Source organism: Methanothermobacter sp. DP (assembly GCF_026692625.1).
GTDB lineage: Archaea > Methanobacteriota > Methanobacteria > Methanobacteriales > Methanothermobacteraceae > Methanothermobacter > Methanothermobacter marburgensis.
Map to the genome: position 1 here is coordinate 1157747 of NZ_CP113501.1, position 57671 is coordinate 1215417.

Sequence of the window (57671 nt, forward strand, 5' to 3'; positions counted from 1 at the left end):
ACAGCTGCTGCGTAGTTGTTGGTCATGTCAGGATCATATTCTGTTGCTGTTACTGAGACTGTGTTTATGAGTTCGCCTGTTGCGTCAACAAGGGCCGTCAGGTTGAGTGTCTCTGAGGCGCCAGGTGCAAGTGAATCAACAGTCCAGACATAGAACTCTGGGAAGTAAACCCCTGCAGATGCCACATGGGACTGGTAGATAAGGCCTGCTGGCAGTCCATCAACTGTCCTCACAACTGTGGCGGTGTCTGGTCCGAGGTTCGTTACCGTGATGTAGAACACAATAGTTTCGCCAAAGTCCGGTGTGGTATCACTCACGGTTTTGGTTATCTTAACATCCGCTGATGGCCTCACATCGACTGTCACTGCATCAACGTTGTCCTGTGGCATTGGGTCGGGCAGTTCTGATGATACATTGACTATGTTTGTCTGGAATCCTGCCTGGGTTGCCCTCACAAAGAGTGTGAGTGTTGCCTGGAATAGGGCTGGAAGTGATCCCACATTCCATGTACGGGTTGCCTCACTGAAGGTTCCCTGGGTAACCGTGTATGATATGATGGATAAACCTGCCGGGAGAAGATCCGTTACAACCACATTTGATGGCGTATCGGGTCCTGCGTTCCTCACGGTTACTGTGAAGGTTGCTGTTTCCCCGTTGTTTATAACGGGTCTGTCGACGGTCTTCTGGATGCTGAGGTCGGCTGATACCGCATTAAGGACTGATATGGCATTATTGTTGGTCCTGTCCGGGTCGTATTCATTACCGGTCACTGATACCGTGTTATTTGAATCTCCCGTAGTGTTAACAAAGACCGTGAGGTTCATCAGGGCTGATGCGGCATAGTTCAGTGTTCCTATGGTCCATACCCCTGTTAATGGGTTATATGAACCCTGTGTAACCGTGTGGGTGAGGTAGACGAGTCCCGGTGACAGTATATCAGTCACATTGACTCCCGTAGCCGTGCTTGGACCCAGATTTGTGACTGCAACTATGAAGGTCACATTGGATCCAAAGTTGGGCCTTGGGTTATCCACGTTCTTTATGATGCGGAGATCCGCCACGGGAATTCCACGCACATCCCGTGTCACGTTGTTGTTGTCAGGGTTCGGGTCAAAGTTCGGTGATGTTACATTTGCAAAGTTTGTTAAGATGCCTGTAGCGTTGACCTTCGCGAGTATGGTGAGTGTTGCCACCTCAAGGTAGTTGAGTGTCCCCAAGTACCATGTTCCCATGGTATAGACGCCCTTGGATGGTGTTGCACTGATCAGTATGAGACCAGCGGGTAGAATCTCCTCCACCACAACTCCCGGTGCATTATCAGGGCCCCTGTTGCTCACTGTGATCGTGTACTGGATTGTCTCACCCACATGGGGTTCAGAATTGCTCACGGACTTGTCTATGGTGAGGTCTGATGCTGGTGGAGAATTCAGTGTTACTGATGCATAGTTGTTTGCCATGTTGGGGTCAAACACATCACCAGTCACGTTGGCATTGTTAATTAGGGTTCCCGTTGCTTCAACCATGGCTGTGATATTGAGTGTCACCGTTTCAAAGTAGCTGAGGTTTCCTATGGTCCATATGCCGGTGTTATTATCGTAGGTCCCCTTGGATGCCGTCACTGATACGAACTGGAGCCCCGCTGGAAGTTTGTCAACCACATAAACCCCTGTACCATTGTTGGGTCCGTAATTTACAACCGTCAGCGTGAAATTAACCGTTTCCCCAATGTTGGGTGCTGCATTGTCAACAGCCTTTGCTATGGCAAGGTCTGCCTTCTCAACAGCCTTTATGGTTATGTTCTCACCAAAGTCTGAGTTGTAGTGGTAACTTGAACCGCTCCTGTCTGTTATAAGGCCAAAGAGTCTTGTTACGCCAGCGCCGGTCACGTTGAAGAGCCAGACTGACACAAAGTTAGTCTGACCTGGTGAGTCAAGGCGCACATTGTTGCTGGTGTTGGGCCCATATGTTATCGTTACATTCAGCGGCTGAAGAATAGCAGGGTTGTAGTTTGTAAGTGGAAGGTTAACGACATCATAGTTGGCTGAAGCCGTCGTTGATACAACGGTAACAGCGATCACATCCCCTATGGCTGGTGTGGGATTGCTCACGGTTATGGAGACCAAATCGTTACGGTTCTGTGATACAAGTTTCTCAACGTATAGTGTGCCACTTATCGTGTCTGCTGACCCAGTGTTGGTGCCCCCAACCGTTACTGTGTAGCCTCTTGATTGTAGATACGCGGCGGTATTTCTCGAAACCTCCACGAGGTAGAATACATCCACAGTGGCACCTGGAGCTATGTCCCCAAGATATTTGTTTGGGGTCTCATTTGTCGCAAGGTAGATGTATGGACTGGTTGGTGCAACGAAGGTTAAATTTGCTGTCACATTGTTTGCGGTTGTTAGTGCATTGTTCTTAACCCTGATCTGGATCAGGTACTGGTTTGGCCCAACATTCACATTGTTGTGGTCAAGTCCAAGGGTATCCCATGAACCCTTGGTCAGCTGCAGTGTACCGAGTCTGAAGTCAGCTGTGGCCCTACCTGATTCATCAAGGGTCACAGTCTTTGATGGTATCACATGCCCGGGAGCAACCGCTGATACCACAAATGTCCTATCAGGTGACTGAAGACTGACAGAGTATCTCCCATCAGGACCTGTTACACCTGAAGCAAGATTAGAACCATTCATGGACGCCACATTTATAACTGCACCCTCAAATGGTTCGGTACTGTTACAGTATGTCACCGTACCGGTGATAACTGAATTCGAGTCGGTCTGGTTGTCAGTGTCTGCAGCGCTTGCAGTTCCAACTGCAACCATTAGAAGAAGAATTGATAGTGTCAGTGTAAATTTTCTCATTTTTCACCCCCCTTTATTTTTTTTTACACAAACTCTCTTATGTAAGCCATTGTATTTATAATGTTCTAAATGATTTCAGTATTACATGAAAATCCTTAAAGTATGGCTTCAAGGCGTAACTGAAGAAAAATTGGCGAAAAGCTCGTATTTTGATGTCACGATATATATGGCCACGTCAAAATCCGACGATTTTGCATGAATACTTATATAATAAAAGTGAACACATATTTATGAAATCTGTACTTCTCCTTGGAAGGGGGCTCTCAGAGTACACCGACATGTTCAACCTTAAGTGTGATGAACTTGAAGGGAAGAGGATACTTGACTGTGCCGGAGGTGTGAGTTCCTTCAGGAGCGAAATGAAGGGAAGGGGTTTTGATGTAACTGCAGTTGACCCGATCTACAGTAGAAAACCAGATGAACTCGAAGCCCTGGCAGAAGAGAGTTTCAAGAGGCACAGAAAATTTCATGGTGATTTCCTCAGTGGAATTAAGGTTAAGGGCGTGCCACTTGAAGATTACAGGAGGGCCGTGTTCAGGGAGTTCCTGAGTGACTACAGGAAATACCCTGCAGGTTACATTGCCGGGGAGCTGCCACATCTACCATTCAGTGCCCTGCAGTTTGATCTTGTCCTCTCTGCAAATCTTCTCTTCCTCTATGAGGAGAAACTGAGTTACAGGTTCCATGTTGAGGCTGTGCGTGAGATGCTGAGGGTGGGAAGAGAGGTGAGAATATTTCCGGTTACCAACATTCACAGGAGAAGGAGGTCCATATACCTTCAGGGGATAATGGAGGAATTTGCTGATCATGAAATATTTATCCAGCGCGTCCCATATCATGAGGAGACCGGCTGTAATGAAATGTTGATTATAAAATCAATTGATAGTTGATGATTATGGGAGGTGTTTCTGTGAGAAGAGTTACCATCGCTGCTTTAATTGTGGCGATTGTTTTTGTCGGGTCTGTGGCCTTCAGTGAATCTTCCTATGGCCTTATATCTCCCTCAAAGGCCATTAAGGTTGTTAAAAAATCCGTTCCCGGGGATTACAGTAAGTTAAAGTTGAAGGCGAAACTGATAAAGAAGCCCCCAAAGTACATCTCAGGTTTTAATACGAGGGGGAAGATTGTCCGCCTTAGAATTAAGAGGCCTGTCTACCATGTCCTGGTGTATGACTGGAATCCCTCCAGTTCCACCTACAAAATGGTGATTGGTGAGGCATGGGTTGACGCTGTAGGTGGAAGGTTTCTGTGTGGGGCCGGATGAGCCCCCATTTTTTATTCGTTATAGCTATATATAACGAAATATGTCAAATTATCCATTATTTCAATCCCATTTTGGTCTGATTTTAACTAGAAAGCGTTTTAGTTGTACCTAAAAATTTTTTATGATTTCAATCCCATTTTGGTCTGATTTTAACTATATTTATGTACATATTTTGCATTAACATGTACATTTCAATCCCATTTTGGTCTGATTTTAACAACATACTAAAATATTGTTGAAGGAGGATTAAAAAAAATTTCAATCCCATTTTGGTCTGATTTTAACGAAGGGGTTGGGGAAATTGTTCGGGCCCCCGATAATAATTTCAATCCCATTTTGGTCTGATTTTAACGAGGGGGATGATTGGAGCGTAGACTTGGGTTGGAGCCATTTCAATCCCATTTTGGTCTGATTTTAACTGATCAATACTTTATCATCCTTATATGTAACATAGTTATTTCAATCCCATTTTGGTCTGATTTTAACCAAAAGCATTATTCATAAATATGATGATTTTTTAACATTTCAATCCCATTTTGGTCTGATTTTAACACACGGCAGACCACATTGACAACGTCACCCTGATAGGCCCTATTTCAATCCCATTTTGGTCTGATTTTAACACTGAAACATAGTCAGAGAGTTCACCTGTCCTGTTAACAATTTCAATCCCATTTTGGTCTGATTTTAACCCTCCCACAGCCAATCCACACATTCAAAATAGATGATTTCAATCCCATTTTGGTCTGATTTTAACTCAGCGGCTTCGATCGCGAGGAGAACGGCGTAATATTTCAATCCCATTTTGGTCTGATTTTAACCAAGGCTCTCCAGGAGGTGGGGAACCTTGACATATTTCAATCCCATTTTGGTCTGATTTTAACTGGGACGATATGGGATTATGTATCCGCAACCCAGACATTTCAATCCCATTTTGGTCTGATTTTAACACCTCGACCCCCTATTGGGGGAGATCTATTTTATGAATTTCAATCCCATTTTGGTCTGATTTTAACTATATATGAGACTTGACATGGTGGCATACGTATCAATTTCAATCCCATTTTGGTCTGATTTTAACTATACTTCATATAACATAACAAGATATACAAAACTAATTTCAATCCCATTTTGGTCTGATTTTAACCAGACCGGAATACCGCGACGAATATATAATAATACAGATTTCAATCCCATTTTGGTCTGATTTTAACGATCGATGTGGATAGGACATTGCATGATATGAAACATATTTCAATCCCATTTTGGTCTGATTTTAACTCATATATCTCTATCTTCATTCCTAATCACCTCGTTATTTCAATCCCATTTTGGTCTGATTTTAACGGAATTGGTTGGCAAAAGAAAAAAGGTGGTTAAAGATTTCAATCCCATTTTGGTCTGATTTTAACCAAAATTATCATACGAGAAGTACTCAGTGATAAGACTATTTCAATCCCATTTTGGTCTGATTTTAACCCCCCTCGAGCCCTGGACATAGTCCCCCTCGAGCCCATTTCAATCCCATTTTGGTCTGATTTTAACTCTTAATATGTTTCGATAAAAAAGAGAAGCAATATCATTTCAATCCCATTTTGGTCTGATTTTAACGAGATAAATGAAAAAAAAAGATATAAAAACAGAAAAAAAATTTCAATCCCATTTTGGTCTGATTTTAACTTGCTAACACCACGTATTCTGAGTTGATGGATTACCATTTCAATCCCATTTTGGTCTGATTTTAACCTACAGTATTCCCAAAACCAATAAAAAATAAAAATAATTTCAATCCCATTTTGGTCTGATTTTAACGAAATACAGGGGCCGGTTCGAGGAGATCCTGGAATCATTTCAATCCCATTTTGGTCTGATTTTAACTCTAAGCCAGCTATATCCACATCTGAACCCAGATAAATTTCAATCCCATTTTGGTCTGATTTTAACACAATGAGCTGGAGAACATACAGATGCGACTTGAACATTTCAATCCCATTTTGGTCTGATTTTAACTATTGATATAGCGAGTTGTGATGAAGATTATGAAGAATTTCAATCCCATTTTGGTCTGATTTTAACTGTCTAATATCTCTTCGATTAGCTCTGATTTATTCATGATTTCAATCCCATTTTGGTCTGATTTTAACCTTTTGGATACTTATAATCGGTTTTTGGCGATAACGATTTCAATCCCATTTTGGTCTGATTTTAACTATAAGGAGATCTGTGATGCCCTCGGAGTAAGCCTATTTCAATCCCATTTTGGTCTGATTTTAACGAGAAAAATACAATATGCTTTAATGAAGTTAGAAGATATTTCAATCCCATTTTGGTCTGATTTTAACTTAGCCGGCAATTATTAGATGTCGGCATAATAACTAATTTCAATCCCATTTTGGTCTGATTTTAACCTAATCACATCATCTGCAATACTTTCTAAGTATCGCATTTCAATCCCATTTTGGTCTGATTTTAACCCTGGTGTGGATGTGGATGAGGTCCTCTCTGAGTTGATTTCAATCCCATTTTGGTCTGATTTTAACTCAGCACAACAATAGCCGCCCTCGCCAACCTTGAGGATAATTTCAATCCCATTTTGGTCTGATTTTAACTTGTGGTTTCCTCGGTGTAACCCAACAGACTCCACCCCCATTTCAATCCCATTTTGGTCTGATTTTAACATATAAAAAATGCAGGGTACAGTGTTGATCAGTTGAATTTCAATCCCATTTTGGTCTGATTTTAACACATACACCATATGTATCTACCTCCAATGTTCTTACATTTCAATCCCATTTTGGTCTGATTTTAACTTTTATTATTCTCTATCAGATTCATTCCGTGCCCCCATTTCAATCCCATTTTGGTCTGATTTTAACGAAAAGAAAGATAAAAAATAAATAAAAAAAGGAAATAAAATTTCAATCCCATTTTGGTCTGATTTTAACCTGGTCATTGCGGAGGCTCTGGAAGAAGAGATATTTATTTCAATCCCATTTTGGTCTGATTTTAACAACAATATCCACACCACACACCACGAAAAAATTGATTTCAATCCCATTTTGGTCTGATTTTAACATAAAACCGATTACGAGCTTTTAGACGCTTATAATATTTCAATCCCATTTTGGTCTGATTTTAACGATACTTCATGAAAACCTTCCCAGCATATTGTAGTGATTTCAATCCCATTTTGGTCTGATTTTAACAAATCAACTGCCACAACGCCTCCGAAGGAATACTCTTATTTCAATCCCATTTTGGTCTGATTTTAACATATACTACACTTGTCGCCGACGAATATATCAATTATTTCAATCCCATTTTGGTCTGATTTTAACAACCACAACCCGCACTATGTGTGCGAGGCCTGTGGTAAAGTAGATTTCAATCCCATTTTGGTCTGATTTTAACTTTTTTATAGTCGGGGATACGATGTATCTATTTTTTATTTCAATCCCATTTTGGTCTGATTTTAACATTCATAATCACTGATAAGATCCATTTCCACTGTAAATTTCAATCCCATTTTGGTCTGATTTTAACCAACTCGGATTCAGGGACTCCCTTCGGGTTCACCATGATTTCAATCCCATTTTGGTCTGATTTTAACTTTTTATTGCTATGTACTGTTTCTCTTTTTTATCAATTTCAATCCCATTTTGGTCTGATTTTAACATTCAACTCCACGATAATCCTCCACCTCACCCACGCATTTCAATCCCATTTTGGTCTGATTTTAACTATCCCCAATATCTACTTACACAACCTACAGTTTATCAATTTCAATCCCATTTTGGTCTGATTTTAACAAAGAAAGAATAAGAATAAAGAATATTTGGAAAGAATTTCAATCCCATTTTGGTCTGATTTTAACTAACGCGGGGATATGATGCTTATGAGGCTGATCCGATTTCAATCCCATTTTGGTCTGATTTTAACAGGAACTGGGGGGTGGGGATAACGACTTGTTTAACAATTTCAATCCCATTTTGGTCTGATTTTAACACAGCAATAAATATTTAATCAAATTTAGCCGCCAACTGTATTTCAATCCCATTTTGGTCTGATTTTAACACTCTCAGAGGATGAATACGCAGAGGTGAAGAAGGAGGATTTCAATCCCATTTTGGTCTGATTTTAACGGGTGTACGGGGTGCTCCCCATACACCTCATCTACAGATTTCAATCCCATTTTGGTCTGATTTTAACCCTGACCAGGGCTAAATAGGGCACCTTGAAGTTTTATTTCAATCCCATTTTGGTCTGATTTTAACAGGGCGGATTTTTTCTCTATTTGGCATGTATCACTCTAAAATTTCTTCTCTCAGACTTATAAATTTGTCGATCCCCGATAATGCAGTTCATTTATATTGACAGACGACTTCCTGTAAGGGATCTGAGTTCAAAAATAAAGCGTTAAATAAATCCAAAATAACATAAAAAATATTTTAACAAGATAAAAATTCAAAAATCAAATATAATGTCTTTTAATTACAAAAGAAGCTTAAAATAACATTTAGTTACTATAAGACACTTGTGAAAAAACCGTCAAAAACGAACCTCTGAAAAGGCTCTGAATGAAAATAAAAGATATATAAAGTATTTAAATGATAATTTGAAATTTTATGGTGTGATATAGCTAGAATAAAAATCTTTAATGCCTAATTTTTATAGTTAAACCTATAAACAATTGTGAGAATCTTAATAAAGCCTTATAATATCTCATAATTATAAATCAGTGAATCCAATAGCTCTAAATAACTAAATGAGATACGGGAACAGCTAGAAGATATAATATACAATAAAAAGCTGTTTGATGCCTCTAGATTCTTTTAAAATGATCTGTGAAATCCAAATAAAAAATTAAAAATGTTAGGCTTCACACCATTCTGATCAGTCAGACCCCTCAAAAATGAAAAAATCAGATTTTGCATCTACAATGCGTCACTGGATCCAGGTGGATGCCTGTAGGGTGTGTGGAGCCGGTATTTTGCATCTACAATGAGTCATCAGATTCCTTAAACCATCTGCAGGATCAGTGACAGCTATTAAACAATTTAAAAGGGTATAATGGCTAATCAATGATACACCATATTATAAATAGCACCAGCAGTATAAGGGCGCCCATAGGGTTCAAAATAAGGGCAATCAGGAACTATGGAGGGTAATGCAGGATGAGGTGGAATAACCACATAGGGTTCAAAATAAGGGCAATCAGGAACCCAATTACAAGGGCGGTTTCGGCTTCCATCTGACAACCCCCAGAAGATTGAACATGCAAATAAACCTCATTCACCTTCTGACCACATGAAAACCCTCAAAAAATAATTAAAGTTCAGGGAAAGTGGCGTCCTCTATCTTTGAGTCTATCTTATCATCAATGATGCGTGCATAGCCAAGTACCCTTTCATAAAACCTCAGGTAATCATCCTCTGTAACAGAATCAAGTCCATGGGCCAGTATGGAGTAATTACGTATCTTAAGGAGATCCATTATCTCCTTATCCTCCCCAAAGGTCTTCCCAACCTCATAACCCTCACATTCAAGTAACCTGTAGGCATTCTTAAGGGCCACATGCTTTTCAGCGCCAAGTTTAAGTGTCGACCTTGTGCTCAGACTGTAATTATCAGGGTTCAGACTGTCGGTTTCATCACCATACTCTTCCTCAATGACTATCTGGGCTATCAGCTCAAGTGCACGGTAGAGCCTGGCTGCAGCATCATCATACCGTCCCTCAGAGGCTCTGCGCTTAGAATTGGCAAAAAGATCCGGAAGAAATGGTCTGTACCTGAATTTTCTCTTGCCCTTACGTGAACTCACAATCTGACCCAGTATATTTTTATTCCGCGTCACCACATCCTCAAGTTCCTCAAGTTCCTTTACCTCCTCACTGTTAAGGTACTCCATTGCCCTTTCATGGTCAAAGAGGTCCCAGTGGAGATATGCCTCTGTCAGTTTGATGTAGGCGTCCTTTTTCTCATGCTGAACAACTTCATTGAGGACATCAAGGGCTGTTTTAAACCTTCCAAGGTTGAAGAGTTCCCTGAACCTTCTTATTCTGAGTTTATCATAGATCTGGTACACGTTCTGTTTTATCACGGTCTCTGTGCCGCTCTGTACTGTCCCGTTTTTATCCCTGAAACCGGATATCACTGAAAGTTCCTTCCCATAGAGGACAGCCATTATGAAGGCTATTGATGTCATCGTCTTGGTTCCAGAGGTATAGTCGACGATTATTTCATCATCACTGTATCTCTTCATCTGTTCATCGATGCTCGTGAACCACTCACCCACGAGGTCAATATCATTAACCTCAACGAACTCATATTCCGGTAGAACCTTCCCCTCCCGTTTCGCTTCCTCTGATATGTACTCGACTGTTTTCCTGCTCTTATCTGACCCAAAGAAGATTACCCTGTCTGGTCTGTTGTGGTGTATTGAACTTAGAAGTCCATGTGCCAGACTTCTCACCCTCTCCTCAGAGTCCCCTACACCGGTACCTACTGTCATGAAGAGTATCCTGTTACTCATGGAAGATCACCTTAACCCAGCCTGGAGGTATTCTGCCGTTTATAAGTTTCCTTGTCTTTGGGAATTCGTATGGATATGTTCTTCTTCCTGCAAGTTTCCTTATTGAGTCATAGGTTGATGGGTCCTCCTCCTTGAACCTCAGGGCAATTGTGGTTGCCAGGAATCCACTGCCGTATCCTATCCTAATAAGAGGACTTTCAGAGGAGTTTTTTTCTTGAAGTTCTTCATAAAATTCCTTAAGGGTGCCTATATTATATTTTGACGCGAATTCTATTTCATGTTCAATGTAGTCCTTGCTGAATCTGTGTAGGAACTCCTTTATTTTTTCTGGATCTAAAAGTTTCTTGAGATCCCCCAAGCCGAGGTCATCGTATATCCTATTGTATGTGAATTTGATCTCAAATTCCAGCTCTACTTTGGGTATGCATTCAATATAGAGAGGGAAACTTTTATAACCAACTGAACGTCTTCCATCATTTAGAATTTTCACATTTAGAACTTTCATTTCATGCAGATAGGGAATTTTCACCGTGCTTGTATCAGTAACGTGCAGGAACCTCATTGCGCTCTTCTTTGCAGCGTCTCTGGGTTCGCTTGCTAAGAATCCATTGATGAAGTTCTGAAAATTAGGTTTTCTTCTATGGGCAACCCTAGAAATTCTATCAGAAATTCTATCAAGATCCGAGTCTGTGAGGTTTCCATAGAGTAGCGCTGTTCTTATGGACCCCTTTATTGATGAACCAGGTATGTAGAGTTCATCTGAGGTTTTGATGTGTTCACTGACCTCTTTTATATGATCTGATTTTGTCCTCAGGACACCCCTGTATCTTACAGATTCCCTTGCCGCCTTTTTAGCATCCGGAAACCCCTTGAAGAATCCGTTAAGGTCGAATTCTGGCGTTGTGAGATTATGAAGGAACTCATCCCGTGTTTTCTCATCAAGTTTTGAGTAAAGCTTCGTGGTATCGACACGTGAGAAAATCTCAAGTTCTCTGCCCCCGGACTTACCCTTTCCTGTGTAGAATTCCTGGGGACCATACTTTAGACCATTCCCTATGTGAACCGGTGTTATGACCCTAAGAGTGCATTTCAATTAACCACCACCCAGTGAGAGCTTGTATGCCAGTCCATATTCCACTGCAGACTTCCCTGACCTCACTATGGTCCCATAGTACTCCTTTCCTGTTTCCCTGAAGGTTGAGCCCTCCCTGAAGAACCTGACCTGTCTTCTTATCTCACCGTCAGGGCCCCTACCCCTTTTGGATCCGAGTTCAAACCAGGCATCAGCACCCAGTGCCTTGACCTCATCAGGGGTTGGTATGAATCTTGAAAGGGTCAGGAACCTGTCGCCTCCATTGTCTTCGAGTCTGTTTTCAGCAATCTCAAAGGAGAAGTGTCCCTTCCCTGTTGAGACATCTGGCCCCAGACCCCTGTCAGAGAGAAATTTCAGGGCTGATTTAAGGTATGGCCTGAATGATTCATCCCTGAACTTCACAAGAAAGAACCTGCCCATGTTCTCATAGAACACCCTCGTTATGTGGTATATGTTCTCTGTTTTTCTCTCGATTCTGTTTACAACATTGTGTGGTTCCTCAAATTCCCCTTCACCGAATTTCAGGTCCAGTTCGCTGTCAAAGAGGAGGCCCCTGTAGACCCTGTAATCATCGATTGACCCAACAATATCCGCCTCACCGATTTCCCCTGATGTCCATGAGAGGAAGATCTCCTCCTGGATGTGGGATGTCTTCTTGTATTTCTTGAATTTCTGGGGATCGTATCGCTTCTCTGGTTCTGTGATGATTTTAGGGTAGAACCGCACCCTTTCATCATTCTCGATGTAGGGGAAACTGGATGATACAAGGAAGGGTGGGTCCGAGGTGAAGAGGCCCATTATTTCATCCAGCTCGTCTGGATACAGCTGGCTGAAACTGTGGATGATGGAGCCGAATATGGTGTCCGATGATAGCTCGGGAAGGGAGGATTCTGGTTTCAGGTAGACGAGCATTTAACTCACTCTTCAGAAAGCTGGATATCTGCAAGGGCTTCAAAGTTTCCCAGGGTGTTTTCACCGGCCTCTCCACGGTAGTATTCAGCGGGTCTTTCTGTGATTGTTATATCCCTGAACTCCACCTTACCGTAACCCCTGGTTCCGCTACCGCCGAGGTAACTATCCTCAAGGAGCCTGAGTCCCTCAAGGACTACGCCAAGGTTGTCACTGTCTCCCTCATATTCGCTTACTATTATCTCAAATTCGAATTTGGAGCCCCTTGGAACCCGCTCCTGATTTCTGGGGTTTGCCCTTGAGGTTATCCTGTCAAGTGAGTTCTCGTACTTAAGTTCAGCCCCCTCAACAACATCACTGCTTTCATCCCACATTTTCAGGGTTTCCTCTGTTGGGAAGGAATCCCTTACTATTATCCTTGTGGGGCCTGAAACGCTGATGTTATCTGCGGCACTTCCAAATACCCTGCAGACCTCGCATTTTCCACACTTGCATGGACCCCCATTGGTCACCCTGTCAAGTGCAAGCTCAAGGAGTGCCCTCATCTTTCCCTTGATTGATGAACCTGGGATGTAGGGAAGTCTTGTTACCGGGTCCCTTATTATGACGTTGTCTGAGCCGCCAATTTCAATTGAGTCCTTTGAGCCCCCGATATGGAGACCGGTACTGCAGATGATTTCTCCGGAGATCAAATAATTTTTCTGGAATTTCATTTAAAACACCCTCATGATGTGTAAAATTTATGATAGGCCACTATTGATTCGAGAAAACTTACAAAGACCCTGAAGTTTTCGAGTTTTTCCTTATCATCGCCCCTGTCAACCTTGTCCATGATACTCATCATTATATCATAGAATCCCTTCGGTATGAGGTCCCTTCCACGGGCGTTTGCAAGCTGGGGCTTTAGCAGGTAGAAGTCAGCCTCTATATTCTCCCAGGAAGAGGCATTTTTCTCCATGTTCCTTATAGCCCCGAAAAATTTTCTGAGCTGTGTGGTCTTGAGATTTTTATTTGCCTGGGCTATTATATCCGCATAGCCCCCTGTATCTGCGTATTTTTTCACATTAAGGTCGCTGAGTTTTTCAAGTGTATTTATATCCCTTTTAACATCCTCAATGCTCATTGAATTACTCATGGCCTATCACCACTTCTTGTTCTTAAACTGACCCATGAAACGGGTATCCTGATCCATGGGATGAAATTGATGCCCTCCCTGAAGAGCTCCCTTCTGAGCTCCGCATCGGATATGTTCCTGAGTTTATAGACATAGTAGGGCACATAGTCCTTTCTGGAGAGTCTTATCTCCTGGCACCTCAGCCAGCTCTCATCATCCCTGATATCCTCATGGAATGTGGAGTCCCACAGTTTCAGGAGGGAGTATATGAAGCTCTTGGATAATTTACCGTCTTCATGGAGTTTTTCAAGTTTCAGGCCAAATTCAAGGAGTTCGTTGAATCCCTTAAACCTGTCTGTGTCCCACTGGACCGTCTCGCCAAAGAGGGATATTTTACCCCTCCCCAGGTCCTTTGATGTTTTAAGCTGCCTCTCTGCAATTTCAGCTGCCTTTCCTGCAGGGAATTTATGTCCTCCCATGAATATTCCGGCTGAAACATCTATGGATGGATTGGAGCATGTCCACTCCCTGAATTCGTTTCTGAGTCTCCCTGCGAATTCAACAATGTCATCGTACGGCCCGAATACCAGTACATCGTCCCCTCCAGAGTAGGTTATATAAATTGATGGAATGGAGTTTTCCTGGCATCTTTCACATAGACCCCCCCTGTATATTGTCCCGAGAGAACTTTTTATCTCAACGAGATTACCCCTGCAGCTGTCACATGGATCCATTGTGAAGGAGAACTCGGATGCAACCTGGTTTATGTAGCCAAGAAAGAAGATGTCCAGGAATGAACTCATGGTTGAGATCCTTGATACTGACCTGTCCGGGAGGCCCTCTGCGAATATCCTGCCGAGGTTGTCCACGTCCATCTTGAGTGCTGCCAGTTTATCTACGCCCCTGGCTGTGGATGCTATCTCTGTGAAGTCCAGTGCCCTGAATCTCGAACCCTCACTGACAGCCGGGACCGTGTTACCCATTAGGCTGAACCCGAATGACACGTTATCTGCCTGGATTCTATCCCTGATTTCAAGGAAGTCGGTGCTGTTGAGTCTGAGCACATCGATTCTATGATTTTTGGATGCGAGTTCATCTACCCTTGAAATGACTGCTCTGGAGTTCTCAAAGAAGTAGGATATTCCCGCTTCACTGAAATCCGCATCCACCGTACCATAGACCCGTATCATGTAATCTGCATTGGCTATCCCGGCCCCGAGTTCCTCATGGGATCTGCATGAGCTGCATATTGTGGCAACTGATGGAAGAGCACATACAGCGCAGGTACCCTGAGGTAGTTCAGATTCCAGCCTGAAGAACTCATCAAGAAGTCCCCTGAACTTTGACCTCTTATTTTTAAGGTTCTCTGCTGCAAGGTCATCAAGAACAGCCCCGAAGTCCCTGAGTTCCTCAGGGTCCGTTTCCCTCACCGCAAGTGCAAGGTAGAGTTCCCCGTTAAATGCCTCTATGAACCTCCTGTTAACCTCAAGGGAAACTTTTTCAATTATCCCCTTCATCCTTTCAGTGTTTGGGAGGACCAGTGTGAAGTGGCCGCCTCCACAGAACAGTATGTTTGCCTGGGAGAGGCCCGCTTCAGAGATTATCCGGTTTGCAGCCGCATCTGTGATCAGGCTTATTGAGAGTGATCTTCCCCTCAGCCTCTTGCTCATACCCTTCTGGGCCTCCTCAGGTGACGCCACACCTGTTATGAAGTTCTGGATACCTGATATATCCCCTGATGCTATGAGGTACGGTTTTCCTTTCCCACCATCCTCTCTGTGGAGGTAGAGGCAGCCAGCCAGTGCAGCGGTGGTTTTGAGGTGGTCAAAGAGTGAGATGTCGGGTACGCTCATGTAGACCGCTGATGGCATGAGCGAGGTGTATTTTTTAAGTAAATGGTACATGGTGTTAATATCCAGTTTCCCGTGTTCAGCTATCTCCTCCATGAAGAGGTTCCAGAGGCGCCTGTATTCCTCTTCAAGATTCCAGCCTGACATCACGGCCCTTCTGAACCTCTCAGGTTTTATCATGTCGAGGTTGGAGGGTCTGAGTTCCATGAGGGGTAGGTAGTATTCATCTTCTGTTTCCCTTTCATCCCCTAAGCTGACCTGTGAGAATACCGATATGAGCGGGTATTCATTAACCCTCCTTTTTGATTCTGATTTGTGCCTTTCACTTGCCGAGTGGTGGTCCGCATCCCTTATTATCCTCGCGTACTCTGGATTTTTTGATTTCGATGGGTTGTGGTGGTAGAGTACAAGGTCCTCTATGTCCTCCCCCAGTCCATTTTCAGCTACGAATGTCGCCGACCATTTACCATGTGCCCCTGTTTGTCCAAAATCAGACGGGGTGAGGCCCGCATATTTTTCACTGTGAGGTGAAGATGTTCTCTGATAAAATTTACCTATATCATGTAAAAGGGCGGCTAGCTGTATATCCTCAAGTTTCATGTAGAACACCGGAAATGAATATTTTAATATAGTTGAAATTATGATTAATATATATTTTCTCATTACACATTAAACGAAAAGGTTTATAAAAGGGTTTTTCTTATGTTGCCTGAATCTGGATGAGACCAGTACCCAGAGAACCCCCCATCCAACTAAAGTATCACATCAAGAGATTGAGGAGGAATAGATCCTCCTCTTCTCCTAAACCCCCATCCAACTAAAGTATCACATCAAGGGGGGATTTTTCCACCCCAAGAACATTTCTCTTAAATGCACTCTCTGACCGGAATGAGTATATGACCACCGAGTCCCTATCCTCATCTATGATCCTCTTAAGGTTCATCTCTATGCGTCTGAACTGACTCTCAGTAACCTCACCCTCAAATACTGAGTTCTGGACCCAGTGGAGTTCTGTCCTCAGATACGACTTAACCTTGTTAACCCTCTCAACTCCAACGTCATATACGATTAGAAGATACATCCTACCACCACATCACGAAGGGCTCATACTTCTTCTGGCCGATGAGGTGCTTTATGAGTTTATACGCTTCGAGTCTTATGAGGCGCCTGTAGGAGACCTTTCTACCCAGTTCCCTGTGTTTAACCGTTTTTCCGAGTCTCCTGTCATACTCGGCGAGGAATTTTCTTTTCCCTGAGTCGTTGAGGAGGCACTGATTCATTCCGTGCTCAAAGTCCTCAACCTTAATCGCCCTCTTCTTGATTAAGGAGATTATCATCCTGTCAATTATGGTTGGCTTGAATATCTCACTGAGGTCAAGTGCCAGTGAATACCTCCGTTCAAAGGGTTCGTGGAGATAGGAGATGGTTGGATTTAACTGTGTATTGTAGAGTTCAGTTATGACTGTTGAGTAGAGGAGGGAATTCCCGAAGCTTATCATTGCATTCGCCATATTCTCAGGGGGCCTCCTTGTCCTCCTCTCAATCCTGAATCCCTCAGGGAGTATCCCGTCGATGGCCCTGTAGTAGTCTGATCGTATCCTTGCCTCGACATTCATGACCTCCGTGATTGAAACTGATGATTCAAGATCCCCCAGTGTATCGGATATGCCATTCTCAAGGCCGTAGTACCCCAGGACCCTCTTCATGTTGAGTGCTGCCCCACTTACGAATGATTTTGCAAGTTCCATTCTCCTCCCATGGTCAAGGACGTGTTCAGCCTGTTTAATGATGATGTCCCCTGAGAGCAGTGTTTCACGGGGGTAGAAGCTACCGGTGTAGAATCCATAGCGGTTGAAAAAGTGTACAGGTATTCCCTCCCTTGACAGAAGGTTCAGAACCTGGGAGGAGATGCTGAGAGCCCCATATGCGTATATGGAGTAGATCTTGTTTATTGGCAGGGGTCTCTTTGAATCCTTGTTTAAAAAATACACTGTGTTCTCCTTTCTTTTAAGTAACCCGTCCGTTGTCAGGTAATAGTTCCTTCTTGTCATGATACCTCCAGCAGGATCAGAGATAATCCTGGTTATATTCAGATTCAGTTGATAGGAATCAGATCAGCTAGTCCTGAGATATTCAAATTTCAGTTGGGATCAGATCCAGCAAAGTTCAAAGTAGGCACAGCTCCTGCAGATGGGTTTCCTCTGGGGCGCTGGAGGCGGCCCCCTTATTATCCCATCGATATCCTTAATCACACTTTTAAGTTCCTCTTCGTCCTCATCATTTAGAGAAACCTCTGTTCTCTTTTTGAGGGCCGGATAATCAATGAATCCCTTCAGATTCTCTATCCCCTTCACATGTTTAAGGTAGAAAAGGTAGTAGAGGAGCTGGAACCTGTGGGCATCCTCCATGGTGTTGCTCTTTTTAACCTCATGGACCTCAAGACAGTCCTTCCTTTTAACGAAGTCGGCGGCTATGAGGTCGTCTATTATGAGTTCCTTCTTCTCACGGCTATATGATTCCTCATGGAGGAGCCTCCCAAGTTTAACGAGCTCAGATTCCCTCTCCATCTGAATGTTGTGGGAGAAGAACCAGAGTTTTGTTCTGCAGATGAAGTAGTAGTTTATCTGCAGCCCCCGAACAGCTGGATCCCCTTCCAGTTCAGAGATCATGGTCATTTCCATCACTGGAATATGATGATTTTACCTGCCAGGGCCAAACTCAGTGGATCACTAGAATATGAATGATGATTCATCCTCACCGAACACACTGTCAAGTCCAAGTTCACCTATGAGTTCAACTTCCTCATCGTCAATATTGCCCCATATGTAGAATCCCTTGAATTCCCCGGTCGTCCTGCTCCAGAAGTCGCTCTTTTCCTCATAGAATACCGGTACATTGATGGAGTACTCATAGAGGACCCTCCGGAGGTCCCACATGGTGGTTTTCTCACCTGTTCTCTCCTCAATCTCAGCCAGTATATCCTTCCAGAGCCTGTAATCTCCCTTTATGAGTTCAGCGAAGGCCAGTTCTATTTCAGATTCTGAGTAACGGAGGACAGCCTCTGGTATGAAGACCTTGTAGCCTGCCATGTTCCTGAAAAGGCGCTGTGCCTGGGTTCTCTTCTCAACCGTGAAGTAGTCCAGATCAGATAGTATCTCATCTATCCTGTTTTCGTAGACCTCTCTGAGGCTAAGGCCATTGAATTCCTCCCTGAAGACGTCTTCAATCATGTTTTTTTCCATCTGATAGTCAAGGGCCCTGCCCTCATATCCCCTGAGAACCCTCCGGGTTGCATCCACAACCTTCTTATCGTATATGAGTGATGTCCTCCTGTCTGTACCTGTGAAGACGATTATGTTGGGCTCAGTGGAGTTATAATCCCGGTCCCTGTTCCTGTAGATCCTGCCCCATCTCTGGATCTGGCTGTCTATGGTTGAGATCTCTGTTATCATGACATCGAAGTCCAGGTCAACCGAGGCCTCTATGATCTGGGTTGATATCACCATGAGGCCCTTATCTTCCCTCTGTTTTTCCTTTATTTCCCTTATCCTCCGTGATTTTTCCTTCTCAAGGAGTCTTGAGTGGAGGAGGTAAACGTGAGGGTCATCGGAGTATTCCCTGTAAAGTTCAACCGCCTTCTGAACATTGTTCACAACTATCAGGATATTTTTACCTGCGTTTTCCTCAATTAGTCCATCAAGTTCGCCTGAAACCTCAAGTTCGTCACTGAAGAGGGGTTCGTCCATCAGTTTGAGGACGTGCCTCCTCATGCTGAGGTTCTTTATTTCATCCTGCCTGTTGATGGTTGAGACGTCAAGTACCTGGAAGTCCATGGCATCAAGGAACCTCCTGAAGTAGGGTGGGAGGGTGGCTGTCATGACCAGTATGCTGCCGTCGAGTTCACTTATCATCTGCAGGGTCTTGATGATAACAGCGGCCATTTCCTCATTGTAGGTCTGCACCTCATCGATAACAATTGAACTGAATGGATAGGCTGAGATCACCTTGTCTGAGCCGAAATAGTTGAGGGAGGTTATCAGGACCTGGTCTGGTGTTGTGAGGAGTACGGGGGATGCCAAGAGCCTGGCGGAGGTGAGCATCCCATCAAGGTCCGTGTCCCGTCCCCTCCTCTCCTCCCGGAGGTACTCTATGAATGCTGTTGAATGAAGTATATCAATCTCATCAGAACGGAAGTACCCATCGGAGTCCCTCAGTCTCATGAATATATCGTTGAGGGCAACCCTCAGTGGGAGGGTATAGATGAATTTTCTTCCCTGACGTGAGGCCCATAGGAGTGAGAACTCTGTTTTCCCTGAGCCAGTGGGCGCCACCAGAACAAGTTTCCCTGAATCCCCGAAATCGTTAATTAAACCTATCTGCCAGGGTTCTCCCCCTATCCTTGATTTTATTTTCTCCTCAATATCCTGGAAAACCTCTTCAGTGAACATTTCAATGTCAACGCCGGCACTTGCTGAGTAATCCGCCTTTCTGAGCAGCCCTGATATTACAAGGAAATCCAGAGAGTTTTCTTCAGGTTCATAGAGAACCGCAAAGTCGGATATGTCATCGTCATATTCCCTTATCTTTGTGAGGAGGATCTCTGGCTTATCAAAGTCCATTGTAGTTTTTATCCTTGCCACCGCTGAACCTATGAGGTCAGACGGGATTGAATCCTGAATGTAATCCAGCAGGTCCTCCAGGAACCTCTCAAGTTCATCTCTCCTTTCAATGATGAATGAGAGGTAGGTCTCAAAGGCTTCCCTGTATGTGAATACGAGTTCCATGAGGTCCTTCTCGTTAATGAAGTATTCATTATAGTGGTGGAGCAGTATTGCTGTCCTCATCACAGCGTCATTTTCATCATTCCCCATGAGAAATGTGCTCCATATTATGGAGATTATCTCATGTCTCGGGGACCTCTTCAGCTGTTTGAGTGGTGAGAGGAATTCCTCTAGGACTTCCCATTCACCCTTTTCATCGCCCCTGAGTTTCTTCTGGAAGTTGTAGTCTATCTTTCCAAGGTCATGTATTATTGCAGCCGCCGCAAGGGCCTCAAAGGTTTCCCCTTCAATCCTGTGGGAAAAGTTCTGCATGTTTTCCCGGTAAAAGTTATGGAAGGCGTCCACCCGGGCCGCTGTCTCCATTAGATGATCCTTTAAGAGATAGGAGGGCTGGTCATCAGATTTTGCCCTTATCAGGTCTATCAGTTCCATCATAGCCACCCGAAATCTGCCGGTATTTTGAATATTGGTCCATCATCAAGTCTGTAGACCTCGGTCCTTATTGTGTCCCTTAAAAAGAGGACCTGGTTCATCCCAGTGTAGATAACTGTCTGGAATGAGGGTATCCTTTCGGTTTCAGGGCCCAGTTCAGCCTTATTTGATATTATATTATCGCCGTTCCTGAAGAGGACCCTCTCAGGGATTGAGTAAACCGGAAATTTCTCATTTTTCAGTGGAAGGTGTTCATCACCACTTCTGAGCTTCAGGTAGGTCGGGTATGTGAGCCAGAGGCTCTTTTTAACCTTCTTCTCTTCAGCCTCAAAGTCCCTGTGGATGCCCCTTATGAAGATAATGTCCTCTGATCTTCCAAGGTAAAGCGTCCTGGAGGGTTTCAAGAGGGCCTCTTCTATCTCCTCAAGGATCTCCCCATCACCCCTCAGGAATATATAGTAGTGGCCGTTGAAAAGCTCCTGCTGATATGATGGACTTCTCTGTGATTTTTTATTCTCATTGTAGAGTGGATAGCCCTTATTCCATAGTTTAAGTTTATTTCGATGGGATTTAAGTGAGATATCCCCCATTATGAAGCTCTGGTAGTTCCAGAAGGTGCTCTCAAAGAGGCCGTGGATGCTCATGCTGATCCTGCTGATTTCCTGGTCGTAGTATCTGCCTGTTGCATTCTGCAGCATCCCTGTTACAGTTGACTTTGGACTCAGGGGATACGTCTGGGCGTAGTCAAATGTGAAGGGGTTTCTGAACTGGGCGAACGGCTGAAAGATCTCAACTGCAAGGGTCTCCATCCTAATCCCCTGAATTTCTCTTTAACTCTATGGCGGGATCTGTGAAGACGGCCACCTCAGATAATTCACCTTCACCGAATATTTTCTCTACGAATTCCTCCACATCATCCATTTCCAGTGTTTCTGCATCAAGACCGCTTACTTCAAAAACAGGTTTCCTCTGTTTGTTTGTGACATGTTTAACCCTGAGTATTCGGCCCTTATCTGTTTCCTGCTCCTCTATTTCATCGTACTCTTCCTCTGTGTACTCATCGAGAAGGGCTATCCTGTCCTTGAATGTCCTGTAGGGTGAATCCCTGTAGAGTCCAAGGACCAGCAGTTTTGGGGATAGGTCCTCGTTGCGGGCCTTTATTGTCCTTTTAAGATTCATTACAGTCTTTAAAAGGCTCCTGATACGTTCCTTTATCTTTTCCTCATCCTTGAGTCTGTATCTTATCCTGTAAACCTTATCTATCTTCTCAAATTCAAGCAATTCAACCTTCTCTGACTGGAGTATCTCCTTTTTATTCCTTCCCTTTTTAAGCTGGATGAGGAGCCCCTCACCATTGAGGCTTGATACCTTCTCGATTCCTTCAAGTTTGTATTTGCCCTCGGCAACTGTTACGTCGCTGCCCTCAGCAATGTAAATTTCAATCTCACCTATACTGTCAACGTCAACAACTATGGAGTACTGGTAGAAGGTTTCATGTTCCTCTGCTGTGAAGGGGTTGGGCTTCATTTCACCGTGGCGCTTGCGCATGCGGTTGGCAAGGCCTATGTTGGCGTTGAAATGGGCGTCATACATGAATGGGGTCATTGAAACCGCGTGGCCAACCTTTACCGGTGCTGTCCGGAAGTTCTGTGGGGTTGTCTCGGTTATGAGGTAGCCGAAGAGGTCAAACTCAGGGTACTCAAGTATGTCGCCTGTGAGGAGGAATTCTGTGGCTGGCTGTATAACCGTGCTGTCCCCCTTACCTGACTTAATAAGGTTGCTGGCGTCTGCAAGTTCAAATAATCCAACCTTCTCTGCGGTGTCCAGCATGCTGTACCTGAGGGCATATCTGCTCACCAGTGTGTACTGCCGCCCATCCCACTTGGTTATCTTCTTTAGTTCCTGGTAGTTTCCACTACCCTGGTCATAGTTGAGGGAGTTTCCATAGAATACAAGATCCATTACGATGTGCCTTGACATTTCATTCACCTTTACCTGCTGCCATTATACCGATGATTATGGAGTATGCGACCTTCTCAAAATTTTCAGGATTCAATGGGTAGACCCATTCAAGTTTTCTACAGAGTTTCCTGACATTTTCATCTCCTTTTTTTGAGTTCAGAGTCCTCAGAAGGAAGGAGAAAAATTCCGACTGGTTATTGACCCTGGCGGTGTTCAGAAGTTTATAGACCAGTCGCTGTCTGTAGCTTTCAGAGCCTATATTCTCAAATGCAGACCTTGAATATTTCTTTATCTGCCAGTAGTCCACCTCAGAGAGGGGTTTTAACTTTTTATGCATCATCTGCCTCCTAAAAATCCTGTTAAAAGAGCTGCAGCGTAAATATCCCATGTTTCATCGTTCTGGAGGATCCTGTTAAACAGGTAATTCTTGAGCCTGTGAAATGCCTCGTTTTCCTGGATAAAGATCTTCAGAAGAGTATTTACGAAAAGGTACCTGTTATTTCTCCTGAGAATTGACATGAGATGATTCAGGGCATTTTCCCTGGTGCCCCTGGGGATAAGTTCAGTGACATTCCTTCGGGCTGTATTCATCTCCCCATATGCCTCCTTTATCCTGAAAACAACCTCTTCCATTCTCGGTGAAATTTCAAGGGGATCCTCAAACACCCCTGGGTTTAAACCAGAGAAAACCTCCGAGTCTATCGCTAGGGCGTAGATGAGGGGCTTGATACTCATCTGACCCGTCCTCCTGCTGGCCCTCATCACAAGGTGGCGCATGATCACTGGCTTCAGCGGTTTATTCTGAATTAAATGTTCAAGAAGCCACACGTACTCTGACTTGCCCACCTGCAGCGTATGGTTAAGGTTCTCCCTTATCACATCATCAAGGAGGATCGCCGCGTGCATCTTTGAGATCCCTATGTACTCAACATCCACGAATCGCTGGGTCTGGCTGTTAACGTCCCTGTACTTTATGATGTACATGTTTTCAAGGGCCCACTCAGATTTAAGTTCAATAAGGGAATCTAGGATCTCCTGCCATGTAATCCTCAGGAGGACACTCTGGTCTATCTTTGACTTTCTGATTCTGAGTTTCCTGTTGACCCTGTATGTTATATCAAGGTCGTTTGAATAGAACAGGACATAACCCATCCTGTTGAAGAACTCGAATGCCCTGTCAAATGATATGAGGTACACGAAGAGGTATTCGCTGAAACTTTTAAGGTGCCTGCTTGTTAAGGGGGCGTAGTAAGTGTTTTCTGCCTTTTTGTAGGATGTTAAAAACTTGTTGATGGTCTTATCCACCTTTTTAAGTACTTCAAGGTCTTCTACCCTGAAACTTATTATATTAAGGAGGCTCTCCTTCTGTTTCTGGTGTGCGGCCGAGTACTGGAAGAACAGAAAGTTCTTATAGAACTTGTTATCTATGGGAAGCCTATAGAATAGATCAAGGTCCTCTGGAATCCTCTCCTTACCAACAACGTCCCTCTTCCATTTTTCCTCAAACAAGCCTATGAGATTCAGGAGACAGTCCCTGTACTCCTTAAATGAATATGAAAGCTCTTCAGGGAATTCCCTGAGGTCATCGTCAGTTACTGAAAGGACCTTAGCAATATCCTCAGATTTGAATCCCTTGAATCTGCGTCCCAGAATCGCGCCCAGATCATCTGCATGATTCTCGACCAGTTTCTTCTCAAGTTCATCAATATCCTTTTTAATCGGATTTACAGAATTTTTTAGATCATGGGGTAGTTCATCAACACCCTTTTTCTTGAAGAGTACCGATTCAACTTTTCTGTCAGCCCAGACCTTCATTGCGGCCCTTGTGACATAATTATTCCATGTGAACTCAAAGACTTCCTCTCCAGATTCCCAATCAGAGTTCAGGAGTTCAAATCTGAATTCGTTTATCAAGTCTTCTGGGACCCTGGAGTGATCTGTGGCCTTTCTGTTTATCTCGCTGCAGATATATGCAAATGGGAATAAGCCAAAATACAGTATTTCCCTCCTTCTGGCCATCTCCCTGATTTCATGAAGGTCGATGCCGTATATGTCCTCAAGTAACCTTACAAAACCCAGGATCCCTGAGTCAATGAACCAGTTACCTGTAAATTCAAGTCCGGATTCTTCTCTGAATTCAAAATTCATGATGGAACCACCATTCCAAATCCCATGCTATTTTTTTCACCAAATCCACAATCATAGCCGAACTCTATAAGTCTTGGGTCACCCTCTATCCTGAATTTCATGTGATATGCCCTGTGGTAGGTCTCGGCGTCCTCCTTGGGGATCATGATCCTCTTCCTCTTTATGGACCTCTGGTAGGGTATGACCCTGAGGTATTCGTCACCATCGTAGCCCCCATGGAATTCTGAGTATTTCCTTACAAGGTTCTTCTGGAGGTTCTCATAGAATTTCAGGTCGTTGGGGTTCACGTCCCACTGCTTCAGCACCCCATCCTCCTCCTTCACCGTTTTTATTATGATTGGTGAGAGTGTCCTGAACTTCATGTTTCTCCGGAACTCAGGGGGCTTCAGAAATTCAACGTACTCGACATTAACCCTCCCCCTGAGGAAATCAATCTCCGGTTTATCTATGAAGCCCTCCACAAGGCTCTTGATGAGCTCAACGTTGGGTGAGGATATGAAGAAATAGAACCTCCCATCATCTGATAGGAGGAAATTCTTGAAGGCCCTCCTCCGGGGTATGTTGAGCTGGGAGAAGGTGAAGAACTTGAAGCCCCTCCCGCCGTGGAGCTGGCTTGCAAGGTCAAGATCCGCTATCCTCCTGTAAATGATGGCAGAAACAACGTGATTGTAGTTGTAGGGAATCTTAAACTGTCTTTTATCTGATTTTAACTCTATTTTGATCCTTAATTCAATACCCCCTGTGATGTCAATGTGTAATGTTGACATTATAGTATATAAATTTATCTATTTTTGTTTCGGTAATAATTTCCATGGAGGGCATTAAGGACTAAGGGGGGCACTGAACAGATAATGATCAGCTCCTTGTAAGTGAGGTTGAATAGGTCTAGTCAGAATATGATGAACAGAGAATTTGGGGTATTGTTAATTACATTAAATTCTGCTCCTTCCTGTTGAAGAGGAAGGCTGCTGCAAGAACGGCTATAACTGCAAAAACCGATATCACCGCAAAGTTAACCTCAAGTGGAAGCACCGAATTTCTCAGTATTGTGAACCTGAGGGCGTCTACTGCATAGGTCAGCGGGTTTATATAGACCGCACCCTGAAGCCAGGCAGGGAGTCCAGTTATTGGGAACAGTGCCCCGCTAAGGAGGAATATTGGGAGCACTATGAAACTCATTATGAGGTTGAACCCCTCCATGCTGTCTGTGAAGGCCGCTATCATAAGCCCCAGACCACCGAGGCCCATGGATATTATGAGGGCTATCACCATGCTAACAGCGAAGCAGATGGGGGACATTGTAACTCCCACTATGAATGACAGGACAAGGAGGATGGCCGCCTGTATCATCGAGGCAGTGCTTATCCCCAGTGCCTTCCCGATCACTATGGAGGGCCTTGATATGGGTGCAACCAGTATCTCCTTCAGGAACCCATACTGCCGGTCTATTATCACAGAGACCCCTGAGAATATGCTGGTGAAGAGTATTGTCTGACCTATTATACCCGGATAGATGAAGGCCCTGTAGCCACCGACCACTCCACCAAACCTGACAGCAGCCCCCAGACCTGTTCCGAATATTATGAGCCAGAGGAGGGGGGTTACCACAGATGTGACTATCCTTGAACGGTAACGGAAGAAACGCTTCATCTCACGCAGCCATATTGTGTATATGCCCTCAAGTTCCGCCATGATATCAAACCTCACCTACTACCCCTGTATACGCCCTCAATTTCTGCCATATCATGCCTCACTTATACCTCTACCCGTGTACCTTATGAACACGTCCTCAAGGGTGGGGTGTTCCAGTTCCACGGACCTCACATAGAATCCGGTCCTCGCTGCAAGGTTAACGATCTCTGGTACGAGGTTTTCGCCCCTCTCAACGAGAACCTTGACCTCGTCATCCACGAGGTAGGCCTTCTTAACGTACTCCTGTTTCACCAGGAGTTCATGGAATTCATCTGCCCTGTCAACCCTGACTGTTATGGTGTCTGCCCCAAGTTCCCTCTTGAGGTTTGAGGGGCTGTCAGCCTTTATTATCTCCCCACGGCTCATTATGGCCACCTCATCGCAGAGTTTATCTGCCTCCTCCATGTAGTGGGTGGTGAGGAGCACGGTAACGTCCTCCTCCCTGTTGAGCCTCTCTATGTACCTCCAGATGCTCTCCCTTGTCTGGGGGTCGAGTCCAAGGGTTGGCTCGTCAAGGAAGAGCACCCTGGGGTGGTGTATCAGGCCACGGCCTATCTCGAGACGCCTTTTCATACCCCCGGAATATGTCTTCACATACTCATCGGCCTTATCACCCAGGGCTATGAGTTCAAGGACCTCATCTATCCTTCTCTCCCTTATATTCCTGGGGACCCCATAGAGGGCGGCGTGCATTTCAAGGTGCTCCCTCCCTGTGAGTATGTCGTCGAGGGCCCTTGACTGGAAGACTATGCCTATGGACTCCCTCACCTTCCTGGCCTCCCTCACAATGTCGTAGCCGTTTACCATGGCATTCCCCGATGTGGGGCGGAGTATGGTGCAGAGCATTGATATCAGTGTGGTTTTACCTGCGCCGTTAGGTCCCAGGACACCGTAAATGGAGTTTTCAGGGACCTCCAGATCCACGGAGTTAACCGCCAGGAAATCATCATATCTCTTGCTTATACCCTCTGTTTCAATTATATTATCCATAGGAACCCCTTCAGCTGATGCTCACATCTGGTCGTCACAAGTATTTTATGCCTCCAGTGATTAATATAGTATTAAGTGGAAATCCAGTAGGGGGATCACATCAGGTTTCCCAGTATTCTTCCTGTGTGGGGTGGTTGATTGAGGTTCAGGTCCATTGAAAAGTCACCTACCGGCATAAAGGGTCTTGATATGGTAACAGGGGGTGGTTTTCCCCAGGGGAGGAACACCCTCATCTATGGTGGCCCAGGTACCGGAAAGACATTCATTGCAGTTGAGTTTCTCCTGAATGGGGCATCCTACTACGGGGAGCCTGGTGTCCTTGTGAGCTTTGATGAATCGGCGGATAACATTGTTGAGAACTTCCAGACAGATGACAGGATCCTTGAAAAACTGATTAAAGATGGGAAAATATTTATTGAAGACGTTTCAGGGGCAGCTGATCCCAGTATAGGATCCTACAGCCTGGATGCCCTTAAGATAAGGATCGATGATGCTGTTAAAACCACAGGGGCCAGCAGGGTTGTCCTTGATAAGGTGGACAGCCTCTTTGATGGCGTATCAGACAGGGGGGGCCCCTCCACATGGAACTGCGCCACCTCATATCCTGGCTGAATGGGATGGGGGTTACAAGCGTATTCACCGCCGGGGACTCTGGGGGCAAACCAACACATGGACTTGAGGACTACATCTCTGACTGTGTCATACACCTCACCCACACCTTCGATGGGGAGGTTGGAACAAGACACATGCGAATAGTCAAGTACCGCGGCTCCAGCCACGGCCTCAACAGGTACCCCTTCCTCATCAATGAGAGGGGAATCTCAATCTTCCCAATAACCTCCCTCAAACTGGATTACAGTGTCAGCCGGGAACTCGTCTCCACAGGGATACCGGACCTTGATGATATGCTGGGTGGGGGTGTATACCGGGGTTCCAGTGTCCTCATATCAGGTACGACAGGGGCCGGTAAGACCACCCTTCTTTCAAAGTTTGCCTATGAGGCCTGCCGCCGCGGTGAACGCTGCCTCTACTTTGCCAATGAGGAGCCAGCAGATCAGGTAATCCGGAACATGGAATCTGTGGGGATCCACCTAACAGATTATATTGATGATAAACTCATGATACACGCTGACAGGCCCACATCACTGGGACTTGAATCCCACCTCACCGAGATGCAGGACCTTGTAATGGACTTCAAACCTGATACTGTGCTGGTGGACCCTGTTACTGGCCTTGCAGCTGCAGGTGGCCCCTCACACAGGGCCAGCAATGCAAAGAACCTCTTCATAAAGTTCACTGATTTCCTGAAGTCACGGGGTGTGACCTCACTCTTCACGTACCTTATAAGGTCACAGGACACTGTAACCAAGACTGAACTTGAGATCTCATCACTGATCGATACATGGATCGTCCTGGAGCATGTGAGGACCAACGGTGACTACAAGAGACTCCTCCGTATACTCAAGAGCAGAGGGATGAACCACTCAAGCAGCATCGCAGAGCTGAAATTCACTGAAAGGGGGATTCTACTCAAGGGGGGATCCTGGTGAGGCTTCAGTTAAGGCTCTACGTTGTGGGTGGGGATTACCTCTCAGACACAGCACTGAGCAACCTCAGGAAGCTTCTGGGGGATGACGCTGATATCGATGTGGTTGATGTTGCAAGATGCCCCCAGCTTGCAAGGGAGCATGGTGTTGTGGCCATCCCAACCCTTGAGAGGGTGAGACCCAAACCCAGAAAGAGGGTTATAGGTGACCTATCAGACAGAGAGGCCCTCAGAAAATTCCTTGGATACCCTCAACAGTAATTGAAAAGTTGAATATTAGGTGTTTTAAATTGAATCTCAATGAACACAGATCAAAGTGGCTTTCAAGGCTGAAACTCCCCGAGTTTAAGTCCATGATAGGCAATATGAAGAGAGGGGACCATATCTGCCTCATTTACGATGACGAGGATGAATGGATCGATGCGATCATCCCGTTCATCATGAATGGCCTTAAGGCAGGTGAGAGGTGCATATACATAACTGACGAACACGACCCTGATGAAGTGAGAAGAACTCTCATTGATTCAATACCGGATATAACCTCAGCGGAGACCAGGGGACAGTTTGTCCTGAAGGACAGTGGTGTTTATGCGCCCGGAGGAGTTTTTGAGCCTGAAAAAATGATAAGTTTGCTTGAATCAGAAGTTCAAAGGGCCCTTGCTGATGGTTTCAATGGTCTCCGTGTTACCGGTGAGGCCACATGGATTCTTAGGGATATCGATGGAAGTGAACGTATAATCGAGTATGAAGCACTTCTGAAGGATTTTTTCAGTAAAAATGAATGTATAGCACTATGCCAGTACCGCAGGTCATGTTTCAAGGCGGAGACCCTGCGGGGTGTGCTCCTAACCCACCCCCTCATTGTGTGGAAATCAAGGGTTCACTGGAACCCCTACTACAAAATTGACCATAAGGCTGCCAGTGCCACTGGTGGGGAGCCTGAAGTTGAAGAATGGTTGAGGATTATTGAATTTGAAAGCGAACTTATCCGGAACATTGAAAACCTTGAGTACATTTTTGAGAGTTTCATAAACAATAGCCCCAGTATAGTATTCCTCAAGAACTCTGAGCTGAAGTATATACTCGTAAACAGAAATTTCTGTGAGTCCTTTGGTATGGAAAGAGATGAGCTACTGGGGAAAACTGATTATGAGATAATGGATACAGATGCAGCTAGGATATGTCAAGAATCCGACCTTAAGACCATTAAAAATGGATTATATCGCTCAGAAGAAACCCTAAGCGGTAAAATCTACGAGGTCAATAAGTTCTCCATCAAACTTCCCGATGGGAGTTTGGGTGTTGGTGGCTATGCAGTGGACGTGACCTCCAAGAGGAAGTATGAGAGAGAACTTGAAATCTCAAGAAACAACTTCATGGGTGTGGTTGAGGGGAGTCCTGACCCCCTCCTGATAGTTGATTCTGATGGAAGAACACTATATTTCAATTCTGCTGCAGAGGAATACCTCTCCATGACCCCCTCAAGTATTGGTGAAGTCGTTGGAGTTCCGCTGAAGGGGGATATTCAGGAAATAAATGTCATATCCTCTGACGGTTCTTTGAAAACAGCAGAAATGAGTGTAACCTCTGTTACCTGGGAGGGTGAAGAGGCCCTCCTCATAAGAATCCATGATATCACCCGCCTACGGGAATATGAGAGGTCCCTCAGGAAGTCACTTAAGGAGAAGGAGGTGATGCTCAGGGAGATACATCACAGGGTCAAAAACAACCTCCAGATAATATCCAGCCTCCTTAACCTCCAGAAATACTGCATTGAAGATGAGAGGGCTGCTGAAGTATTCACCGATAGTGTCAACCGTGTCAAGTCCATGGCCATGATACATGAGAAGCTATACCAGTCAAAAAGCCTGGCTGATCTACCATTTTCCGATTACATAGTTGACCTGGTATCTGAGATCAGGTCAAATTATCCTGAAAAAAGGATATCTGTGAGTTACGATATGGAGGACATTCACCTGGATATAAACAGGGCCATACCTGCAGGTTTAATAGTCAACGAGGCTGTCACCAACGCCATGAAGCATGCTTTCAAATCAGAGGGCAAACTCATCATACGCCTCTTTTTGAGGGAGGGCATGGTCCATGTGGAGGTTGAGGATAACGGACCCGGTCTTCCAGCCACCTTTGATACGGATACCGACGGCGGCCTTGGCATGGATCTTATGAGAAACCTTGCGGGGCAGCTTGATGGTGAACTCAGAATCAGTGGGGATGACGGCGTGCGTGTGAGCCTTGTTTTCCCGCTTTAGAAACTGAATTTTAAGGGAGGCGGCAGTTTGAAGATGGAAGCTGATGCTTACACTGCAACTATGGTCAGTGGCCTCGCAGTGATCCTCATGGCGGCTTTCAGTGCGGTGGCCGGGATCCATGATGTCTCTTCAATGCTGTTCCTTGTCGGCGGACTCCTTGTAGCAGGTGGCTTCATGCCCCAGAGGTCAATTAAAGATGGGCATCTTGTGATGGGGGCGGCTTATGGGTGGTATGTAAGCCTTGTTTTCATCTCTTTCCTCGCCTTCTCCATTAGTTACACTGGAAGAACCCTCGGTGCTGCTGAGGTACTCGGTCTTACTGCATCCCTTATGGTTATCACTATGCTCCTATCATGGGCTTACCTTTCATGGAAGGGGTGATCTGTGTACCATAAAACCCCTCCTGTCCTTGAATGAAAAACTGGGCCCATAAGACCCCATTAAAACGCCACAGACTGCTTCAATGAGCTATTCGCTTTTTCTGGAAAATGATAAATAAGCCGGTTTACATATTATTACCCGGTGAGGTGCATGATATTTGAGATAATAAAGTCTGAGGGGCTATCCCATAATTCCTATTTTCTTGCATCGGGTGGTGAGGCTGCTGTTGTGGATCCAAGAAGGGATGTGGATGTGTACCTTGAACTTGCAGAAAAAAACAGCGTGAATATCAGATACATATTTGAGACCCATAGGAACGAGGACTACACCATCGGATCCATGGAACTGGCGCGGTATGTGGATGCCGAGATACTCCACGGGGCGAATCTGGATTTCAGGTATGGCACCTCTGTTGTGGAGGGTGACACCTTCAGTCTGGGAAACCTTGAACTGGAGGTCCTGGAGACACCGGGCCACACCTATGAGAGCATCTCTGTAGCGGTGAGGGACCGGAGCGTTTCAGATGATTATCTGATTGTATTCGTGGGTGATGTATTATTCGCAGGTGAAACAGGGCGTGTTGATTTCTTTGGACCTGAAAAAATCCCTGAAACCGCTGGGTTGCTCTATGATAGTATACATGAGAGGATACTACCCCTGGGGGACCATGTTGTGGTCTGCCCGGCCCATGGGGCGGGTTCGGTCTGTGGGGCTGACATAAGGGACATGGACACTACAACTGTGGGGTATGAGAGGCTCACAAACCCCTACCTCCAGATGGGGAGGGATGAGTTCATTGAGCACAAGATGTCCGAGAGGCTCTACACACCCCCATACTTCAGGAGGATGGAGGAGAACAACCTTAGGGGTGCCCCTGTGGAGAACCCCAACCTTGAAGCCCTCCCTGTCCCTGACTTCAGGGAACTCATGAATGAAGGCGCCCAGGTGGTTGATGTCCGGACCCCCACAAGCTTCTCATCCGGCCACATACCCGGAAGCCTGAACATCTGGCAGGACGGCTTCGCGGCCTTTGCAGGGTACTTCCTCAACTACGACGACCCTGTACTGGTGGTGGATGATGGAGGTGGCGTTGAATCTGTCAGGAGGTCCCTCCTAAGGCTCGGCTATGATAACATGGCAGGTTACCTTGCAGGGGGATTCCCCTCATGGTACATGGCTGGACTCAATTTCAATGCCCTAAGGGCCATAAGCGTCCATGAACTCAGAGAACTCAGGGGTGACCTCTTCCTGCTTGATGTGCGTAAGATCACAGACAGGGAAAGGTTCTACATTGAGGGCTCAGAGCACATCTGGGTGGGGGATCTCCCTGATAACATTGACATGATCCCCGAGAAGGATGTGGTTATATACTGTGATTCTGGTTACAAGTCAACGATAGCCGCCAGCATACTCGAGAGGCATGGGTTCAGTGCCACAACTGTACTTGGGGGTATCGGGGCCTGGCTGAGGGCTGGTTACCCCGTCGTGGAGGTGTGAGTGATGGGTATAGTTAAGATTCCCCTCATGAGCAGGGAGGAGTACGATGAGTTCATAATGGACAACTTCATGAGCAGGATAGCCTTCAACGGTGACTATCCATACATAGCACCCTTCCTCTATGTATTTGATGGGGAGCACATCTACTTCCTATCAACAAGGTACGGCAGAAAGATAGAACTCCTCAAGAAAAACCCCTACGTCGCAGTGGAGATAGAACACTATGATGAGGACCTATCAGATTACCGTTTCGTTACACTGCAGGGCCAGATAGTCGAGGAGAAGGACCCCTCAACCAAGAAGAGGGTTAAAGGGATGTTCGCTGACCTCATAGAGAAGCACGGCCTATCAAGGAACATCCTGAAGGCCCTCGGTCATTCGCCTGAGGATCCCCTGACATGCCTTGTGGAGATGGACCGTTCCTATGTATGGAAGCTGGTCGATGTGGTTGATATTGTGGGCATAAAAAGCGGTGAGTAGGCTTCAATAAGAATGAAACCTCATTGGAGATTCTATCGCGTCAATAAGTAATGTGGTTCCAGGTGGCTGACCACCTGGAACAGGTTAGGGGGGTTAAATGTAGAAAAAGTTTAGGGTGTTGAAGGAGTTAAATGAAGGTTGGGGGGATGAACATCTACTCCTTCACCTACCCTATTGTTTCCTACCATTCACATACACTAAAGGTTTTTTGTGAATAATTTCACCCATTCGCATCTTTTTTGTGACATCTAAATTACCATGCCAGCCATACCTGTTACGGTGCCGCTTCCGGCAGCGAATGCCAGGAACGTCACCGCCATCCCCACCTTTATGAGTCCTGAAACACGTGATGCAGTTTCCCTATCCTGACCTTTAAGTATCATGAAGGCTGCCCTCAGAAAGAAAAGCACTGCAACTGCAAGGACCGGGATGTAGAGGATTGAGAATATCCCTATAATGTAAAGGCTTGGGCTTGTAAGGCTTGCTGATAACATGAAAGCTGCCGCAAGGATCCCTGAAACCCTCATACCATGTGTTATGGGGAGTGTGGTTGCACCCTCAACCAGGTCCCCCTCCATGTCCTCCATGTCCTTGACTATCTCCCTGGCCATGGTCATGAGGAAGGCGTAGGTTCCAAGGTAGAGGGATGCAGATAACTCATCGACAACTATACCACCAAAGACGAAGCTCATCCCTGTGAGGAAGGATATGGTTATGTTGCCAACAAGGCACCTCTTCTTGAGGCTCCATGCATAGTATACCATGAGCAGGGAACTGGAAACCACCACAAGACCCGGTAGAGGGCCCAGGTAGAATCCCAGTGCTGACGCCAAAACAAAAAGTAAGACAGAATATGTGCCAGCGGCCCCTCTTGTGATCCTCCCTGAGGGTATGGGGCGTGATGGCCTGTTAACTCTGTCAATTTCATGGTCAAAGTAGTCATTTATCACATTACCTGCGCCTGTGGCGGTGAAAACAACTATGCATGCGAGGAGAACATCAACATCAAACCTGCCGGCAATGAGGGCCATGAGTATAACGGTTATTACAGCCATGACAGCGTTTACGGGTCTCAGTATTTCAATGTAAGGGTTCATGCCAAAAACCTCCATCCAGCTCTATCATATAAAGACTTGAATTACTCCCAGCTTTTACATGTATCAATCATGATAAATCAAAAGCCACTTATACCTTGAACTACTCCATAATTCCTATGAGCGGCAGTGACATTCTTGGACTTCTGATGGTATATCTGTATGTTGCGGTTTTACTGATTGTATCTGAGAGGCTCCTTGGTGATAGACCAAACCTGAGCCGGAAATTTGTACATATAATGGTTGGTAACATCCTATTTATATTACCCCTCTTTGATAGCCGCATGGTTATAACATTCCTGGCGGCGGCGCCATTCATACCCCTCACATTCCTCATAAGCCCCTACTCCCCACTGAAGATAAAACACAGGGCCTCCTCCTATGGCCACGGCCTAGGCCTCGTCTACTACTCCATGTCCTGGACCGTGCTGGCCTACCTATTCTTTAACACCCCATGGGTCACAGGTATAGGGATAGCAGCCATGTCCTATGGCGACGGCCTTGCAAGCCTGATAGGTGAGAGGTTCGGCAGGACAACCTTCAGTGTACTGGGGGACAGGAAGAGCCTGGAGGGCTCCCTGGGGATGTTCCTGACACTCATTGTGACGCTGCCCGTCGTCCTCCTCTACTACTCACAGAACATAGCCCCACTGGTCATAGTGGGGGTTGCCCTGGTATCAACGCTACTGGAGGCCCTCACCCCCAGGGGCCTTGACAACCTTACAGCATGCTTCGGGGCAGTTGCAGCCTACCTAATCCTCGGGGGGGTGGCTGTTTGAGGTTCATAGTCATTGATGGCCTTGACGGGGCAGGAAAGGACACCCACGCCGAACTCATAAGAAAAAGGTACCTTGAGCGTGGTGAACGCGTAATATTCAGGTCCCACCCTGAGGAGGATAACCCATACGGTCGAAGAGCCAGGAAGGCCCTCCTCATGGGTGGAAAGGTTAACCATATAAAGGCCGCAGTGTTCTATGCCCTGGACGTCATAAGGTCCCTCTGGAAGTACCACTGGCGCTCCAATCCCGGCCCCGACACCCTGATATTCTCAAGGTACCTCATGGGTGTGGCCTACCTGCCGGGGCCCCTGGCATCAATACTGTACCGCCTCCTCTCAAGGGTCCTTCCCACCACGGAGTACATGTTCTTCCTTGACGTATCCCCTGAGGAGTCCCTGAGAAGGTTAAGGGAGAGGGATGAGCATGAGATGTTCGAGAACCTGGAGGACCTCACAAAAACAAGGGAGAAGGCACTCAGACTTGCCAGTGGCTGGTACATAATAAACACAGAGGACCCCATAGCTGATGTGCAGCGAAGGATAGACGAGATACTTGACCTCCTGGATGGTGATGCCTCTGAAAATTATCTGCCTTGTTGAGGACACCGCAAAGGATCCCATGATGGGCGAACATGGCCTCTCACTGTACATCGAGTCTGACATCAGGATACTCTTTGATATGGGGCAGAGCAGACTCTTTGCAGAGAATGCCAGGAGACTGGGCATTGACCTCAGGGAGGTGGATGTGGCAGTTATATCACACGGCCACTATGACCATGGGGGTGGACTCAGACATTTCCTCGAAATCAATCACCATGCAGATGTCCTCATTGGGGAGGGGGCATTCACACCACGCTATGCAATTAATGGTGACTGGCGGTTCATAGGCATTGAGGAAATCCACGACGACAGGATAAAGTTCATCTCTAAAACTGAGAGCTTTCCAGGTTTCACGCTTATCCGGGACTTTGGAGATCTTTTCGAAAGACCCTCAGGCAACAGAAAACTCTTTGCATGTTTAAATGGCGAACCTGTTCCTGACAGGTTTTCCGATGAACTGGCCATTGTCATTGAAGAAGAGGGTCACCTTAACCTCATAACTGGTTGCTCCCACAACGGCATACTCAACATTGTCAGTAAGGCCTCTGATATCTTTCATAAACCCCTGGATCTTCTTGTGGGTGGTTTCCACCTTGAGGGACCCTCAGAGGGGGTTGCATCCACGCTCAGAGAGTTTGTTAGGGGCCCGGTCTACACTGGCCACTGCACATCAGAGGAGGCACGACTCGGTCTTGCTGAGGGTCCAGTTAATTTCAATCCACTCCAGACAGGCACGGAAATCATCACATGAGAGATCTTATTAAAGGAGACGTGCAGATATAATACCATGAAGCGGGCCGTCATCCTCATGCTAACGTTAATACTAATTCAGGGAGCATATGCACACCAGCCCCGGCTTGTGAGCACTGGGGAGGTTACAGTCAAAAACCCCGAGGTGTCACAGGCATTCTATGGTAAACTTGAGGGGGAACCCGTCTACTTCAGGGTTGATTCAGGGAGACCCTTCAGACTGTATGTTAATATTCTGGTTCCGCTCTCCCCCGATGCAGAGGCTGTCTCTGTGGATATAATAAGGGATGGTAAGGTTATAGGGACACTTGATGGTAACCTGAGTTCCTGGAGCCCCTACTTCGAGGAGTTTGGTGGTGACAGTTACTTTAAGGGCCCTGAATTCAACAGGACCGTTGGGGCGGGCACGTACTACCTCAGGGTGAGTAATCAGAATAACAGGGGGAGCTACGTCCTTGCTGTGGGGGAGGAGGAATCCTTCCCACCGGATGAGGCCCTGAACGCCATTTTCCTTCTCCCCATCCTCAAGTCAGAGGTGTTCGGTGTTCCCGTACTCCTTAACATCCTCCAGTTTCTGGGCATGGCCATGGGGATGGGGTCATTCCTTGTGCTTATCCTCCTCTCATGGCGCGGTTACCTTTCAGAGGAGGAACACCGGGACATCAGATGGATTCTCTGGGCAGGGATCCTTTTAATCGTTACAGGATGGATACCCACCCACCTCAGAAATCCGCTAAATATAATGGGAAACCTAATTAACCTTTCACTAATTTTAATCGTTATACTTACCTGGAGGTTTGATAAGGGGCTTCCAGAACACAGTAAGTTCAGGGAAAGTGTCCTACTTGCCTCATGGATAATCCTGATTATTCTAAGGGCCTCAATCATGAATTGGTGATCCCACCAGAAACGGGGCGAAACATTTAATAGTTTAATATGCAAATCTTAAAAAGTAAGTTGATCAATTTATAGCCTTGATTTTATGATTATCACAAATCTCTGAAAGGTGTTTCAATTGGATAAGATAAAGATTGCAATAGTCGGTGTGGGAAACTGTGCCAGCTCCCTGATTCAGGGGATATACTATTACCGTGACAAGGATGCCCGTGATTCAATAGGACTCATGCACTGGGATATTGGGGGTTACAGACCAGGGGACATTGAGGTTGTGGCGGCCTTCGATGTGGATAAGAGAAAGGTCGGGAAAGACGTGAGTGAGGCCATATTCGCACCCCCCAACTGCACGACGGTATTCTGTGATGATATACCCAAGATGGGTGTTGAGGTATCCATGGGGCACGTTCTTGATGGTGTGGCGCCCCACATGAAGGATTACCCTGAAGACCAGACATTCGTTGTAGCAGACGCCGAACCCGTTGATGTTGTTGAGGTCCTCAGGGAGAGCGGGGCTGAGATATTACTCAACTATCTACCCGTGGGATCAGAGGAGGCTGCAAGGTTCTATGCTGAGTGCGCCCTCGAGGCCGGGGTTGCCTATATAAACAACATGCCTGTCTTCATAGCCAGTGACCCTGAATGGGCAGCCAGATTTGAGGACAGGGGGATACCGATTGTTGGTGATGATATAAAGGCCCAGCTCGGAGCCACCATAACCCACAGGACCCTGGCAAACCTCTTCAGGAAGAGGGGTGTCAGGCTTGATCGGACCTATCAGATAAACACCGGTGGGAACACTGACTTCCTCAACATGCTCAACCGTGACAGGCTTGACTCAAAGAAGGAATCCAAGACTGAAGCAGTTCAATCAATACTGGGTGAGGAACGGCTGGATGAGGAGAACATCCACATAGGCCCCAGCGACTACATACCCTGGCAGAAGGATAATAAGATCTGCTTCCTCAGGATGGAGGGTAGGCTCTTCGGGGATGTCCCAATGAACCTTGAGCTGAGGCTGAGTGTTGAGGACTCACCCAACTCTGCCGGATGCGTCATCGACGCCATAAGGTGCTGTAAACTTGCAATTGACCGTGGAGTGGGAGGACCCCTCACATCAATATCAGCCTACACAATGAAGCATCCGCCGGTGCAGTACACCGATGATGTGGCTGCCAGTATGGTGGATGAGTTCATTGAGGGTAAAAGAGAGAGATAAACAGGATAATCAATTCTGTTGATAATCCAAAGAAAAAATAAACCATCTTCAATCAAAACTATTTTTATAAAAAGGAGTTATCTGGGTTGAGGGTCAGTCCTCCTCAACCTCTATGCACTCATTTGGACATACGTCCATGCATACCTCACATTCATTGCACTCCTCAGGGTGCTGGACCTTGAGTTTACCGTCAACTATTATGAGTACCTCCATCGGGCATACATCGACACATTCTCCGCATGCATCACATTCATCATAATCTATGATTATCTTTGCCATTTTGATTCTCCCTTAAAATTCGTTGTAAATTTAATGGTTAGGATTAGTATCTCATTCCTTATAACCATTTCAGGCTTGGGATAAATTTATGGATAATTAATACATCTGGTGTGTATTTAAGGAAGTTCCTACTATGTATATAAAGGATTAACTGATCTCATGAGAGGGTCACGATGAAAGGGATAAAGGTCGTTGAAACAGCATTCAGGGATGCGCACCAGTCACTTCTTGCAACTCGCCTCCGGACAAGGGACATGATACCCATCGCAGAGGAGATGGACAGGGTTGGTTTCTTCTCACTGGAGGCATGGGGAGGCGCAACCTTCGATACCTGCATACGTTACCTGAACGAGGATCCATGGGAGAGGCTGCGGGAACTCAAGGAGCACATAAAGAGGACTCCCATACAGATGCTCCTCCGTGGTCAGAACCTGGTGGGTTACAAGCACTACCCCGATGACATCGTAAGGAAGTTCATTGAGAAGTCATATGAAAACGGCGTTGATGTGTTCAGGATATTTGACGCTCTCAATGACCTCCGCAACATGGAATATGCCATAAAGGTTGCCAGGGAACAGGGCGCCCATGTCCAGGGGGTTATCTGCTACACCATAAGTCCCTACCATACACTTGAAAGTTACGTGGACTTTGCAAGGGAACTTGAGGCCCTTGAATGTGACTCAGTTGCCATTAAGGATATGGCAGGTTTAATTTCACCTCACGATGCCTACGAACTTGTAAGTGCCCTTAAAGAGGAAACAGACCTCATGGTAAATCTTCACTGCCACTGTACAAGTGGTATGACACCCATGAGTTACTATGCGGCCTGTGAGGCGGGGGTTGATATCCTTGACACCGCAATATCCCCCCTATCATGGGGTGCATCACAGCCTCCAACCGAGAGCCTCGTTGCTGCCCTCAGGGACACCCCCTATGATACCGGACTCGACCTCAAGATCCTGAAGAACATCAAGAAGTACTTCGAGGAGATCAGAAAGAAGTACAGCAGTATACTGGACCCCATCGCCGAGCAGATCGACACAGACGTCCTTATCTACCAGATACCCGGGGGTATGCTATCAAACCTTGTTGCACAGCTCAAGGAACAGAACGCCCTTGACAGGTACGAGGAGGTACTTGAGGAGATGCCCCGTGTCAGGAAGGACATGGGTTACCCGCCACTTGTAACCCCAACGAGCCAGATAGTGGGTATACAGGCTGTTATGAATGTCCTGAGTGGTGAAAGGTACAGTATGGTCACCAATGAGGTGAAGGACTACTTCAGGGGACTCTACGGTAGGCCGCCCGCACCTGTAAATGAGGAGGTTGCAAGGAAGGTAATCGGCGATGAGGAGCCCATCGACTGCAGACCCGCAGACATCCTCAAGCCCCAGTACGAGGAGTGCAGGAAGAGGGGTGAGGAGATGGGCATAATAGAGAAGGAGGAGGACATACTGACCCTTGCACTCTACCCTGCCATAGCACCCAAATTCCTGAAGGGAGAGGTGGAGGAGGAACCACTAGAGCCCCCGGTGGAGGAAAGGGCACCATCCGGTGATGTGCCAACGGTCTTCCATGTTGAGGTGGACGGTGACGAATTCAATGTCAAGGTCGTGCCCACAGGATACATGACCATCGAGGAGGCTGAACCGGAACCTGTGGACGTTGAGGGTGCGGTCAGGTCAACGATGCAGGGGATGGTTGTGAAGCTGAAGGTCAGTGAGGGTGACCATGTGAATGCAGGGGATGTTGTGGCTGTTATTGAGGCCATGAAGATGGAGAACGACATCCAGACACCCCACGGCGGCGTTGTTGAGAGAATATACGCAGGTGAGGGTGAAAGGGTTGAAGCCGGTGATATCCTCATGGTCATAAAATAAAATTTTTATATTTTTTAATTACACCGTGGCCATAGCAGACACCTGCGGGTTCTGCTTCAATATGGGGGCCCATACCTAGTTTTATGTCCAGGATATTCCTCTGCATCCCTTTAACTCCTATGGGATTGCAATCATCTATTTCTCAGGACCCTTCTTCTATTAGGTAAATCCATGAAACAGCTGATCAGTGAAGATCCCAGATCCGCTCAATCCATGATGACATGATGATGCAGCCAGCGGCCGTGAGTAAACCCTCAAGGATGCCCCATGTTGCTGAATAGATCCCCATACTCACCACTGCCCTTATGAGGGGGAATACACCTGCAACCCCAAGCTGGATGCCTGTGAGGATACCTGCCAGCACATATGATGCAAAACCGGCGATGAAACCTGAAAGAACCCTCCTTCCCCCCAAACCCCAAGTTGCCCTGCTGTAGATGTAGAATCCAAGGAAACACCCAGGAACCCCCATACCGATCATGTTTGCGCCAAGTGATGTTACTCCACCAAAGCCAAAGAAGATGGACTGTACAAGCATGACGGCAGACATGAGGATAAATGCTAGGAAGGGACTTTTAAGGATTACTGAAAGCAGTGCGGCCCCGTTAAGGGTAAGCGGTACGCCGTAGGGTACAGGTATGCAGAAAGCCTGGATTAAGAAGATTAAAGGTGGTGCAGTTAACATGATCAGGAGGTAACCTGTAAAGTCTACATGTGTTCCCTCATCCCTCTTCATGGACAGAAGACCCCTTATAACCCATGCAATGCTCAGGAAAAGTACCACAGTTGCAATTACATTGTAGAATACCAGCTGCCAGGCAGGGATAAAACCATCAGGTATGTGCATTTACCATCACCTCAGGTGATAATATAATATGAATACATAAAAAAGTATTCCTTGATTCTCTCATCTAAGAAGTCTGAGGTTAAGGAGAAACATATGCTCCCCCACCTTCCCTCAGTTAAAAAGGTCTGTGTTCAGAAAAAAACTATAATAAGCCTCCAGTGTGAGGGGCAACCCTCTATTCAAGGTATTCTGTGGGATCCTCAACACCTGCAAGTTTGAAGGCCCTCCTCCTCCTCATACAGGACTCGCAGACACCACAGTGGACCTCACCTCCACTGTAACATGAGTAGGTCAACTCGAAGGGCAGAGCCAGATCAGAGCCAACCTCAACGATCTCCCTCTTGGTCATTCCTATAAGTGGAGCCCTCACCTCAACACCCCGGAGCGTACCTATACCCAACAGCCTGTTGAATGCATCAAGAAACTCTGCAGAGTTATCAGGAAAGGTATCGGCCTCCTCAAGGTCCCACCCCACTATAACTGCATCTGCATCCAGGGCCTCTGCAAAGGAAACACCAATAGCTGTAAAGACTATGTTCCTCCCGGGTACCCAGACCCTCCTTGCCGTCTCAAGGCACTCCTCCCTGTCATCAAGATCCGCTGGTGAGGGTATCTCACCCCCCGCTGTGAGGGCGGAACCACCAAGCCTTCCAAGCCAGGGGAGTTCAATGGTTGTGTGCTCAATGCCAAGGTGCTTCGCAAGTTTCCTGGCATGTTCAATCTCCATGGAGGCACTTCTCTGGCCGTAATCAAATGTTAAAGCGTGGATCTCATATTCAGATGCTAGCAGTGCTGTTGCAACTGCAGAGTCCATGCCAGCTGATAGTATGCTGATAGCCCTGCTCATTTCAGACCTCCCCATCCCTTATGTTTTACCAGTATGCTGATCAACCTAATCATCAGAAGCCTCCCTGTGTTCTACCAGTATGCTGATTGAGATTATCACCTCAGGCCTCCCCACCATTACTTTATTTTCCATTCTTATCCTCCATGAAGTTTCTGAACTGTTTCTCGGCCATTTCCATGACATCCCTTAGGGGTATTCCTGTCTCGAGTGATATCCTCCTTGCATCCTCGTATTCTATCCTTGCATTCACAACCCTTGAGCCCAGGAGGCCCACCTTGAACCTGGCCATTCTTCTCCCCTTTATATCAACCTCGACCTCCATGACTCTCCTCTCAAGGACGCCCCTGTGAACCTGGGGAAATATCCTCACACCAAGGGTTCCTGTCTCAGAGAATAGGCGTTTGAGTATCATTTCATGGTCATTTTCCCTGCATATAACCCTTATTAACTGTCCTGGACGGTTTTTCTTCATTATAACCGGTGTGAGTGTAACGTCAAGGGCCCCTGCATCCATGAGGCTCTCGAAGAGGTTGCCCAGGACCTCCCCGCTGAGGTGATCCACGTTGGTCTCAAGTAGCGTTACCGTGTCATGGTGCACAGCCTCTGAGCCCCTCACCACCCTCAGGACATTCGGGAAGTCAGGGTCCATGTCCCCTGCCCCGTAACCTGTGGCCTGGATCTCCATTGGAGGGTAGAACCTCCTGTATCCCCTCACCATGTTAACAAGGAGCGCGGCCCCTGTGGGGGTTGCAAGTTCCATTTCAACCGGGCCTCCAGTCACAGGAAAACCCCTGAGTATCTCAACGGTGGCCGGTGCAGGAACAGGTATCCTTCCATGGGCGCCATTCACTGTACCTCCCCCAACCGCCACAGGTAGCGTGTAGACCGTATCCCTGTGGAGGTTGAGGTCAAAGTAGGCGAATACAGACCCCAGGACATCTGCAACTGCATCGGCAGCCCCAACCTCATGGAAGTGGACCTCATCCAGTTTCACGCCATGCACCGTGGCCTCTGCCTGTGCCATGGTATGGAAGACCGCCCTTGCCATTGACAGCATCTCATCGTCAATGCCAGGATGGCTGATCTTCTCAAGGCGCTTTAAAAATTCCATGTAACCTATGCTGAGGGAGTCGTCTGCCCTCACATCCACGTGGGTTGCCCGGAGGCCTGACCTCTTAACCTCTGACACCTCCACGCTGGCCCCGCCGAAGTGGGATGCTGCCTCCTCCATGACCTCCGCTGTACGCTCAGGGTGGGCCCCCAAGTCCATGAGGGCACCCACCATCATGTTACCTGATACCCCTGCAAGCTGGGGGTCTATGACCGTTACCATTCAAGCACCGTTCTGATCACTCTGGTGGTGAATTGACTATTATTCTCCTTATGGGTATCTCTATTATGGTGTACTTCTCATCAGCAAGTTCCCTGCTGAACCTCGCCACAATGGGGTCAACGAGCTCCTCGTCAACCACCGAGCATACCAGGACCGCGTCCCTTGCATAGTCGTGTATGAGTGAGATTGCTGACTTGGGGTCCTCCTTGATTGAGAATCCCCTCCACTCCGTTGGGGAGACGCCCTTGTATTCAACTATGTAGAAACCTGTGACGCCCTCATCTGCCAGTATGTTCATGACGCGGCCCAGGTTCTCAACCTCCACGAATACCCGTAGATGCACCTTCATTAATATCACCCTATATAGATATGTGGTGTGTAGATAATAAATCTGATGAGGAATAAAATGATGCCGATACTGGTGTCTAGATAATCTCACTAAGAAGAATGGTGCTTATATCTGAAGGTGAAACCCTTGAATGAAAAGTTAAATCTTAACGGTGCAGAGGTTGTAATCGAATCTGATCTTGTGAGGGTAAGGGCAGAATCCGGGCTTGTGGCTGCCTCCAGAACCATCAGCACATCCACTGAGGTTACCCTTGAACTTTCAGGGATCCCTGAGGTTGCATGTGCAGGTAACGTGCTCTCGGTATTCTCTGCCGGAGATTTCCTCGACGTCCTCGTGGTGTGTGGGGAGCAGTGCGGTGACCGCATACTGGAAATCCTGCAGCTTGCTGTAAGGGAGGTAACATCGGCCCTGGGGTTACTCGCAGAAATCCTGGAGCCCAGGGTAACCGTGGTCTCCATGCCTGGTGATGGAGGGTTCAGTGCCCCTGACCTGGAAAAGTCCCTGAGGCTTTCATCTCAGAGGTTACTCCTTGAGGGCCCAGGGGTTGAGGAACTCCTGGAGCTGCACGGTGTGACAGCTGAGGCCATGGTCGATGCGGGTATGGAGCTCGTGGTTGGAGTTGAGGTCACAGATGAACTGAGGGAGAGGCTGCGTTCCGAGATAAGCCGTGCGCTGGGGGACCTGAACGTTTGTGTGCTGCTTGCCGCGGCACTGCATATTGAGGATGACATCAGAAGAAGGAGGCTGCTTGGAGTTGACCTCACAGATGACCCGGCCTACCTCTACAGTGATGAGGTGATAGGCATGGCGGTTGCCAATCAGGTGGCGGGCACCAAGGCAATATTCAACTTCAAGCGCTACGATGAGGAGAAACCAGGTGTGATAGGGGAACTCGGACCCATGGTGGATGATGCAGTCGCTGGACTCATAGCAGGCTGCATGTCAAGGCTGTTTGAGTGATGGTGGTTTTTCATGGATTTTCTGAGGAAATTCGCTGGTCTCATATCATTTTCAACCATATTCCCGGTGGGTTCAGAGGCGACCGTTGAGGAGATAGCCTCCCTCACACTCCACTGGCCACTTGTGGGGGCCCTCATAGGTGTCATTGTGGGTTCAGGAGGTCTTTTAGCATCCCTCATACTCCCCTACCCGGTGGTTGCCTGTGCCGCATATGCCCTTGCCATATGGTTCACCGGCTTCCACCACCTTGATGGCCTCATAGACATGGGTGACGCCCTCATGTCCCATGGGAGCTTCGAGAGGAAGATAGAGATAATGAGGGACCCCCGTATCGGTACCGGTGGACTGGGACTCCTCATTATGGTCTCCTCACTGACAGTGGCATCAGTATATTCCCTTCCATCAGATATCATATTCCAGGGCCTTTTAATTTCAGAGGTCTCTGCAAAGATATGCCTTACAGGGTGTGCACTGGTCTCAAGGCCCCTTGACAGTGGCACAGGGAGGCACTTCATAATTGCGGCCAGGAGCCCCCTCATAGTTCCCGTGTGGTTCCTCTGGTCAGCTGCAGCCTACCTGTTACTGGGGATCCCGGGGGCTCTTGGTGTTGCCGTGGCCGCTGCCTCGGGAGTATTCATCGGATTTACCGCGAGGAGAAACTTCTACTGGAGCACGGGTGATGTTCTCGGGGCCTCAAATGAGATTGGGAGGATGATGGGTCTCCTGGGGATTGCTGCAGCCATCCAGTTAACATGATTTTATACTGATTTATGGAGGTCATTATAATGGATATCAGGGTTTTAAGGTTAGGTCACAGGAAGTCACGGGATGCAAGGATCACAACACACGTGTGCCTCACCGCAAGGGCCTTCGGGGCATCTGAGGTCATACTGAGTGGTGAGGAGGACCCGAAACTCATGGAGGGCGTTGATGATGTTGTTAAGAGGTGGGGAGGACCCTTCAGGGTGAGTTACAGGAGAAACTGGCAGGGAGTCATTGAGTCCTGGAAGCAGGTGGGAGGGGAGGTGGTGCACCTCACAATGTACGGTCTCCCTGCAAGGGACGTTATACCCGACCTAAGGGAAAGCCCAGCAGGTAAACTCGTGGTTGTCGGGGGCGCCAGGGTCCCCGGGAAGGTCTACAGGCTTGCAGATTACAATGTTGGGGTGACGAATCAGCCCCACTCCGAGGTCTCATCCCTTGCAGTCTTCCTCCACATGCTCCTTGATGGAGGCGAATTCGACCTCAAATTTGAGAACCCCATGATAGAGGTTGTGCCCCAGGCCCACGGAAAGAAATTGATTGAGAGGGGAGGTGATGCTGATGCTCAGGGTGATAGATAAACTGGTTGTAAGGGAGATTCTAACAGGTATAAGGAGAAGGGGGATTGACCCCGCCAGTTTCAGGAAGGGCATATCTAATATAGGCCGCTACATGGCCTATGAATTCGCAGATACCCTCAGTTGGCGTGAGGTTGATGTTGAAACGCCACTGGGGGTTGCCTCAGGTGTTGAGATCACAGATAGAAACAGGATCGTTGTGCTGAGCATCCTCAGGGCATCACTTCCATTCACAGAGGGAGTTATGAGGGTTTTCCCTGAGGCAGAACAGGGAATAGTCGGGGCCTGCAGATCAGATGATCCTCCCTTCAATGTTTCAGTCGACTACCTGAGGGTCCCTGAACTGGATGGTAAGATAATGGTGATAGCAGACCCAATGCTTGCAACAGGTAACACGATTATGGGGATCCTCGAGTCCCTTGAGGCATACGGAACACCTGAGAGGACTGTCCTCTTCAATGTCATATCCTCAAGGCCGGGCCTTGAGAGGGTTCTTGAAATGGATATGGAGGTCTACACCTGCAGTGTTGAGGAGGAACTCAACGACAGGGGCTACATAGTCCCGGGGCTGGGGGATGCAGGGGACCTTGCATTTGGAAGGCCATCAGAATAGATAACAATAAAATGGGTGGTGATCCTAACATCCCAACCACCAGAACTGATCCCAGACAAAAAAATAATGGGTTTAGTGACTGATCATCAATCGTAGACTGACCTTCCGCCGGCTGCCGCCACTATGCCGGGTATCCCCTCAACTTTGAGCTCAAAGATGGCCTCCATGCCCTCTTCCTCAAATGCAGCGACTCTTCTTGATTTAATACGGCTTGTAAGGAGTGCTGCAACGGGTGGTGTTACAATGAAAACCGCCCCGGCATCACCAAGTGCCCTCACGGTTTCATCCTTAAGTTTTCCCTTACCTATGTGGACCAGCACCCCCCTTGATGCCAGGTAGGGCATGCTCTCCTCTATGTCCTCCTTGTTGCTGCTTGTGGGGGCTATTCCCGCCGGGCTTACTGCTGTGTGCATTATAGCAGCACCCCTCACATCAAATGGCTCCTCACCACTCTTAAGGGCATCCACAAGTTTAGGGAGCGCCGCATCCCTTCCAGTGTATATGGTGCCATCTATGATAACACGGTCTCCGGGGCTGAGCCCCTCAAGTTCCCTTCTAGTTGTGGGTGTAGATATCCTCATAATTACTACCATCCAGAGTCATTTAACAGCTGCAGATATCCTCATAATCACCATCAAGAACACATGAGTTCCAGATCTTTAATATCCATAGAAATATCAACTTTAATCTTCTAAATAAGGGTTTTAAGGTCCTCGAGGAATAGTTCAATGTGCTCCGCCTTGATGTGGGGCATGACAACAACCCTTATGGCTGGTGGGCATGCTGATACAGAGACTGCCCATCCCATCTCCTCGAGTCTGGAGGCAAGTTTCTCTGGACTCATGGATGGATGATTGAATGCGACTATGTTGAGTTCAGGTTCAATTACCGGTTCATACCCCAGATCCCTAAGGCCCTCATTCAACCTGGAGGTCACCTCCATCACCCTCAGGGCGAGTTCACGGTACCCGCTGCGGCCCATGTGCCTGAGGACCGCCCATGTTGCAGCTGCAGAGGCCCCGGTCCTTGTGCCGACTATCGTTGACTGCTGCTTCTCTGTGAGGTAGGGGGTCTCTATGCTCATGGCGTCCAGGTAGGTTTCGTCCCTGAAGAGTATGCAGCCACTGGGTATCGGGGCAAGGCCCATCTTATGGGGGTCTATGGTTATTGATGAGACACCAGGGAGTTTAAAGTCAAATTCAGGGAGTTCAAAACCAGCGTCCCTTAGGAATGGTATTATGAATCCCCCGAATGCTGCGTCAACGTGGAGGTGGATGCCATCCTCAATGCAGATATCTGAGAGCTCAGCTATGGGGTCTATCCTCCCCAGTTCAGTTGTCCCTGCAACCCCAACTATGGCCACGGTATTATCTGATATCATCTCCCTGACGGACCCCACATCGACACGGTAGTCCCTGTCCAGCTCCGCCTCCCTGAGTTCAAGACCCATTATATCCGAGGCCTTTCTGAAGGAGAAATGGGCGGATTTAGGGACGATTACCTCGGGTTTATCCGCTCCCGCCATGTTCCTGGCAGCCCTCATGGCCATGAGGTTGGCCTCGGTGCCCCCTGTTATTATGTGGCCAGCTGCAGCGGGTTCTGACAGGAGCTCCCCCAGCATCCCTATAACACAGGATTCCAGCTCCCTGGTTCCCCTGAAGAGCCCGGGGTCGCCAAGGTTGGACTCCAGGAAGTCACAGTAAACCCTTCGTGCAAGGGGGTGTGATGATGTGCACATGGATCCAAGTATTCTGCCTGAGGTGTAGGTCATGTCCCTTGACCTGAATTCCTCAAGAATTTCGAGGACCCTTTCCTCAGGGAGGCCCTTTTCATCCATTTTTACGCCCAGCAAAATTATGTGAAAAAAAGGTTTTAGAGAAGTTTTCTTGCCGCCTTAAGGAGTAGTCTCTGTTCTGCCCTTGCAACCGTCTTCCTAACCTCGGCAACCGCATCTGTGTTGGCGGATACACTGCTTATCCCGAGCTCCACCAGTTTCTCAACTATCCGCGGGATGCTTCCTGCCTGGCCACAGATGCTGGTTTTAACCCCGGCCTCATTGCATTTCTTTATAACCCTCTCAATGAGTTTGAGGACCGCAGGGTGACCCTCCGTGTAGAGGTCTGCCACATGCTCGTTGTTCCTGTCTATTGCAAGGGTGTACTGGGTGAGGTCATTTGTACCGAAGCTCACAAAGTCCACACCCTCTGCAATGAAGTCCTCGATTATAAGTGCGGCTGCAGGTGTCTCCACCATGATACCGAATTCAACGTCCCTGTGGGGCCTGAGACCCGCCTCCTCTGCTATCCTCTTGGCCTTCCTGAGTTCATCAGGGTGCTGTACGAGGGGTATCATTATGCCTATGTTGGTGTAGCCCTGCTCATGGAGTTTCTTTATGGCCCTGAACTCTGCCCTGAGGATCTCCGGCTCATCCAGCTCCCTGCGTATACCCCTCCAGCCCAGCATTGGGTTGTGTTCGTAGGGTTCATTCTCACCACCCTCAAGGGTTTTGAATTCATCTGTGGGGGCGTCAAGGGTCCTGTACCATACGGGGCGTGGGTAGAATTCATCTGCAACCTTGAGGATGTTCTCTGCGAGGATCCTGACAAGTTCATCCTCACGTCCGTCCTCTATGAACTTCCTTGGGTGGACGCCGGTTGTGAGCATCATGTGTTCGGTCCTCAGAAGTCCAACACCATCTGCACCTGTTGCTGCGGCCTTCCTTGCAGCCTCGGGCATGCTCACATTAACCTTGACCTCTGTAACCGTGAGTATGGGTGATTCCACGGTCACGGATTCCGGGGCAGACTCCTTCTTCTCCTCCTCCACAACGCGGCCCTCGTAGACGAGTCCCTTATTACCATCGATGCTGACAACCTGGTTCTCACTGAGAACCCCGGTTGCATTGCCTGTACCAACAACACAGGGTATTCCAAGTTCCCTTGATACTATCGCAGCATGACAGGTGACACCACCCTCATCTGTTATTATACCGCTGGCCCTCTTCATTGCAGGCACCATGTCAGGGGTTGTCATGACCGTGACCAGGATGTCGCCAGCCTGTATCTTGTCCAGTTCATGGATCTCCCTTATTATCTTGACCTTGCCTGATGCAAGGCCAGGGCTTGCCCCGAGACCCCTGAGTATCACATCCCTTGATTTGACCTCTCCTTCCTCCACGGCTTCCCCGAGGGTTGTTATGGGCCTTGACTGTAACATGTAAACCTCCCCATCCATTATGGCCCATTCGGTATCCTGTGGTGAGCCATAGTGATCCTGTATCCTTCTGCCCATCTCTGAAAGGGCAGCTATCTCCTCATCAGAGAGGACCCTCCTGTTTCGAAGTTCAGGGGGGACCTCCTTTTTCACTGTCCTTCCATCCTCCCTTGTGAACATCACGTTCTTCTCACCAACAGTGAACTCAAGGAGTTTACCTGTGTTCTTATCAACCCAGTAGGTATCGGGGGTCACTGAACCTGAAACAACAGCCTCACCGAGACCCCATGACCCCTCAATGAGGATCTTATCCTCCCCTGTTGATGGGTGGACGGTGAACATGACCCCTGCCTTTTCAGCGTCAACCATCTCCTGGACAACAACCGCTATGTAAACCCTGGAATGGTCGAAGTTGTTCTCCTCCCTGTAAAAGATGGCCCTTGCCTCGAACAGGGATGCCCAGCACTTCCTGACATAATCCATGACATCCTCGGCGCCCCTTATGTTGAGGAAGGTGTCCTGCTGACCAGCGAATGATGCCTCGGGGAGGTCCTCTGCTGTGGCTGAGGAACGTATGGCAACGTACACATCATCCTTTCCTATTCTCTGGCAGAGTGCATTGTATGATTCTATAATGAGTGTCTGTATATCCTCGGGTATCTCTGTGGATGTTATTATATCCTTTATCTCAGCGGATACCCTCTGCAGTTCCTTTGTATCATTGACGTCAAGGCTTTCAAGCATGTCCATTACAATGGGCTGTAGTCCCGTGTCTGTCATGAACTTGTCATAGGTTGCCGCTGTCACCACGAACCCCGGGGGAACCGGTATGCCCGCCTGTGTAAGTTCACCCAGGTTTGCACCCTTTCCGCCGGCGATTCCCACATCATCCTTACCGAGTTCCTCAAAAAACGCCACATACTTAACCATTTTATCCCCTGAACTAGTTGGTGTCTTAAAAATGTGAATGTGAAAAAAAATTAGAATTTTATTTTACGAGTTCCTCGCCCCTGTCAATCACAATCCTGCATGGAACAGGGAACTTCATTGCAGCCCTTCTTAGGGCTTCCTTGGCATCCTTGAAGTTCTTCTTGTTTGTCTCGATTGTGATTATCTTCTGGTTTTTCTTAACAAGGGCCACAGTGCTCACCGGTTTCCCGAATGCCTTCCTCATACCGTCCTGGACACGGTCAGCCCCTGCCCCTGTCGCCATGGGGTTTTCACGGACTATGTGATGGGGGTAGACCCTTATCTTGAGGTGGTAACCCATCCTACCGGCCTTCCTCTGCATGTAACGGTTTGAGGCTATCCTGGCTGCCTCCAGGGCATTGTGGGTTATCTGGGTTGGTGCCTTAACAGCAACGCTCAGTGAAATCGGGAATTCAGCTGAGAGGTTACCCATATCATATTGAACTATCTTTGAACCTGGAATCTTCTTGATGTACTCTCTTCTCGTGTATGCACGAACCATGAATAATCCTCCTGTAATCATGTCCATGAGAATAACTATGAAATGAGTATCTCGGTAACCATTAATAAATATTGTCTTGAAAGCCAAACAGTTAATAAATCCAACCTGAAAAATATAAGGATACATATAATTAGCAGGGATGGTTTTTAAAAGTTTCCATGGTGTCATCATGAAGATAGCCATAACCGGTAAGGGTGGGGTGGGCAAGACAACCATAGCCGGCACCCTTGCCTGCATATTCTCTGGGAAATTCAGGGTCTTTGCCATTGACGCCGACCCCGACATGAACCTTGCATCCAGCATAGGTATAAGTGAGGAGATAACACCCATATCCCGGATGAGGGACATTATAAGGGAGCGGACTGGAGCAGAGCCAGGTTCATCCTTTGGTGAGGTTTTCAAGCTCAACCCAAGGATAAGTGACCTTCCAGATTCACTCTCCATCCAGCACCCCCGGCGACCCAGCCTCCGGGTGATGGTGATGGGTACAGTGGAGCATGGTGGCGATGGGTGTGTCTGCCCTGCATCAGTGCTCCTCAAGGCCCTGCTCCGTCACCTGATACTCAGAAAGGATGAGATGGTGATCCTTGACATGGAGGCCGGAATAGAGCACCTCGGGAGGAGGACCGCGGAATCCGTTGATCTTATGGTGGTGGTTGTTGAACCCGGCCTCAAATCACTTGAAACAGCATCCCGGATAAAGAAACTCGCAGCCGATATCGGGGTTAAGAGAATAATGGCCATAATCAACAAGGTCTCGGGAAAGGAGGATGAGGAATTCATGCGTGAAAGGCTGGAGGCGGCTGGAATTGACGTCCTTGGCTGTGTACCCTCGGATAAAACCGTTGTGGTGGCTGACATGAGGGGCGAGCCCCTTGCAATGCATCCAGAATCGGCTGCCTTCAGGGCCATAAGAGAAATCTCCGAGAGGATAGCCTCAATGGAGAGCTAAGTGGAATGAGAGTATAGCGTCAGTATGGAGGACTGGAATGAGGATATCAGTAACCATAGAAGCGGAATACGAATCAGGGGAGGAAGCCAGGATAGTTATGAAGGCACTTGAACCCGAAAACAGATCATACGTTGAATCTGAAATTGAAGGATCAAAGGTAAGATTCACCATGGAATCAGATTCCATCGGAACAGCCCTGAACACGGCAGATGACCTCATATTCTCCGAGATGATAGTCGAAAAAATGATGGGCTTTAAATCAGAGCATGAATGAACCGGTTGAATCAGAAGCATGTGGTGATTGGATGAAGTTCAAACTTAAGGGAATAATAAAACTCAGCAAAGAGGTTCCAGAGGCAGAGAAGGACATTGAAGAGTTTCTGAAAGATGCGGAAAAAGACCTTCTCAGGAGGGGAGTCCCTGAGGGTCAGGAGGATGAGGCTTCACATGTAAAATCATGGGAGCTCAGTGGAGACACACTGAAAATTGAGATGGAATCAGGAAGACGTGTCAGGGCCCATGATGGTCTTCTGAGACTCAGAAAGCCCCTGGGACAGCTCCTTGGGCCCCGCTACAGGGTCGGTGTGAGGGGTGTGAAGGTGGAGGACTACACACTTGAAATGGATGCCCCTGGGGTATCAGAAATCCCGGGCCTCAGGGAGCTGCCATTCGTGGAGGACGCAGATATCTCAGAGAACACCATAAGGGTGAGATTCCAGCCCCTTGATGAGTCAGACCTCAGGAAACACGTTGTGGACAGGGTCGTGAAGCACGCCCTCAGCCTCGTTGAATCCTCACAGGACCTCACAACCAGGGTCACAAGGGCAACCCCCGGTGAAATAGTTGCAAGAAGTGAAAAAAGGGAGTTCTTCTTTGATGGAGACCCCACAGAGGAGGCCATGAGACTAGGGTGGGTTAAGAAATTTCCAGGGCGTGGACAGTGGTTCTACGGGCCCCAGATAACCGCCCTGCACCGTGCACTGGAGGAGTTCCTGATTGAAAGGATAGTGAAGCCCCTGGGATTCGTTGAGTGCCTCTTCCCAAAACTCATACCCCTTGATGTTATGAACAGGATGAGGTACCTTGAGGGCCTGCCTGAGGGGATGTACTACTGCAGCGCACCAAGCAGGGACCCTGAAACCTTTGAGGAATTCAAGAATCAACTCATCATAAACAGGGAGGTGCCCATGGACCTCCTCAAGAGGGGTCTGAAGGATCCGGGATACGTCATTGCACCGGCCCAGTGCGAACCATTCTACCAGTTCCTCTCACATGAGGTGGTGAATCTGGATGACCTCCCCATAAAGTTCTTTGACAGGAGCGGCTGGACCTACAGGTGGGAGGCAGGGGGAGCCAAGGGCCTTGACAGGGTCCATGAGTTCCAGAGGATAGAACTTGTATGGCTGGCATCCCCCAGGGACACCGAGGAGATACGCGACCGCACCGTTGAACTCTCATATGAAGCCGCCGATGAACTGGAACTTGAATGGTACACAGAGGTGGGGGATGACCCATTCTACCTTGAGGGCAGAAGGGTTGAGGAGAGGGGAATAGAGTTTCCTGATGTCCCCAAATATGAGATGAGGCTCTCACTACCAGGTCAGGAGAAGGGAGTGGCGGTTGTATCTGCCAATGTCCACGGGACACACTTCATTGAGGGATTCTCAATCAGGGAGGCCCGTAACATGAACATATGGACCGGATGCACAGGTATAGGTCTTTCAAGGTGGATATATGGTTTTCTGGCCCAGAAGGGCTTTGAGACTGATAAATGGCCGGAGTTCATAAGGGAGCGGGTTGAAGGTGTTGAGGCCCCCCGTATAGTTACCTGGCCCGGCAGGGATTGATCCGAGGTGGTCATTTGAACTGTGACAGACACCCTGAACGTGAAGGTGTGGCATCATGCATCATATGCGGGAGGATACTCTGCGAGGAGTGCCGTCTGAAGCTTGGAGGGAAGAATTACTGTGAGAGGTGTGCCGATAAACTGTTCAGGGAGCGGGTTGAGGTCGGTGAAGAGAAAAGGAAGGGGATGGGTCTCGGGGTTAAGATACTCATTGCCATCCTCATAATCCTGGCTATCCTCTCTGTTCTATCATACCTGATTTACAGTGTGTACCTTGCACCATACTATGGCAGCCCTGAAAACGTGCTCAGGATACTCATGAATGACCCTGAGAGGATAATCAGATTCCTGGGGACAAGGATATCCACCTAAACCCTCCTGGGGTATCTGGGCTCCCTGAACTCTATCATGAATGATGTGCCCCCGGCCGACTCAAAGGTGAGTGTACCGTCAAGCTGCCTCACAAGGCCCCCAACAAGATCCAGACCAAGACCCGCGTTTTCCTTAAGGCTGAAGCCCTCTGGAAGGCCCCTCCCATTATCACTGACCCTGAGAAGGAAGGCATTACCGGTATCCTCGAGGGATACCCTGATGGTTCCGCCATCATCGAATGCATGCCTCAGGCTGTTTGATACAAGTTCATTTAGAATGAGTCCCAGCGGGACTGCCGTTTCAATGTCGAATTTCACATCAACAATGTCCACCTCAATCTGGACACCGGAACTGTGCATGTCGCGCAGGTAGGATAGGAGCCTTTCTGTGTAGGATGCAAAGTCTACTGTGCTGGCCTCTGGATTGGAGAGAAGGAGCTCATGGACCAGGGCCATCGCCCTTATCCGAAGCTGCAGAGCCCTCATGAGTTCACAGAAATCCTGATCCATTCCCCGTGCCTGGAGGTTTATGAGGCTTGAGATGATCTGAAGGTTATTCTTGACACGGTGGTGGAGTTCTGATAGGAGTGTCCTGTTGGCCTCGAGGGACCTTCTTGCTGTCTCCTCTGACCTCTTTATATCGGTGATATCCTCAAAGATTCCCAGGAAATACCCATCAATCCTTCTTATGAGTACCCGTATCCATCCACCCCCCTGCCTTATCATGAACTCCTGACTTTTTCTGAAAGCTGCAAGGTCCTTGTGGAGTTCACCTATAAATCTGTTGTCTGCCGGTTGCCTGAAAATCTCCAGGATGGTGGGATTCGACTCCAGTATCTTCCCATCGGCATCCATGAGGACCACCCCAACCGGGAGTTCCATGAACAGTGACCTGAACTTCCTTTCACTGATCCTCAGTGACTTCTCCTTATCACTCAGTGATCGCAGGTAGAGGCGCAGAACCGCAAAAAGAAAAAGTGATGTCAGTAGTATGAAGAGGGATCCCTTGATGATTGAGAGCTGGACAAGCAGAGGGGGCTTTGCTATGAGATAGAGGATGTGGTCTGATGAGAGTATCCATAGAAGGCTGAAGATTGCATAATAGAGTGCTATCCTGAGCGCATCTCTCTCGGGATCCATATATACTGTTATCTTCAGGGGTCCTAATAATTTTTGGGAAAAGGTGAGTTCTGATACCGGAACATCAGTGAAATGGGGTAGAAGAAGCAATCCAGTCGGGAATAGAAGAAGCAACCCAGTCAAATCCAGAATCCCAGGTGCCCTGAAAGGATAGTTAAGGGAAACAACCATGGTGGATTCTGAGGAGGTTATTCCTCTGAATCCTCCGCAGTCTCTTCCTCCCTCTTCTCAAATACATCGGCAAATTCAACCTTACTGACACCCTCAATGTTCTCCCAGATGTCCTTCGCTATCCTGAACCTTGTGAGGGTAACATCCATGTAGGGCCTGTTATCAAATCGTGTCATCTCATCCATGCAGATCCTCACACGTCCATCATCTATTTCAACCTCTGTCTTGTCAATGTCCATGTTCTGGGAGGGGTAGTGGAGCTGGATCATGCTCTTTACCTTTTCAACATCATCTTTGATTATCTCCTTAACCTTCAGATCGTATTCGAGGGTTTTACCTGCAAGTTCATGGTTGAAGTCCACCCTCACGCGTCCACCTGAGACGTTAAGGACCCTGCCCTCATGTCCCTCAACGGTCAGTGGCATCCCCGGGTAGGGCTTTATTCCCTGCCTCTTGAATTCACCCATGGGTATGAGCTGGACAAGTTTAGGGTCCCTGTTACCGAATGCGTTCTCCGGTTCAATCTCAACGTGTTTTTCCTCGCCTTCCTCCATTCCAATAACGGCCTCGTCAAGACCCTTTATGAGGTGTCCACCTCCAACAACGACTGGTATGGGACCAAAGGTCTTCTTTATCTGAAGTCCGGCCTCCTTAGCCACTTCCTCGTCTGTTGTGTCAAAGACCTCACCGGTCTCCTTGACCTTGCCTGTGAATTCAATTTTTATAAAGTCTCCTTTATTCACTGCCATATCTCTAGCCTCCTGTGTGGTATTCTATCCTTAAATTCTTCAAGGATCTCTTTATCCTTAAATGCAAGAATTCGAATTACAGATGGATAATTTTCTATATATTTATGGACCAGTCCCTTATGAACCTTTGCCTCAAGAACCGAGATTATGCGCTGCCTGTGGTGTCTGCTGAAT

53 protein-coding genes, 1 pseudogene and 1 CRISPR repeat array (2 of these 55 running past the window's edge) are annotated in these 57671 nt (G+C 47.3%); of the genes and pseudogenes, 23 read left to right on the forward strand and 31 right to left on the reverse strand.

Going from position 1 to position 57671, the window contains the following annotated elements; translation table 11 throughout:
* A protein-coding gene (locus tag OXN82_RS06230) for a DUF11 domain-containing protein (RefSeq protein ID WP_321211048.1) crosses the window boundary here: on the reverse strand, positions 1-2861 show its 5' portion. Its footprint begins 1585 nt before the window's first position; only the first 2861 of its 4446 coding nucleotides appear in the window; it begins with the start codon at positions 2859-2861; its stop codon lies beyond the left edge, outside the window.
* A gap of 230 nt (positions 2862-3091) precedes the next feature.
* Between OXN82_RS06230 and OXN82_RS06235 the strand changes: the two genes are divergently transcribed.
* Together OXN82_RS06235 and OXN82_RS06240 are read left to right on the forward strand one after the other, a co-directional pair.
* Positions 3092-3751: a hypothetical protein gene (locus tag OXN82_RS06235; protein ID WP_321211049.1), complete on the forward strand. Its 660-nt coding sequence runs from the start codon at positions 3092-3094 to the stop codon at positions 3749-3751.
* 20 nt (positions 3752-3771) lie between these two features.
* A complete protein-coding gene (locus tag OXN82_RS06240) occupies positions 3772-4125 on the forward strand; it encodes a hypothetical protein (RefSeq protein ID WP_321211050.1) in 354 nt (117 codons plus the stop codon).
* Between the two features lie 57 nt (positions 4126-4182).
* Positions 4183-8399: direct repeats of the CRISPR family, unit length 30 nt; unit sequence ATTTCAATCCCATTTTGGTCTGATTTTAAC.
* A gap of 1054 nt (positions 8400-9453) precedes the next feature.
* On the opposite strand, the gene OXN82_RS06245 is transcribed toward OXN82_RS06240, so the two are convergent.
* The 17 genes from OXN82_RS06245 to OXN82_RS06325 all read right to left on the reverse strand — a co-directional run bounded on the left by OXN82_RS06245 (position 9454) and on the right by OXN82_RS06325 (position 27627).
* Positions 9454-10656: a TIGR02710 family CRISPR-associated CARF protein gene (locus OXN82_RS06245; protein ID WP_321211051.1), complete on the reverse strand. Its 1203-nt coding sequence runs from the start codon at positions 10654-10656 to the stop codon at positions 9454-9456.
* Positions 10649-11749, reverse strand: coding sequence for a type III-A CRISPR-associated RAMP protein Csm5 (gene csm5, locus OXN82_RS06250; RefSeq protein ID WP_321211052.1), 1101 nt, complete (start codon positions 11747-11749; stop codon positions 10649-10651). The genes OXN82_RS06245 and csm5 overlap by 8 nt, the downstream gene beginning before the upstream one ends.
* Positions 11750-12661, reverse strand: a complete 912-nt coding sequence (gene csm4, locus OXN82_RS06255; protein WP_321211053.1) for a type III-A CRISPR-associated RAMP protein Csm4 — start codon at positions 12659-12661, stop codon at positions 11750-11752.
* A gap of 5 nt (positions 12662-12666) precedes the next feature.
* Positions 12667-13371 (reverse strand): type III-A CRISPR-associated RAMP protein Csm3, encoded by a 705-nt coding sequence (gene csm3 / locus OXN82_RS06260; RefSeq protein WP_321211054.1) that lies wholly within the window; start codon positions 13369-13371, stop codon positions 12667-12669.
* Positions 13372-13382: 11 nt separating this feature from the next.
* On the reverse strand, positions 13383-13793 hold the full coding sequence (gene csm2 / locus OXN82_RS06265; protein WP_321211055.1) for a type III-A CRISPR-associated protein Csm2: 411 nt from the start codon (positions 13791-13793) through the stop codon (positions 13383-13385).
* Positions 13790-16222: a type III-A CRISPR-associated protein Cas10/Csm1 gene (gene cas10 / locus OXN82_RS06270; protein ID WP_321211056.1), complete on the reverse strand. Its 2433-nt coding sequence runs from the start codon at positions 16220-16222 to the stop codon at positions 13790-13792. The genes csm2 and cas10 overlap by 4 nt, the downstream gene beginning before the upstream one ends.
* 217 nt (positions 16223-16439) lie before the next feature.
* A complete protein-coding gene (gene cas2 / locus OXN82_RS06275; protein ID WP_321211057.1) occupies positions 16440-16703 on the reverse strand; it encodes a CRISPR-associated endonuclease Cas2 in 264 nt (87 codons plus the stop codon).
* Between the two features lies 1 nt (position 16704).
* Entirely contained in the window at positions 16705-17673 is a 969-nt protein-coding gene (cas1b, locus tag OXN82_RS06280) for a type I-B CRISPR-associated endonuclease Cas1b (protein ID WP_321211058.1), read from the reverse strand.
* A gap of 99 nt (positions 17674-17772) precedes the next feature.
* Entirely contained in the window at positions 17773-18303 is a 531-nt protein-coding gene (gene cas4, locus OXN82_RS06285) for a CRISPR-associated protein Cas4 (RefSeq protein WP_321211059.1), read from the reverse strand.
* A gap of 48 nt (positions 18304-18351) precedes the next feature.
* On the reverse strand, positions 18352-20835 hold the full coding sequence (gene cas3 / locus OXN82_RS06290; protein ID WP_321211060.1) for a CRISPR-associated helicase Cas3': 2484 nt from the start codon (positions 20833-20835) through the stop codon (positions 18352-18354).
* Positions 20835-21644 (reverse strand): type I-B CRISPR-associated protein Cas5b, encoded by an 810-nt coding sequence (cas5b, locus tag OXN82_RS06295; protein ID WP_321211061.1) that lies wholly within the window; start codon positions 21642-21644, stop codon positions 20835-20837. Before cas5b ends, cas3 begins: the two co-directional genes overlap by 1 nt.
* Before the next feature lies 1 nt (position 21645).
* The gene (gene cas7i / locus OXN82_RS06300; protein WP_321211062.1) at positions 21646-22815 is read right to left on the reverse strand and encodes a type I-B CRISPR-associated protein Cas7/Cst2/DevR; all 1170 of its coding nucleotides are present in this window, start codon (positions 22813-22815) and stop codon (positions 21646-21648) included.
* 1 nt (position 22816) lies between these two features.
* Positions 22817-23134: a hypothetical protein gene (locus OXN82_RS06305; protein ID WP_321211063.1), complete on the reverse strand. Its 318-nt coding sequence runs from the start codon at positions 23132-23134 to the stop codon at positions 22817-22819.
* Positions 23134-24945: a hypothetical protein gene (locus tag OXN82_RS06310; RefSeq protein WP_321211064.1), complete on the reverse strand. Its 1812-nt coding sequence runs from the start codon at positions 24943-24945 to the stop codon at positions 23134-23136. Before OXN82_RS06310 ends, OXN82_RS06305 begins: the two co-directional genes overlap by 1 nt.
* The gene (gene cas6 / locus OXN82_RS06315) at positions 24942-25712 is read right to left on the reverse strand and encodes a CRISPR-associated endoribonuclease Cas6 (RefSeq protein WP_321211065.1); all 771 of its coding nucleotides are present in this window, start codon (positions 25710-25712) and stop codon (positions 24942-24944) included. Before cas6 ends, OXN82_RS06310 begins: the two co-directional genes overlap by 4 nt.
* A 160-nt stretch (positions 25713-25872) precedes the next feature.
* Complete coding sequence (locus OXN82_RS06320) at positions 25873-26637, reverse strand: ABC transporter permease (protein ID WP_321212168.1); 765 nt, start codon at positions 26635-26637, stop codon at positions 25873-25875.
* 51 nt (positions 26638-26688) lie between these two features.
* Positions 26689-27627: an ATP-binding cassette domain-containing protein gene (locus tag OXN82_RS06325; RefSeq protein ID WP_321211066.1), complete on the reverse strand. Its 939-nt coding sequence runs from the start codon at positions 27625-27627 to the stop codon at positions 26689-26691.
* Between the two features lie 138 nt (positions 27628-27765).
* Here OXN82_RS06325 and OXN82_RS06330 point away from each other — a divergent pair, with 138 nt between their 5' ends.
* The 7 genes from OXN82_RS06330 to OXN82_RS06360 all read left to right on the forward strand — a co-directional run bounded on the left by OXN82_RS06330 (position 27766) and on the right by OXN82_RS06360 (position 33801).
* Entirely contained in the window at positions 27766-28239 is a 474-nt protein-coding gene (locus OXN82_RS06330) for an ATPase domain-containing protein (RefSeq protein WP_321211067.1), read from the forward strand.
* On the forward strand, positions 28209-29177 hold the full coding sequence (kaiC, locus tag OXN82_RS06335; protein ID WP_321211068.1) for a circadian clock protein KaiC: 969 nt from the start codon (positions 28209-28211) through the stop codon (positions 29175-29177). Before OXN82_RS06330 ends, kaiC begins: the two co-directional genes overlap by 31 nt.
* Positions 29174-29434 carry a circadian clock KaiB family protein gene (locus OXN82_RS06340; protein WP_321211069.1) on the forward strand — a complete coding sequence of 87 codons (261 nt, stop codon included), beginning with the start codon at positions 29174-29176 and terminating at the stop codon, positions 29432-29434. The genes kaiC and OXN82_RS06340 overlap by 4 nt, the downstream gene beginning before the upstream one ends.
* Before the next feature lie 29 nt (positions 29435-29463).
* Entirely contained in the window at positions 29464-31443 is a 1980-nt protein-coding gene (locus tag OXN82_RS06345; RefSeq protein WP_321211070.1) for an MEDS domain-containing protein, read from the forward strand.
* Positions 31444-31470: 27 nt separating this feature from the next.
* Positions 31471-31824 (forward strand): hypothetical protein, encoded by a 354-nt coding sequence (locus tag OXN82_RS06350; protein ID WP_321211071.1) that lies wholly within the window; start codon positions 31471-31473, stop codon positions 31822-31824.
* 150 nt (positions 31825-31974) lie between these two features.
* Complete coding sequence (locus OXN82_RS06355) at positions 31975-33321, forward strand: MBL fold metallo-hydrolase (protein WP_321211072.1); 1347 nt, start codon at positions 31975-31977, stop codon at positions 33319-33321.
* Between the two features lie 3 nt (positions 33322-33324).
* Entirely contained in the window at positions 33325-33801 is a 477-nt protein-coding gene (locus OXN82_RS06360) for a pyridoxamine 5'-phosphate oxidase family protein (protein ID WP_321211073.1), read from the forward strand.
* A 248-nt stretch (positions 33802-34049) separates the two neighbouring features.
* Here the strand turns inward: OXN82_RS06360 and OXN82_RS06365 are convergent, their stop codons facing one another.
* Positions 34050-34898, reverse strand: coding sequence for a UbiA family prenyltransferase (locus tag OXN82_RS06365; protein WP_321211074.1), 849 nt, complete (start codon positions 34896-34898; stop codon positions 34050-34052).
* A 116-nt stretch (positions 34899-35014) separates the two neighbouring features.
* Here OXN82_RS06365 and OXN82_RS06370 point away from each other — a divergent pair, with 116 nt between their 5' ends.
* From OXN82_RS06370 to OXN82_RS06390, 5 genes are all read left to right on the forward strand, one after another.
* A complete protein-coding gene (locus OXN82_RS06370) occupies positions 35015-35674 on the forward strand; it encodes an SEC59/DGK1/VTE5 family protein (protein ID WP_321211075.1) in 660 nt (219 codons plus the stop codon).
* Entirely contained in the window at positions 35623-36273 is a 651-nt protein-coding gene (locus OXN82_RS06375; RefSeq protein WP_321211076.1) for a thymidylate kinase, read from the forward strand. Before OXN82_RS06370 ends, OXN82_RS06375 begins: the two co-directional genes overlap by 52 nt.
* Positions 36245-37024 (forward strand): MBL fold metallo-hydrolase, encoded by a 780-nt coding sequence (locus tag OXN82_RS06380; protein ID WP_321211077.1) that lies wholly within the window; start codon positions 36245-36247, stop codon positions 37022-37024. The genes OXN82_RS06375 and OXN82_RS06380 overlap by 29 nt, the downstream gene beginning before the upstream one ends.
* Before the next feature lie 36 nt (positions 37025-37060).
* Complete coding sequence (locus tag OXN82_RS06385; RefSeq protein ID WP_321211078.1) at positions 37061-37921, forward strand: hypothetical protein; 861 nt, start codon at positions 37061-37063, stop codon at positions 37919-37921.
* A 117-nt stretch (positions 37922-38038) separates the two neighbouring features.
* Complete coding sequence (locus OXN82_RS06390) at positions 38039-39136, forward strand: inositol-3-phosphate synthase (RefSeq protein WP_321211079.1); 1098 nt, start codon at positions 38039-38041, stop codon at positions 39134-39136.
* A gap of 93 nt (positions 39137-39229) precedes the next feature.
* Here OXN82_RS06390 and OXN82_RS06395 read toward each other — a convergent pair whose 3' ends face one another.
* Positions 39230-39415 carry an ATP-binding protein gene (locus tag OXN82_RS06395; RefSeq protein ID WP_013296279.1) on the reverse strand — a complete coding sequence of 62 codons (186 nt, stop codon included), beginning with the start codon at positions 39413-39415 and terminating at the stop codon, positions 39230-39232.
* Positions 39416-39588: 173 nt separating this feature from the next.
* On the opposite strand from OXN82_RS06395, the gene oadA reads away from it, so the two are divergent.
* The gene (gene oadA, locus OXN82_RS06400) at positions 39589-41295 is read left to right on the forward strand and encodes a sodium-extruding oxaloacetate decarboxylase subunit alpha (RefSeq protein WP_321211080.1); all 1707 of its coding nucleotides are present in this window, start codon (positions 39589-39591) and stop codon (positions 41293-41295) included.
* A 184-nt stretch (positions 41296-41479) separates the two neighbouring features.
* Here oadA and OXN82_RS06405 read toward each other — a convergent pair whose 3' ends face one another.
* From OXN82_RS06405 to OXN82_RS06420, 4 genes are all read right to left on the reverse strand, one after another.
* On the reverse strand, positions 41480-42142 hold the full coding sequence (locus OXN82_RS06405; RefSeq protein ID WP_321211081.1) for an energy-coupling factor ABC transporter permease: 663 nt from the start codon (positions 42140-42142) through the stop codon (positions 41480-41482).
* A 175-nt stretch (positions 42143-42317) separates the two neighbouring features.
* Positions 42318-42989: a 7-cyano-7-deazaguanine synthase QueC gene (queC, locus tag OXN82_RS06410; protein WP_321211082.1), complete on the reverse strand. Its 672-nt coding sequence runs from the start codon at positions 42987-42989 to the stop codon at positions 42318-42320.
* Positions 42990-43110: 121 nt separating this feature from the next.
* Positions 43111-44322: a nickel pincer cofactor biosynthesis protein LarC gene (gene larC / locus OXN82_RS06415; protein WP_321211083.1), complete on the reverse strand. Its 1212-nt coding sequence runs from the start codon at positions 44320-44322 to the stop codon at positions 43111-43113.
* A 16-nt stretch (positions 44323-44338) separates the two neighbouring features.
* Positions 44339-44671 carry an MJ1244 family protein gene (locus OXN82_RS06420; RefSeq protein WP_321211084.1) on the reverse strand — a complete coding sequence of 111 codons (333 nt, stop codon included), beginning with the start codon at positions 44669-44671 and terminating at the stop codon, positions 44339-44341.
* Between the two features lie 117 nt (positions 44672-44788).
* Between OXN82_RS06420 and cobZ the strand changes: the two genes are divergently transcribed.
* From cobZ to upp, 4 genes are read left to right on the forward strand one after another with little or no spacing between them, the layout of a single operon-like run.
* Complete coding sequence (gene cobZ / locus OXN82_RS06425; RefSeq protein WP_321211085.1) at positions 44789-45631, forward strand: alpha-ribazole phosphatase CobZ; 843 nt, start codon at positions 44789-44791, stop codon at positions 45629-45631.
* 12 nt (positions 45632-45643) lie between these two features.
* Entirely contained in the window at positions 45644-46387 is a 744-nt protein-coding gene (gene cobS, locus OXN82_RS06430; RefSeq protein WP_321211086.1) for an adenosylcobinamide-GDP ribazoletransferase, read from the forward strand.
* 26 nt (positions 46388-46413) lie between these two features.
* Positions 46414-46974 carry a tRNA (cytidine(56)-2'-O)-methyltransferase gene (locus OXN82_RS06435; protein WP_321212169.1) on the forward strand — a complete coding sequence of 187 codons (561 nt, stop codon included), beginning with the start codon at positions 46414-46416 and terminating at the stop codon, positions 46972-46974.
* The gene (upp, locus tag OXN82_RS06440; protein WP_321211087.1) at positions 46949-47584 is read left to right on the forward strand and encodes a uracil phosphoribosyltransferase; all 636 of its coding nucleotides are present in this window, start codon (positions 46949-46951) and stop codon (positions 47582-47584) included. Before OXN82_RS06435 ends, upp begins: the two co-directional genes overlap by 26 nt.
* 86 nt (positions 47585-47670) lie before the next feature.
* Here the strand turns inward: upp and OXN82_RS06445 are convergent, their stop codons facing one another.
* The 4 genes from OXN82_RS06445 to rplJ all read right to left on the reverse strand — a co-directional run bounded on the left by OXN82_RS06445 (position 47671) and on the right by rplJ (position 52268).
* Positions 47671-48168, reverse strand: coding sequence for a fumarate hydratase C-terminal domain-containing protein (locus OXN82_RS06445; RefSeq protein ID WP_321212170.1), 498 nt, complete (start codon positions 48166-48168; stop codon positions 47671-47673).
* Positions 48169-48275: 107 nt separating this feature from the next.
* Complete coding sequence (gene mfnA, locus OXN82_RS06450) at positions 48276-49421, reverse strand: tyrosine decarboxylase MfnA (protein ID WP_321211088.1); 1146 nt, start codon at positions 49419-49421, stop codon at positions 48276-48278.
* Between the two features lie 35 nt (positions 49422-49456).
* Complete coding sequence (ppsA, locus tag OXN82_RS06455; RefSeq protein WP_147671475.1) at positions 49457-51727, reverse strand: phosphoenolpyruvate synthase; 2271 nt, start codon at positions 51725-51727, stop codon at positions 49457-49459.
* A gap of 58 nt (positions 51728-51785) precedes the next feature.
* Positions 51786-52268 carry a 50S ribosomal protein L16 gene (rplJ, locus tag OXN82_RS06460; RefSeq protein WP_013296292.1) on the reverse strand — a complete coding sequence of 161 codons (483 nt, stop codon included), beginning with the start codon at positions 52266-52268 and terminating at the stop codon, positions 51786-51788.
* A gap of 169 nt (positions 52269-52437) precedes the next feature.
* Between rplJ and OXN82_RS06465 the strand changes: the two genes are divergently transcribed.
* Genes OXN82_RS06465 through OXN82_RS06480 form a run of 4 tightly spaced genes read left to right on the forward strand, consistent with a single transcriptional unit; the run spans position 52438 to position 55438 of the window.
* Positions 52438-53220 (forward strand): AAA family ATPase, encoded by a 783-nt coding sequence (locus OXN82_RS06465; protein WP_147671474.1) that lies wholly within the window; start codon positions 52438-52440, stop codon positions 53218-53220.
* A gap of 37 nt (positions 53221-53257) precedes the next feature.
* Positions 53258-53494 (forward strand): KEOPS complex subunit Pcc1, encoded by a 237-nt coding sequence (locus OXN82_RS06470; RefSeq protein WP_147671473.1) that lies wholly within the window; start codon positions 53258-53260, stop codon positions 53492-53494.
* A 31-nt stretch (positions 53495-53525) separates the two neighbouring features.
* Entirely contained in the window at positions 53526-55067 is a 1542-nt protein-coding gene (serS, locus tag OXN82_RS06475) for a serine--tRNA ligase (protein ID WP_321211089.1), read from the forward strand.
* A 14-nt stretch (positions 55068-55081) separates the two neighbouring features.
* On the forward strand, positions 55082-55438 hold the full coding sequence (locus OXN82_RS06480; RefSeq protein WP_147671471.1) for a hypothetical protein: 357 nt from the start codon (positions 55082-55084) through the stop codon (positions 55436-55438).
* Here OXN82_RS06480 and OXN82_RS06485 read toward each other — a convergent pair.
* From OXN82_RS06485 to OXN82_RS06500, 3 genes and pseudogenes are all read right to left on the reverse strand, one after another.
* Positions 55435-56577 carry a sensor histidine kinase gene (locus OXN82_RS06485; RefSeq protein WP_171770400.1) on the reverse strand — a complete coding sequence of 381 codons (1143 nt, stop codon included), beginning with the start codon at positions 56575-56577 and terminating at the stop codon, positions 55435-55437. The two genes, OXN82_RS06480 and OXN82_RS06485, sit on opposite strands and share 4 nt — an antisense overlap.
* Positions 56578-56765: 188 nt before the next feature.
* A complete protein-coding gene (locus OXN82_RS06490; RefSeq protein ID WP_321211090.1) occupies positions 56766-57497 on the reverse strand; it encodes a peptidylprolyl isomerase in 732 nt (243 codons plus the stop codon).
* Positions 57488-57671, reverse strand: a pseudogene (locus tag OXN82_RS06500) (nucleotidyltransferase family protein) (it continues 913 nt past the right edge of the window). The gene OXN82_RS06490 and the pseudogene OXN82_RS06500 overlap by 10 nt, the downstream one beginning before the upstream one ends.

Coding starts and splice junctions, on each gene's coding strand:
- OXN82_RS06235 (WP_321211049.1), top strand. CDS start 3,092: ATGAAATCTGTACTTCTCCTTGGAAGGGGGCTCTCAGAGTACACCGAC.
- OXN82_RS06245 (WP_321211051.1), bottom strand. CDS start 10,656: ATGAGTAACAGGATACTCTTCATGACAGTAGGTACCGGTGTAGGGGAC.
- csm4 (WP_321211053.1), bottom strand. CDS start 12,661: ATGCTCGTCTACCTGAAACCAGAATCCTCCCTTCCCGAGCTATCATCG.
- csm3 (WP_321211054.1), bottom strand. CDS start 13,371: ATGAAATTCCAGAAAAATTATTTGATCTCCGGAGAAATCATCTGCAGT.
- csm2 (WP_321211055.1), bottom strand. CDS start 13,793: ATGAGTAATTCAATGAGCATTGAGGATGTTAAAAGGGATATAAATACA.
- cas10 (WP_321211056.1), bottom strand. CDS start 16,222: ATGAAACTTGAGGATATACAGCTAGCCGCCCTTTTACATGATATAGGT.
- cas2 (WP_321211057.1), bottom strand. CDS start 16,703: ATGTATCTTCTAATCGTATATGACGTTGGAGTTGAGAGGGTTAACAAG.
- cas1b (WP_321211058.1), bottom strand. CDS start 17,673: ATGACAAGAAGGAACTATTACCTGACAACGGACGGGTTACTTAAAAGA.
- cas4 (WP_321211059.1), bottom strand. CDS start 18,303: ATGGAAATGACCATGATCTCTGAACTGGAAGGGGATCCAGCTGTTCGG.
- cas3 (WP_321211060.1), bottom strand. CDS start 20,835: ATGGAACTGATAGACCTGATAAGGGCAAAATCTGATGACCAGCCCTCC.
- cas5b (WP_321211061.1), bottom strand. CDS start 21,644: ATGGAGACCCTTGCAGTTGAGATCTTTCAGCCGTTCGCCCAGTTCAGA.
- cas7i (WP_321211062.1), bottom strand. CDS start 22,815: ATGTCAAGGCACATCGTAATGGATCTTGTATTCTATGGAAACTCCCTC.
- OXN82_RS06305 (WP_321211063.1), bottom strand. CDS start 23,134: ATGCATAAAAAGTTAAAACCCCTCTCTGAGGTGGACTACTGGCAGATA.
- OXN82_RS06310 (WP_321211064.1), bottom strand. CDS start 24,945: ATGAATTTTGAATTCAGAGAAGAATCCGGACTTGAATTTACAGGTAAC.
- cas6 (WP_321211065.1), bottom strand. CDS start 25,712: ATGTCAACATTACACATTGACATCACAGGGGGTATTGAATTAAGGATC.
- OXN82_RS06320 (WP_321212168.1), bottom strand. CDS start 26,637: ATGGCGGAACTTGAGGGCATATACACAATATGGCTGCGTGAGATGAAG.
- OXN82_RS06325 (WP_321211066.1), bottom strand. CDS start 27,627: ATGGATAATATAATTGAAACAGAGGGTATAAGCAAGAGATATGATGAT.
- kaiC (WP_321211068.1), top strand. CDS start 28,209: ATGGAACTGCGCCACCTCATATCCTGGCTGAATGGGATGGGGGTTACA.
- OXN82_RS06355 (WP_321211072.1), top strand. CDS start 31,975: ATGATATTTGAGATAATAAAGTCTGAGGGGCTATCCCATAATTCCTAT.
- OXN82_RS06360 (WP_321211073.1), top strand. CDS start 33,325: ATGGGTATAGTTAAGATTCCCCTCATGAGCAGGGAGGAGTACGATGAG.
- OXN82_RS06365 (WP_321211074.1), bottom strand. CDS start 34,898: ATGAACCCTTACATTGAAATACTGAGACCCGTAAACGCTGTCATGGCT.
- OXN82_RS06370 (WP_321211075.1), top strand. CDS start 35,015: ATGAGCGGCAGTGACATTCTTGGACTTCTGATGGTATATCTGTATGTT.
- OXN82_RS06375 (WP_321211076.1), top strand. CDS start 35,623: ATGCTTCGGGGCAGTTGCAGCCTACCTAATCCTCGGGGGGGTGGCTGT.
- OXN82_RS06380 (WP_321211077.1), top strand. CDS start 36,245: ATGCCTCTGAAAATTATCTGCCTTGTTGAGGACACCGCAAAGGATCCC.
- OXN82_RS06385 (WP_321211078.1), top strand. CDS start 37,061: ATGAAGCGGGCCGTCATCCTCATGCTAACGTTAATACTAATTCAGGGA.
- OXN82_RS06395 (WP_013296279.1), bottom strand. CDS start 39,415: ATGGCAAAGATAATCATAGATTATGATGAATGTGATGCATGCGGAGAA.
- oadA (WP_321211080.1), top strand. CDS start 39,589: ATGAAAGGGATAAAGGTCGTTGAAACAGCATTCAGGGATGCGCACCAG.
- OXN82_RS06405 (WP_321211081.1), bottom strand. CDS start 42,142: ATGCACATACCTGATGGTTTTATCCCTGCCTGGCAGCTGGTATTCTAC.
- queC (WP_321211082.1), bottom strand. CDS start 42,989: ATGAGCAGGGCTATCAGCATACTATCAGCTGGCATGGACTCTGCAGTT.
- larC (WP_321211083.1), bottom strand. CDS start 44,322: ATGGTAACGGTCATAGACCCCCAGCTTGCAGGGGTATCAGGTAACATG.
- OXN82_RS06420 (WP_321211084.1), bottom strand. CDS start 44,671: ATGAAGGTGCATCTACGGGTATTCGTGGAGGTTGAGAACCTGGGCCGC.
- cobS (WP_321211086.1), top strand. CDS start 45,644: ATGGATTTTCTGAGGAAATTCGCTGGTCTCATATCATTTTCAACCATA.
- upp (WP_321211087.1), top strand. CDS start 46,949: ATGCTGATGCTCAGGGTGATAGATAAACTGGTTGTAAGGGAGATTCTA.
- mfnA (WP_321211088.1), bottom strand. CDS start 49,421: ATGGATGAAAAGGGCCTCCCTGAGGAAAGGGTCCTCGAAATTCTTGAG.
- ppsA (WP_147671475.1), bottom strand. CDS start 51,727: ATGGTTAAGTATGTGGCGTTTTTTGAGGAACTCGGTAAGGATGATGTG.
- rplJ (WP_013296292.1), bottom strand. CDS start 52,268: ATGGTTCGTGCATACACGAGAAGAGAGTACATCAAGAAGATTCCAGGT.
- OXN82_RS06465 (WP_147671474.1), top strand. CDS start 52,438: ATGAAGATAGCCATAACCGGTAAGGGTGGGGTGGGCAAGACAACCATA.
- OXN82_RS06470 (WP_147671473.1), top strand. CDS start 53,258: ATGAGGATATCAGTAACCATAGAAGCGGAATACGAATCAGGGGAGGAA.
- serS (WP_321211089.1), top strand. CDS start 53,526: ATGAAGTTCAAACTTAAGGGAATAATAAAACTCAGCAAAGAGGTTCCA.
- OXN82_RS06485 (WP_171770400.1), bottom strand. CDS start 56,577: ATGGATCCCGAGAGAGATGCGCTCAGGATAGCACTCTATTATGCAATC.
- OXN82_RS06490 (WP_321211090.1), bottom strand. CDS start 57,497: ATGGCAGTGAATAAAGGAGACTTTATAAAAATTGAATTCACAGGCAAG.